50 protein-coding genes and 1 tRNA gene are annotated in these 49,450 nt (G+C 66.4%); 34 read left to right on the top strand and 17 right to left on the bottom strand.

Annotated elements, in window-relative coordinates; translation table 11 throughout:
- Nucleotides 1–35: 35 nt before the first annotated feature.
- Nucleotides 36–120, top strand: a tRNA-Leu gene (locus QZ753_RS20260).
- A gap of 126 nt (nucleotides 121–246) precedes the next feature.
- Nucleotides 247–639: a MerR family DNA-binding transcriptional regulator gene (locus tag QZ753_RS20255; RefSeq protein WP_055885566.1), complete on the top strand. Its 393-nt coding sequence runs from the start codon at nucleotides 247–249 to the stop codon at nucleotides 637–639.
- A gap of 4 nt (nucleotides 640–643) precedes the next feature.
- Here QZ753_RS20255 and QZ753_RS20250 read toward each other — a convergent pair whose 3' ends face one another.
- Nucleotides 644–1,600: a DUF1624 domain-containing protein gene (locus QZ753_RS20250; protein ID WP_294646382.1), complete on the bottom strand. Its 957-nt coding sequence runs from the start codon at nucleotides 1,598–1,600 to the stop codon at nucleotides 644–646.
- A gap of 100 nt (nucleotides 1,601–1,700) precedes the next feature.
- On the opposite strand from QZ753_RS20250, the gene QZ753_RS20245 reads away from it, so the two are divergent.
- Together QZ753_RS20245 and QZ753_RS20240 are read left to right on the top strand one after the other, a co-directional pair.
- Entirely contained in the window at nucleotides 1,701–2,531 is an 831-nt protein-coding gene (locus tag QZ753_RS20245) for an aldo/keto reductase (RefSeq protein WP_294646380.1), read from the top strand.
- A gap of 47 nt (nucleotides 2,532–2,578) precedes the next feature.
- Nucleotides 2,579–3,376: a YdcF family protein gene (locus tag QZ753_RS20240; RefSeq protein WP_294646379.1), complete on the top strand. Its 798-nt coding sequence runs from the start codon at nucleotides 2,579–2,581 to the stop codon at nucleotides 3,374–3,376.
- Nucleotides 3,377–3,379: 3 nt separating this feature from the next.
- On the opposite strand, the gene QZ753_RS20235 is transcribed toward QZ753_RS20240, so the two are convergent.
- Nucleotides 3,380–3,652 (bottom strand): DUF3253 domain-containing protein, encoded by a 273-nt coding sequence (locus QZ753_RS20235; protein WP_294646378.1) that lies wholly within the window; start codon nucleotides 3,650–3,652, stop codon nucleotides 3,380–3,382.
- Entirely contained in the window at nucleotides 3,652–4,350 is a 699-nt protein-coding gene (locus tag QZ753_RS20230) for a DUF599 family protein (protein WP_294646377.1), read from the bottom strand. The genes QZ753_RS20235 and QZ753_RS20230 overlap by 1 nt, the downstream gene beginning before the upstream one ends.
- Before the next feature lie 110 nt (nucleotides 4,351–4,460).
- Here QZ753_RS20230 and QZ753_RS20225 point away from each other — a divergent pair, with 110 nt between their 5' ends.
- Nucleotides 4,461–4,883, top strand: coding sequence for a DUF1489 domain-containing protein (locus QZ753_RS20225; RefSeq protein ID WP_294646376.1), 423 nt, complete (start codon nucleotides 4,461–4,463; stop codon nucleotides 4,881–4,883).
- Nucleotides 4,884–4,886: 3 nt separating this feature from the next.
- Here QZ753_RS20225 and QZ753_RS20220 read toward each other — a convergent pair whose 3' ends face one another.
- Together QZ753_RS20220 and QZ753_RS20215 are read right to left on the bottom strand one after the other, a co-directional pair.
- Nucleotides 4,887–5,150: a hypothetical protein gene (locus tag QZ753_RS20220; RefSeq protein WP_294646375.1), complete on the bottom strand. Its 264-nt coding sequence runs from the start codon at nucleotides 5,148–5,150 to the stop codon at nucleotides 4,887–4,889.
- Between the two features lie 103 nt (nucleotides 5,151–5,253).
- Nucleotides 5,254–6,732, bottom strand: coding sequence for a serine hydrolase (locus tag QZ753_RS20215; protein ID WP_294646374.1), 1,479 nt, complete (start codon nucleotides 6,730–6,732; stop codon nucleotides 5,254–5,256).
- Between the two features lie 323 nt (nucleotides 6,733–7,055).
- Between QZ753_RS20215 and QZ753_RS20210 the strand changes: the two genes are divergently transcribed.
- The 5 genes from QZ753_RS20210 to QZ753_RS20190 all read left to right on the top strand — a co-directional run bounded on the left by QZ753_RS20210 (nucleotide 7,056) and on the right by QZ753_RS20190 (nucleotide 11,743).
- Nucleotides 7,056–7,427: a phasin family protein gene (locus tag QZ753_RS20210; protein WP_294646373.1), complete on the top strand. Its 372-nt coding sequence runs from the start codon at nucleotides 7,056–7,058 to the stop codon at nucleotides 7,425–7,427.
- A 283-nt stretch (nucleotides 7,428–7,710) separates the two neighbouring features.
- Nucleotides 7,711–8,055 carry an ATP-dependent Clp protease adapter ClpS gene (clpS, locus tag QZ753_RS20205; RefSeq protein ID WP_055885587.1) on the top strand — a complete coding sequence of 115 codons (345 nt, stop codon included), beginning with the start codon at nucleotides 7,711–7,713 and terminating at the stop codon, nucleotides 8,053–8,055.
- Nucleotides 8,056–8,063: 8 nt separating this feature from the next.
- Complete coding sequence (gene clpA, locus QZ753_RS20200; RefSeq protein ID WP_294646372.1) at nucleotides 8,064–10,571, top strand: ATP-dependent Clp protease ATP-binding subunit ClpA; 2,508 nt, start codon at nucleotides 8,064–8,066, stop codon at nucleotides 10,569–10,571.
- Between the two features lie 69 nt (nucleotides 10,572–10,640).
- Entirely contained in the window at nucleotides 10,641–11,381 is a 741-nt protein-coding gene (locus tag QZ753_RS20195) for an AzlC family ABC transporter permease (protein WP_294646371.1), read from the top strand.
- Entirely contained in the window at nucleotides 11,378–11,743 is a 366-nt protein-coding gene (locus tag QZ753_RS20190; RefSeq protein WP_294646368.1) for an AzlD domain-containing protein, read from the top strand. Before QZ753_RS20195 ends, QZ753_RS20190 begins: the two co-directional genes overlap by 4 nt.
- A 3-nt stretch (nucleotides 11,744–11,746) precedes the next feature.
- Here the strand turns inward: QZ753_RS20190 and QZ753_RS20185 are convergent, their stop codons facing one another.
- The 4 genes from QZ753_RS20185 to QZ753_RS20170 form a co-directional block, all read right to left on the bottom strand.
- Nucleotides 11,747–12,169, bottom strand: coding sequence for an HIT family protein (locus QZ753_RS20185; protein WP_294646367.1), 423 nt, complete (start codon nucleotides 12,167–12,169; stop codon nucleotides 11,747–11,749).
- A 65-nt stretch (nucleotides 12,170–12,234) separates the two neighbouring features.
- Nucleotides 12,235–13,437, bottom strand: coding sequence for a GNAT family N-acetyltransferase (locus QZ753_RS20180; RefSeq protein WP_294646365.1), 1,203 nt, complete (start codon nucleotides 13,435–13,437; stop codon nucleotides 12,235–12,237).
- Between the two features lie 31 nt (nucleotides 13,438–13,468).
- Nucleotides 13,469–14,188: a glycerophosphodiester phosphodiesterase family protein gene (locus QZ753_RS20175; protein ID WP_294646363.1), complete on the bottom strand. Its 720-nt coding sequence runs from the start codon at nucleotides 14,186–14,188 to the stop codon at nucleotides 13,469–13,471.
- Between the two features lie 4 nt (nucleotides 14,189–14,192).
- The gene (locus tag QZ753_RS20170; RefSeq protein WP_294646361.1) at nucleotides 14,193–14,657 is read right to left on the bottom strand and encodes a RidA family protein; all 465 of its coding nucleotides are present in this window, start codon (nucleotides 14,655–14,657) and stop codon (nucleotides 14,193–14,195) included.
- 116 nt (nucleotides 14,658–14,773) lie between these two features.
- On the opposite strand from QZ753_RS20170, the gene QZ753_RS20165 reads away from it, so the two are divergent.
- The 14 genes from QZ753_RS20165 (at nucleotide 14,774) to lpxB (ending at nucleotide 28,900) form a co-directional block, all read left to right on the top strand.
- On the top strand, nucleotides 14,774–15,568 hold the full coding sequence (locus QZ753_RS20165; protein WP_294646359.1) for a DUF1849 family protein: 795 nt from the start codon (nucleotides 14,774–14,776) through the stop codon (nucleotides 15,566–15,568).
- A gap of 167 nt (nucleotides 15,569–15,735) precedes the next feature.
- Entirely contained in the window at nucleotides 15,736–16,530 is a 795-nt protein-coding gene (gene rpsB, locus QZ753_RS20160; RefSeq protein ID WP_294646358.1) for a 30S ribosomal protein S2, read from the top strand.
- Nucleotides 16,531–16,635: 105 nt separating this feature from the next.
- Nucleotides 16,636–17,562, top strand: a complete 927-nt coding sequence (tsf, locus tag QZ753_RS20155; RefSeq protein ID WP_294646357.1) for a translation elongation factor Ts — start codon at nucleotides 16,636–16,638, stop codon at nucleotides 17,560–17,562.
- A 104-nt stretch (nucleotides 17,563–17,666) separates the two neighbouring features.
- On the top strand, nucleotides 17,667–18,380 hold the full coding sequence (pyrH, locus tag QZ753_RS20150) for a UMP kinase (protein ID WP_294646355.1): 714 nt from the start codon (nucleotides 17,667–17,669) through the stop codon (nucleotides 18,378–18,380).
- A gap of 40 nt (nucleotides 18,381–18,420) precedes the next feature.
- The gene (gene frr / locus QZ753_RS20145) at nucleotides 18,421–18,978 is read left to right on the top strand and encodes a ribosome recycling factor (RefSeq protein ID WP_294646353.1); all 558 of its coding nucleotides are present in this window, start codon (nucleotides 18,421–18,423) and stop codon (nucleotides 18,976–18,978) included.
- A 44-nt stretch (nucleotides 18,979–19,022) separates the two neighbouring features.
- A complete protein-coding gene (locus tag QZ753_RS20140; protein WP_294646351.1) occupies nucleotides 19,023–19,751 on the top strand; it encodes an isoprenyl transferase in 729 nt (242 codons plus the stop codon).
- Between the two features lie 4 nt (nucleotides 19,752–19,755).
- The gene (locus QZ753_RS20135; protein WP_294646350.1) at nucleotides 19,756–20,607 is read left to right on the top strand and encodes a phosphatidate cytidylyltransferase; all 852 of its coding nucleotides are present in this window, start codon (nucleotides 19,756–19,758) and stop codon (nucleotides 20,605–20,607) included.
- 159 nt (nucleotides 20,608–20,766) lie between these two features.
- Nucleotides 20,767–21,906 carry an RIP metalloprotease RseP gene (gene rseP / locus QZ753_RS20130; RefSeq protein WP_294646348.1) on the top strand — a complete coding sequence of 380 codons (1,140 nt, stop codon included), beginning with the start codon at nucleotides 20,767–20,769 and terminating at the stop codon, nucleotides 21,904–21,906.
- A 201-nt stretch (nucleotides 21,907–22,107) separates the two neighbouring features.
- A complete protein-coding gene (bamA, locus tag QZ753_RS20125) occupies nucleotides 22,108–24,525 on the top strand; it encodes an outer membrane protein assembly factor BamA (RefSeq protein WP_294646347.1) in 2,418 nt (805 codons plus the stop codon).
- Nucleotides 24,526–24,546: 21 nt separating this feature from the next.
- Nucleotides 24,547–25,614 carry a UDP-3-O-(3-hydroxymyristoyl)glucosamine N-acyltransferase gene (gene lpxD / locus QZ753_RS20120; protein WP_294646345.1) on the top strand — a complete coding sequence of 356 codons (1,068 nt, stop codon included), beginning with the start codon at nucleotides 24,547–24,549 and terminating at the stop codon, nucleotides 25,612–25,614.
- Nucleotides 25,592–26,056, top strand: a complete 465-nt coding sequence (gene fabZ, locus QZ753_RS20115) for a 3-hydroxyacyl-ACP dehydratase FabZ (protein ID WP_294646344.1) — start codon at nucleotides 25,592–25,594, stop codon at nucleotides 26,054–26,056. The genes lpxD and fabZ overlap by 23 nt, the downstream gene beginning before the upstream one ends.
- Nucleotides 26,053–26,862, top strand: coding sequence for an acyl-ACP--UDP-N-acetylglucosamine O-acyltransferase (lpxA, locus tag QZ753_RS20110; RefSeq protein ID WP_294646342.1), 810 nt, complete (start codon nucleotides 26,053–26,055; stop codon nucleotides 26,860–26,862). Before fabZ ends, lpxA begins: the two co-directional genes overlap by 4 nt.
- Nucleotides 26,859–27,725 carry an LpxI family protein gene (locus QZ753_RS20105; RefSeq protein ID WP_294646340.1) on the top strand — a complete coding sequence of 289 codons (867 nt, stop codon included), beginning with the start codon at nucleotides 26,859–26,861 and terminating at the stop codon, nucleotides 27,723–27,725. Before lpxA ends, QZ753_RS20105 begins: the two co-directional genes overlap by 4 nt.
- Nucleotides 27,725–28,900, top strand: a complete 1,176-nt coding sequence (lpxB, locus tag QZ753_RS20100; protein WP_294646339.1) for a lipid-A-disaccharide synthase — start codon at nucleotides 27,725–27,727, stop codon at nucleotides 28,898–28,900. Before QZ753_RS20105 ends, lpxB begins: the two co-directional genes overlap by 1 nt.
- Nucleotides 28,901–28,921: 21 nt before the next feature.
- Here the strand turns inward: lpxB and gltA are convergent, their stop codons facing one another.
- Both gltA and gltX read right to left on the bottom strand, forming a co-directional pair.
- Nucleotides 28,922–30,211 (bottom strand): citrate synthase, encoded by a 1,290-nt coding sequence (gene gltA, locus QZ753_RS20095; RefSeq protein ID WP_294646337.1) that lies wholly within the window; start codon nucleotides 30,209–30,211, stop codon nucleotides 28,922–28,924.
- Nucleotides 30,212–30,350: 139 nt separating this feature from the next.
- Nucleotides 30,351–31,772, bottom strand: a complete 1,422-nt coding sequence (gene gltX / locus QZ753_RS20090) for a glutamate--tRNA ligase (RefSeq protein WP_294646334.1) — start codon at nucleotides 31,770–31,772, stop codon at nucleotides 30,351–30,353.
- A gap of 183 nt (nucleotides 31,773–31,955) precedes the next feature.
- Here gltX and QZ753_RS20085 point away from each other — a divergent pair, with 183 nt between their 5' ends.
- Nucleotides 31,956–34,256, top strand: coding sequence for a ComEC/Rec2 family competence protein (locus QZ753_RS20085; RefSeq protein ID WP_294646333.1), 2,301 nt, complete (start codon nucleotides 31,956–31,958; stop codon nucleotides 34,254–34,256).
- Here QZ753_RS20085 and lexA read toward each other — a convergent pair.
- From lexA to QZ753_RS20055, 6 genes are all read right to left on the bottom strand, one after another.
- Complete coding sequence (gene lexA, locus QZ753_RS20080; RefSeq protein ID WP_294646331.1) at nucleotides 34,210–34,896, bottom strand: transcriptional repressor LexA; 687 nt, start codon at nucleotides 34,894–34,896, stop codon at nucleotides 34,210–34,212. The genes QZ753_RS20085 and lexA overlap by 47 nt on opposite strands.
- Nucleotides 34,897–34,958: 62 nt before the next feature.
- Nucleotides 34,959–36,179: a gephyrin-like molybdotransferase Glp gene (gene glp / locus QZ753_RS20075; protein WP_294646329.1), complete on the bottom strand. Its 1,221-nt coding sequence runs from the start codon at nucleotides 36,177–36,179 to the stop codon at nucleotides 34,959–34,961.
- Nucleotides 36,176–36,658 (bottom strand): cyclic pyranopterin monophosphate synthase MoaC, encoded by a 483-nt coding sequence (moaC, locus tag QZ753_RS20070; protein ID WP_294646327.1) that lies wholly within the window; start codon nucleotides 36,656–36,658, stop codon nucleotides 36,176–36,178. Before moaC ends, glp begins: the two co-directional genes overlap by 4 nt.
- On the bottom strand, nucleotides 36,655–37,455 hold the full coding sequence (gene trpC, locus QZ753_RS20065; protein ID WP_294646326.1) for an indole-3-glycerol phosphate synthase TrpC: 801 nt from the start codon (nucleotides 37,453–37,455) through the stop codon (nucleotides 36,655–36,657). Before trpC ends, moaC begins: the two co-directional genes overlap by 4 nt.
- A 2-nt stretch (nucleotides 37,456–37,457) precedes the next feature.
- Entirely contained in the window at nucleotides 37,458–38,483 is a 1,026-nt protein-coding gene (gene trpD, locus QZ753_RS20060; RefSeq protein WP_294646324.1) for an anthranilate phosphoribosyltransferase, read from the bottom strand.
- Entirely contained in the window at nucleotides 38,480–40,366 is a 1,887-nt protein-coding gene (locus QZ753_RS20055; RefSeq protein ID WP_294646322.1) for a SurA N-terminal domain-containing protein, read from the bottom strand. Before QZ753_RS20055 ends, trpD begins: the two co-directional genes overlap by 4 nt.
- Nucleotides 40,367–40,535: 169 nt before the next feature.
- Here QZ753_RS20055 and tpiA point away from each other — a divergent pair, with 169 nt between their 5' ends.
- The 9 genes from tpiA to QZ753_RS20010 form a co-directional block, all read left to right on the top strand.
- Nucleotides 40,536–41,291, top strand: a complete 756-nt coding sequence (tpiA, locus tag QZ753_RS20050; RefSeq protein WP_294646321.1) for a triose-phosphate isomerase — start codon at nucleotides 40,536–40,538, stop codon at nucleotides 41,289–41,291.
- Between the two features lie 86 nt (nucleotides 41,292–41,377).
- Entirely contained in the window at nucleotides 41,378–41,989 is a 612-nt protein-coding gene (secG, locus tag QZ753_RS20045; protein WP_294646320.1) for a preprotein translocase subunit SecG, read from the top strand.
- Nucleotides 41,990–42,098: 109 nt separating this feature from the next.
- Complete coding sequence (locus QZ753_RS20040; RefSeq protein ID WP_294646318.1) at nucleotides 42,099–43,727, top strand: CTP synthase; 1,629 nt, start codon at nucleotides 42,099–42,101, stop codon at nucleotides 43,725–43,727.
- A 20-nt stretch (nucleotides 43,728–43,747) separates the two neighbouring features.
- Nucleotides 43,748–44,581: a 3-deoxy-8-phosphooctulonate synthase gene (kdsA, locus tag QZ753_RS20035; RefSeq protein WP_294646317.1), complete on the top strand. Its 834-nt coding sequence runs from the start codon at nucleotides 43,748–43,750 to the stop codon at nucleotides 44,579–44,581.
- A 76-nt stretch (nucleotides 44,582–44,657) separates the two neighbouring features.
- Nucleotides 44,658–45,935, top strand: a complete 1,278-nt coding sequence (gene eno / locus QZ753_RS20030) for a phosphopyruvate hydratase (protein ID WP_294646315.1) — start codon at nucleotides 44,658–44,660, stop codon at nucleotides 45,933–45,935.
- Nucleotides 45,936–46,045: 110 nt separating this feature from the next.
- Nucleotides 46,046–46,372: a septum formation initiator family protein gene (locus QZ753_RS20025; RefSeq protein ID WP_294646314.1), complete on the top strand. Its 327-nt coding sequence runs from the start codon at nucleotides 46,046–46,048 to the stop codon at nucleotides 46,370–46,372.
- A gap of 295 nt (nucleotides 46,373–46,667) precedes the next feature.
- Nucleotides 46,668–47,612, top strand: coding sequence for a pyruvate dehydrogenase (acetyl-transferring) E1 component subunit alpha (pdhA, locus tag QZ753_RS20020; protein WP_294646383.1), 945 nt, complete (start codon nucleotides 46,668–46,670; stop codon nucleotides 47,610–47,612).
- 12 nt (nucleotides 47,613–47,624) lie between these two features.
- The gene (locus QZ753_RS20015) at nucleotides 47,625–49,043 is read left to right on the top strand and encodes a pyruvate dehydrogenase complex E1 component subunit beta (RefSeq protein ID WP_294646312.1); all 1,419 of its coding nucleotides are present in this window, start codon (nucleotides 47,625–47,627) and stop codon (nucleotides 49,041–49,043) included.
- A 216-nt stretch (nucleotides 49,044–49,259) separates the two neighbouring features.
- A partial coding sequence (locus QZ753_RS20010) for a biotin/lipoyl-containing protein (RefSeq protein WP_294646310.1) occupies nucleotides 49,260–49,450 on the top strand: 191 nt, incomplete at its 3' end.

Genomic DNA, 49,450 nt, shown 5'->3' with positions numbered 1-49,450 from the left:
CAGACCGGGCCGGCCTTCGGACCGGAACACGGCGTGCGGTCGTGGCGGAATTGGTAGACGCGCAGCGTTGAGGTCGCTGTGGGGCAACCCGTGGAAGTTCGAGTCTTCTCGACCGCACCAGCCTTTCTTGATTTTCATGACATTGCTGTTCTGAGATAAGCCTCGCTGCCTCGCGAGGCTGTCGGATTGCGTCGCGATTGACTTTTACGTCAATCTGGTTTGTCTCGCCCGTAGAGGGGCTGCCGGATGCGCGACTATTATACGATCACCGAACTGACGCGGGAATTCGACATTTCCACGCGCACGATTCGCTTCTACGAGGACGAGGGGCTGATCGCCCCCATTCGCCGCGGCCGTACCCGGCTGTTCCGGCATTCCGACCGCCAGCTCCTCAAGATGATTCTGCGCGGCAAGCGCCTAGGATTTTCGATCGCTGAGATTCGCGAGATCATGGGCATGTACCGCACGCCGCCGGGCGAGGCGGGCCAGTTGCGCACGATCATCCGCCGCGTCAGCGAGCGCCGCGCCGAACTCGAGCAGAAGCGCCGCGATATCGAGGATCTCCTGTCGGAACTCGATCAGGCCGAGGAAGCGTGTCTCACGCGCATGGCCGAACTCGGCATTTCGCCCACCAGCTGACGGATCAAGGTTCGGCTGAGAACGAGCACTGGTCGACGCTCCGGCGCACCATCTGCTGTTTCGCCTCGTCGAGACGCCCGGCCAGAAGGTCGGCGAGAAGATCTTGGCGGGTCAGGTCCTGCAGCACGCATCCGCAATATCGCTGGCAGAAGCCTTCATCGCGCGACTGAAGGCATGTCTGGCGGCAGCTTTGATCGAAGGCGGCGGTCTGGTCGGGCGGCGAAATCCAGGCGAAGGCGGCGACAAGGCCGATCGAGATCGGCTGGTGGAGGAGGTAGAACAGGAGCGAATGCTGGCCGAGGCGGCCAAGATGGCGCGCTGGACCGAACCGGCCGTTCAGCCGTCGCAGGCGCGGCCAGACCGCGAACCGCTCGGCCATCTGCGCCAGTGCGACGCCGGCGAGGACGGGGGCGAGCCATGGAATCAGCGGCACGAAATCGTTGGAGATTGGCGGGCGGTCCGACAGCCCGATCCAGGCGAGCCAGCGCGAGTCCGTGAGCGGCGTCGAGACGGCGAGCGGCAGCGCAATTAGAACGGCGGCCAGCACGAGATTGAGAGCGAACGGCAGGCGGATCGCCAGAAGACCGATGACGCTGGCCACGGCGATCAGGTGCAGGATGCCGAAGAAGACGAACGAGTCCGGCGTGAAGGCGTAGGTCGCGACGGAGATCACGGCAGCGCCGGCGACGATCTGCGCGAGCCGCTTTCCGAAGGACGGCCAGCGGATTTCGTGCCGGTTGGCGAGGAACAGGCTCAAACCGACGAGGACGAGGAAGCTGATCGCGATCGATCGTGCGAACAGGCGCCAGCCGCCGACCTGCGCATATCCCGGAGGCAGGTAGCCGAAGAACTCGAGATCCCAGGTGAAATGGTAGACGAGCATGGCGAGCAGAGCGACGCCGCGCAGGACATCGAGAAGCTCGACGCGCGAGCCGAACCGGGCGGGCTGGGTTGCGCTCATGGTGAACTCCTCTGGTCCTGACGGCATCCCGCCTATCTGAAATCGCTATCGAAGGCGACCGGTCGGGCCGCCGCACGGAAGCGAGACGGGGATGGATGCCATGAAGATCATCGAAGCTAATGGTGCCAGAATCCCCGCGATCGGTCTCGGAACCTACCGTCTGGAGGGCGAGACCTGCGTCGAGATGGTCGGCAAGGCGATCGGCGCCGGCTACCGGCACCTCGACACGGCCCGCATGTACGGAAACGAAGCGGAGGTCGGGCAGGGCATCCGCGCGAGCGGGATCGACCGCGACGAACTCTTCGTCACCACCAAGGTCTGGACCGACGACCTCGCGCCAAGCGACTTCCGCCGCTCGGCCGAGGCGGCGGTCCGCGCGCTCGACATCGGCGCGGTCGACCTCCTGCTGATCCACTGGCCGAACGCCTCGATCCCGCTGGAGGGGACGATCGACGCCCTCAACCGGGCCCGGGAGGACGGTTTGACCCGGCACATCGGCGTGGCGAACTTCGATTCGGCGCTGCTGGAGCGAGCCGCCGGACTCAGCCGCCATCCCCTGATCTGCAATCAGGTTGAGTACCATCCGCGCCTATCGCAGGAGAAGGTGCACAAGGCCTGCCAGCGTCTCGGCATGGCGATGATCGCCTATTCGCCGATCGGCCAGGGCAAGGACCTCCTGACCGATCCCGCGGTCGTCGAGATGGCGCAGCGCTACGGCAAGACGCCGGCGCAGGTCGTGCTCCGGTGGGAGATCGAGCAGCCGATGATGGGCGCTATCCCGCGCACGTCGAAGCCCGAGCGACTGGTCGAGAACCTTGACGTCTTCGACTTCGAGCTTCAGGACGAGGACCGTCGCCGCCTGCACGAGATGTCGCGGAGCCGCCAACGCTTGGTGAATCCGGCCTTCGCGCCCCGCTGGGACGATCGCTGACACCGGCGCACACGATGCGGCTGCGTTAGCCAGAAACGATCGGATCCATGTTCTTCGCCGCGTCCAAGATTCTCTGGTTCGTCGTCCAGCCGCTCGTGATCATCCTCCTGATCGGGTCGGCCGGCATCCTGGCCTTTCTGCTCAAGATGCCGCGTCTCGGGCTCGGCCTCGTCGGCACGTCGTTCTTCATCCTTGCGATCGTCAGCCTGACGCCGCTCGGGCTCCTGATGCTGAGCGTTCTGGAGAACCGGTTTCCCAAGCCTCAGCTTCCCGCCAACGTCGCGGGTATCGTCGTGCTCGGGGGCTCGTTCGACACGCGCATCGGACGTACGCGTGGCGAGCTGGAACTGAACGACGCCGCCGATCGGATCACGACAACCATGGCGCTCGCCCGCCAGTTCCCGCAGGCGCGCGTTGTCTTCAGCGGCGGCGCCGCGGCGATGCTGGAGGCCGATATCACCGAGTCATCGATGGCCGAGAAGCTGTTCGCGGCGCTTGGGCTTGCCCCGGAGCGGCTGGAGCTCGAGGATCGCTCGCGCAACACGGTCGAGAACGCCGTCTACACGCGGGAGATCGCAGAGCCGAAGCCGGGCGAGACCTGGCTGCTCGTGACATCCGCCGCCCACATGCCGCGCGCCGTCGGTTGTTTCCGGGTCGCGGGCTTCGACGTGTTTCCCTATCCGACGGACTACCAGACGCCCTCCGGCTCCGCCGTCTATCGACCGTCCGCGACGACCGTGCGCAACCTCGAGAAGGTGCACTTCGCGATCCGGGAGTATCTCGGTCTCGCGGTGTACCGGATGACCGGAAAGATCGACGCCCTGTTTCCCGCGCCGCGCGCCTGACGATCAGGCCCCGTCGGGGAGGGACAGGCGGTAGATCCCCTTGAGGTCGGCCGGCGCCACGTGCCGGCCCTTGCGCTTGATGACGACGCGCCCTTCGTCCCAGAGGTCGATCGCCGCCCGCCGGATCGGCTGCATCAGCAGCCGCCAGACCTTCTCGTCGGAACCTGCGAGGTTCCGCGCGATCTCGGACGGACAGACCGTCTTGCCCGCGCCGCGCTCATGCACCGCGCGCAGAATCTCATCGCGCAGCGCGGTTTGGTCGAAGTGCTCGGGCATCATGGCTCTCGCAGGGAGACGTTGGCGTCGGAAAAGAACTGCCGGTGGCCGAGGATCAGGATCACCAGAACGGTGGCGCCGACCAGCACCAGCGGGCCGACGAACCATCCGAGATAGGCCAGCCCGAAGAAGATGCCGCGCAGGCCGGCGTTGAAGTGCCGCGCCGCGATCCGGTTCATGGTCAGCGCGCGGCGCACGGCTGCCTCCGCCGCTTCCGGGTTGGCGTCAGCCTCCTGCCGCATCGGGATCGCGCCGATGAGGATCGAGCAGTAGTTGAAGAGCCGGTACGACCAGCCAAACTTGAAGAAGGCGAAGGCGAAGATCGTCACGAGGCCGAGGAGCTTCGCCTCCACCAGCCCGCGATCGAAGTGTCCCTCCAGCGGCAGGTCGGTGACGATCAGCGCGATCTGCTCCGCCGAACCGATCAGCGCGAAGCAGCCGCCGATGGCGAAGATGCAGGCGGAGGCGAAGAAGCCGGTGCCCTGCTGAAGCCCGGTCATGATCGCGGTGTCGATCATCCGGAGGTCGCGCTTCAGGAGCGTCTGCATCCAGACCTCCCGCTGCCGGTTCATCTGCCGGCTGAGGCCATGGCGAGCGAAGACCGGAAACTCGACCACGAAGGAGTAGGCGATCCAGCCGCCGAGGAAGGCGCCGAAGGCGAGGAGGTTCGGGAAGTCGAAAATGTCGGCGATGCGCATGATGGCTCGTGACAGCGACGGGACGAAGTTTGACGGACGGCGCTGCGGCGCCGATCCGTCACATGCGACCTTGCCTTGACGGCGCCCGAAGGCGCGAGCAAACACCGCGCATGCCGCTCCATATGATCAAGCTTTGCGTGGGTGTCGACAGCGTCGAAGAGCTGGAGGCCCATGTTCGCACCCGCCTGTCCTCCGGACCGGGCGCCGAGCAGACCCATGTAACCCGCGTCATGCCGAAGCGCGCCGACGAGATGATCGGCGCCGGCTCGCTGTTCTGGGTCATCAAGGGGCAGGTTCAGGTGCGCCAGCCGATCTTGCGCTTCGACGCGATTCGCACCGAGGATGGGATCGAGCGGTGCCGGATCGTCCTGAAACCGGACTTCATCCGGACCTGGCCGCTGCCGAAGCGGCCGTTCCAGGGCTGGCGCTACCTGACACCCGAGGATGCGCCGGCCGATCTCGGGGATGGAGCGGATTTGACCGAGCTTCCGCCCACCCTTCGCCTGGAACTGGCGGAACTCGGCCTTCTCTGAACCTTAGCGGCCGAACGCGATGCGGACGGCCGGATTGCCGGACGCCGAGCGCACCACGAGACGCGTGTTCGACCGGGGCTGTGAGGCACGCCAGGCGCGCGCGCCGTGGCACAGAAGCATACCCACGAGATCCTTGGCACGCATGCGCGAGCGACCGTCGCGGTAGTCGGTGAGCCGTGCGGCCGCCTGCTGCAGCGGGTGCAGCCCGATCACGGTCGACTTCTGCTCGGAGGTCGGCAGGAGGGCGCTTTCGGTTTCGAACGACATGGGAACCTCGGTTACGCTCGGAGAACTGCGGGCAAAGGGGGACCGTCCGGAGCCGAAGGGCTCCGCGCGACGCACGACGTTTCGGGTTGGCTGGGAAGGCTGGTTAGTTCGCCGCGATGGCGTAGCAGGCGTAGGCCTTGCTCTTCAGCGCATCGCAGGCGGCGTTTGCGGCAGCCTTGTCGGCAAAGCCGGAGAACCGGGCCCGGTAGAGGGTCTGCGAGCCGTTGGCGACGGCCTGGGTGAAGGCCTGGGCGCCGGCGAGCGCGGAGCCGGCGCGCTGCTTGGCTTCCGACAGGATATCGTAGGCGGTGGCCTCGGCCGGGGTGGCCGCGATCTGCACAACCCAACCCGACGCGATCTCGCGGCTGGCGGTCGGCATCGGCGTCGCCGCCGCCTGCGTGATGACGTTGGGGATCGAGGCGCGGGGAACGGGGGCCGCGGCCAGCGCGGTCGCCACGTTCGGCGCGGCGCGGTCGTTGGCTTCCAGCGCTTCGCGGATCGCGTCGCGGCCGACAACGGAGCGGCGCTCGGGTGCCGTGATCGCGTTCATCGCGCCGGTCGCGTTGGCCCCGTAGGCTTCGGCGACGCGCTGGTTGATATTCGAAGTGCGGCGGGTCGGCACCGGCACGGCGCTCGGAAGCACGGCTTCCGCGACGGTTTCCGCGTGGGCGGTGACGGCCGGGCCGCGGGCGCTCGGGTTGTAGGCAGCAATCAAAGCCGTCGAGGCGCGGGTGCTCGTCTGTGGAAGGTACTGCTTGACGAGATCGGCCATATGGTCGTCGCGAGCGCGGGCCGTGCGCCCGCCCATCACGACGGCGACCAGCTTTCGGTCGCCGCGCACGACCGAGGTGACCAGATTGAAGCCGGACTTGTTGATGAAGCCGGTCTTGATGCCGTCGACGCCCTCGACGCGCCCGAGCAGCCGGTTGTGGTTGCCGATGGTCTGGCCGCGGAAGTTGAAGCTGCGTGTGCTGAAGTACTTATAATACTGCGGGAAATGCTCGCGCAGTGCGATACCGAGCGTCGCCATGTCGCGGGCCGTGGTCATCTGCGCGTCGTTCGGCAGGCCGTTGGCGTTCTGGAACGTGGTGCGCGACATGCCGAGCTTGCGCGCCTTGGCGGTCATCATCTCCGCGAAACGGGTTTCGCTGCCGCCGAGGAACTCGCCGATCACGACGGCCGCATCGTTGGCCGAGCGGGTGACGAGGCCCATGATGCCTTCCTCGACCGAGAGCGTCGAGCCGGTCTTCAGGCCGAGCTTGGAGGGCGGACGGGCGGCGGCGTAGGCCGAAACCTTCATCGGCGTCGACAGCGTCGCCCGGCCGCTCTCCAGCGCGTCGAAGAGCATGTAGAGGGTCATCATCTTGGTAAGCGAAGCGGGATAGCGACGGTCGTCAGCGCTACGCGCAAAGAGGACCTTGCCGTTGTTAGCGTCGATCACGATCGCAGAGTAGCGGTCCGGTGATTCCTGGGCTTGCGCCGGGACGATGGCGAGAACCGCGCCGCCGATCAGGGTGGCGGCCATCAGGCACTGGGACATGCGCTTCGCTGCGGCGGTGATCGTCGACATGGTCAGCGGCATGGGCGGCACTCTCGTGTTCGTGTGTCGAGATGCTGCCCCCGGTCGCGACGCCAAGCGCCTGTCCAGGTCCTAAAGACTGTGTCTTCGCGATCTCTTCTTGTGGGAAAGATACGCAGGGCGGTCTTACCAATCCGTTTATGGTTGCCGGAACCTTGTGATCGGTTTGTGGCATTCGCCTCGAATTGTCGTGATCGACCGACGGCGAAAATCGTCATGACGCGCCGCACCATCCCCTTGCGGGCTTTTGTGCAGTGCAATATATTCTGGAGGAAGACGGCGCTGAACGCTGCCCGCCGTCACCCAACCATGCAAGGGAGAGTTCGATGAACGCATACACCGATGCCAACAAGGTTGGTAAGGACAACATGGACAACGCGCTGCGCTCCATGTCGGCCATGACCAAGGGCTTCCAGCAGATCGCCGCCGAGGCGACCGAGTACACCAAGAAGTCCTACGAGCAGTCCGCGCAGATGATGGAGCGTCTCGCTCAGGTGCGCACGCTCGACAAGGCGATCGAGGTTCAGTCCGAGTACGCCCGTTCGGCCTACGAGGCCTGGGTGTCGCAGGCGACCAAGATGGGCGAGATCTATCAGGACATCGCGCGCGAGGCCTATCGCCCGCTCGAGTCCTCGGCCCAGCAGAACCAGCAGTTCGCCCAGAACATGGCGAACCAGGCCGCCAACCACACGAACTGATCCGATCTCGCGATCGGGATCGTTCCCCTCGGGGACGCATTCATGAAAAGGCCCGGCTTCCCGCCGGGCCTTTTTTCGTTGCGCGGCGTCCGGTCGGAGCCGCACTGTTCCAGTCATTCCGGCGATTCCGGGGGCGGCACCTCGATGTCAGCCCCTTTCGGCGGGACGAAATTTTGCCGCATCCTGAAGGCGTCTTAAATTGTCGATCGGCGCACATACATATCGAGCGATGGCGAACGTGAACTCCTTGAACGAACGGGCGGCTCCGCATGGGGCCCGAATGATGGCGACCCGGTCGCAGGGGCCGGACGACGACCGTCCGAACGGGCCCGATCGCGGCACCTCCGTGATCACCCGGACCAAGCCCAAGACCAAGAAGCCGAGCCTTTACAGGGTCCTGCTTCTGAACGACGATTACACGCCGATGGAGTTCGTCATCCACGTCCTCGAACGCTTCTTCCAGAAGGACCGGGAGGCGGCCACGCGCATCATGCTCCATGTGCACCAGCACGGGGTGGGTGAGTGCGGGGTCTACACCTACGAAGTGGCCGAGACGAAGGTGACCCAAGTGATGGATTTCGCACGCCAGCACCAGCATCCGCTTCAGTGCGTGATGGAAAAGAATTGAGGTGAAGCTTGCCGACATTTTCGCAAAGCCTGGAGAAGTCCCTCCATCAGGCGCTCACCTTCGCCAACGAACGGCATCAGGAATTCGCGACGCTGGAGCACCTGCTCCTCGCGCTGCTTGAAGACAAGGATGCCTCCGCGGTCATGCGGGGGTGCAGCGTCGACATCGACGTCCTGCGTTCGTCGCTGACGGAGTATATCGACACCGAACTCGCCAACCTCGTGACGGGTCACGACGAGGACTCCAAGCCGACCGCCGGGTTCCATCGGGTGATCCAGCGCGCGGTGATCCATGTCCAGTCGTCGGGCCGCGAGGAAGTGACGGGCGCCAACGTGCTCGTCGCCATCTTCGCCGAGCGCGAGAGCCACGCGGCGTTCTTCCTGCAGGAGCAGGAGATGACCCGCTACGACGCCGTGAACTTCCTTTCCCATGGGATCTCGAAGCGTCCGGGCGGCTCGGAAAGCCGCACCGTGCGCGGAGCGGAGGACGAGCAGTCTGTCATGGGTAATGAGGAGGAAGGACGCCGCAAGACGACCCAGGACGCGCTGACCGCGTACTGCGTCAATCTCAACGAGAAGGCCAAGACCGGCCGGATCGACCCGCTGATCGGCCGCGCGAGCGAGATCAACCGGACAATCCAGGTCCTTTGCCGGCGCTCGAAGAACAACCCGCTCTACGTCGGCGATCCCGGCGTCGGCAAGACGGCGATCGCCGAGGGTCTGGCCAAGCGCATCGTCGAGGGCGACGTGCCGGAGGTGCTGGCGGACGCCACGATCTTCTCGCTCGACATGGGCACGCTGCTCGCTGGCACCCGTTATCGCGGCGATTTCGAGGAGCGTCTGAAGCAGGTCGTCAAGGAGCTCGAGGAGTATCCGGGCGCGGTCCTGTTCATCGACGAGATCCATACCGTGATCGGCGCCGGCGCGACGTCGGGTGGGGCGATGGACGCCTCCAACCTTCTGAAGCCGGCTCTGTCGTCCGGGGCGATACGCTGCATCGGGTCGACAACCTACAAGGAGTATCGCCAGTTCTTCGAGAAGGACCGGGCGCTGGTCCGCCGCTTCCAGAAGATCGACGTCGCCGAGCCGACGATCGAGGACGCGATCGCGATCCTGAAGGGCCTCAAGCCCTATTTCGAGGACTTCCACCACGTGAAGTTCTCGAACGACGCGATCAAGTCGGCGGTCGAGCTGTCGGCGCGCTACATCAATGACCGCAAGCTCCCGGACAAGGCGATCGACGTGATCGACGAGACGGGTGCGTCGCAGATGCTATTGCCGGAGGCGAAGCGGAAGAAGAGCATCGGCGTCAAGGAGATCGAGGCGACCGTCGCCACGATGGCCCGCATCCCGCCGAAGTCCGTGTCGAAGGACGACGAGGAGGTTCTGTCGAACCTCTCCGAGCAGCTGAAGCGCGTGGTCTACGGCCAGGACGCCGCGATCGAGAACCTGACGACCGCGATCAAGCTGGCGCGCGCAGGCCTTCGCGAGCCGGAGAAGCCGATCGGCTCTTACCTGTTCTCGGGTCCGACCGGCGTCGGCAAGACCGAGGTCGCTAAGCAGCTCGCCTCCGCCCTCGGCATCGAACTTCTGCGCTTCGACATGTCGGAGTACATGGAGCGGCACACCGTCTCGCGGCTGATCGGCGCGCCTCCGGGCTATGTCGGTTTCGACCAGGGCGGTCTCCTGACCGATGGCGTCGACCAGCATCCGCACTGCGTGCTGCTGCTCGACGAGATCGAGAAGGCGCATCCCGACCTGTTCAACATCCTCCTGCAGGTGATGGACCACGGGAAGCTGACCGATCACAACGGCAAGCGGATCGACTTCCGCAACGTGATCCTGATCATGACGACGAACGCTGGCGCGTCGGAGTCGCAGCGGGCCGCGATCGGCTTCGGCTCGAGCAAGCGGACGGGCGACGACGTGGAGGCGATCAACCGCCTGTTCACGCCGGAGTTCCGCAACCGTCTCGACGCGATCATCCCGTTCGGCGCACTGCCGACGCCGGTGATCCACGAGGTGGTGCAGAAGTTCGTCATGCAGCTCGAGGCCCAGCTTTCCGAGCGCGGCGTGACCTTCGATCTCGATCAGGAGGCGATCGCCTGGCTCGCGGACAAGGGCTACGACGAGCACATGGGCGCACGTCCGCTCGGCCGTGTGATTCAGGAATACGTCAAGAAGCCGCTGGCCGACGAGGTTCTGTTCGGCAAGCTGAAGCGCGGCGGCACGGTCAAGGTGACGGTGGTCGACGGCGAGGACGGCCGCAAGCTGCACCTCGAATCGATCCCCGAGGAAACATACGCCAAGCCGCGCAAGGCCGACGAGGCGCGCGGGAAGGTTCGTGTCGGGCCGGACGGCGAGGAGATCGAGGACGAGCCGACGTCGTATGACGACGACGAGCCGGAGGACGACGCTCCCGAGGCTCAACCGGTCAAGGAGCCGGCCGCCGCCCGCGAGAAGGCGGAAAAGCGGGCAGGGGCCGTGCCGAAGGTTCCCAGAAAGCCCGCCGAATGATCTAGAAGGGGCCGCTCTTTGGAGCGGCCCTTTTTCTTGATGACGATGCACAGGCGGGCACGCAGGCTCATGAACGAACCATCCGAGGTCGCGCCCGATCCGGCCTCCAAGTGGATCCTGCTCGGGATCCGACAGGTCGTCAGCGCCCCGGCGCTGATTCTCGTCGTCGCGCACCTCGGCTTTGCGGGACTGGCCCGCGAGGCTGGCGTGACCTGGACGGAAGCGACCTTCATGGTCGCGACGATCTGGGCCCTGCCGGCCAACCTCATCCTTCTCGGGGCGGTCACGGCCGGACTGTCGCTTGCGGCCACCGCGCTTGCGGTGGGGCTTTCCTCGCTGCGCATGATGCCGATGGTCATCGCGCTTCTGCCCGACCTCCGCGGGCCGGGTACGCGGCGCTCGACGCTCCTGTTCCTGTCGCACTTCGTCGCGGTGACAGCCTGGGTGGTGGCGCTGGACAAGCTGCCGACCGTGCCGCGCGCCCATCGCACCCATTTCTTTGCCGGTTTCGCGATCACGCTCACGGTGGTCAACACGACGGCGGTCGCCTTCGCCTTCAACATGATGGGGCAGCTGCCGGCGCTGGCGACCGGCGCACTCGCCTTCTTCACGCCGGTCTACTTCCTGACCTCGCTCTACGGGTCGGCGCGCGAGTTGTCCGGGCGTCTGGCGCTCTTGACGGGGCTTCTCGCAATCCCCGTCGCGCACTGGCTGACGCCCGGTTTCGACATTCTCGTAGCGGGCGTCGTCGGCGGGGTGATCGCCTTTGCGATCGGGCGCTGGCGCGCGGCGGCGGGAGATGTCGGGTGAACGGCTGGACCTACGACGCGATGGCCGCCTGGTGGTGGCCCTATGTCTTCATCCTGCTGGCGGGATGGCTTCCGACCGATGTCTGGCGCTGGTTGGGCGTCCTGTCGGCCGGCCGGCTCGATGAGCGCTCGCCGGCCGTCGCGCTGGCTAGGACGATCGCGACCTCGCTGGTCGCCGCCGTGATCGGACGTCTGGTTCTCGTGCCCGGCGGCTCGCTGGAGGCGATCCCCCTGACGATCCGGATCGCAGCGCTCGCGACCGGGTTCGCCGCCTATTTCTGGCTAGGGCGACAGACACTTGTCGCCATCCTGTTCGCCGAGGTCGTGCTCCTCGGCGTGCCGTGGGTGCTCGGCATCCTCTAGCGCTCAGGCGAGTGCGGCTCGGATCGCCTCGGCATGCTCTCGCAGTTCGGCAGGGTCCGCCATGCCGCCGGCGTGACGCTTGAGAGCGATGCCCTCGTAGTGCGGCACGACGTGGAAATGCAGGTGGAACACCGTCTGGCCGCCGGCTTCCTCGTTGAACTGGTTGATCACAACGCCATCGGCGTCGAAGGCGGCCTTGGCCGCGCGCGCCAGCCGCGCGAGTTCGGGCAGCGCCCTGGCGAGCGTCGCATCGTCGGCGTCGAGAAGGTTGCGTGACGGCGTCTTCGGCAGCAGCAGGCAATGGCCCTTCGACTGCGGCATCACGTCCATGATCGCCAGAAAGTCGTCAGTCTCGAAGATTTTCGCGGCCGGGATTTCGCCGCGCAGGATCTTCGCGAAGATGTTGCCGTCGTCGTAGCCGCTCATGCTGCCCGTCCCAAATTAATGCCGAATCTGACGGACCCGATCTAGCGTCGAACGTCCCGACGCGTCTACTCGACCTCGCCGCGACGGAAGGGGGTGGCGGCCGCGAGTTCCGGCTGCGCGAGGAGAACGTGGCGACGCTCGCGCTCGAGGTATTCCTCGATCGCCGAGCGAAGGCCGGGATGCGCGATGTCATGCGCCGAATGAGTGATCACCGGCTCATAGCCGCGCGCGAGCTTGTGCTCTCCCTGCGCACCCGCTTCGACGATGGAGAGCTTGTGCTCGATCGCGTAGTCGATGGCCTGGTGGTAGCAGACCTCGAAGTGGAGGAACGGATGGTCCTCCGTGCAGCCCCAGTAGCGCCCGAAGATCCGGTCGCCGCCGACGAAGTTGAGCGCTCCGGCGATATAGCGCCCTTCGCGCCGTGCCATGACGAGGACGATCGCCTCGGCCATGCGCTCTGTGACAAGCCGGAAGAAGGCCCGGTTCAGATACGGCCGGCCCCACTTGCGGTTTCCCGTGTCCATGTAGAAGGCGAAGAAGGCATCAAGTGCCTCCTCGCTGATGTTCGAGCCCGACAGGCGCTGGATCGTGATGCCGGAGGCCAGCGCTTCACGACGCTCCTTGCGCAGGCCCTTGCGCTTCCGCGAGGCGAGCGTGTTGAGGAAGTCGTCGTAGGTGGCGTAACCGCGATTGACGAAGTGGAACTGCTGGTCCGTGCGGTGCAGGAAGCCGGCCTCCAGCATAGGTTCGAGGTCCGCCTCCTGAAGGAAGGTCGCGTGGGCCGACGACACCCCCGTCTGCCGGACATAGCCGGACAGCGCCGAGACCATAGCGCCGCGCAGAACGGTCGCGTCGGCGCCCCGGCCGACGAGAAGGCGCGGCCCGGTCGCCGGGGTGAAGGGGACGCTCACCTGCAGCTTCGGATAGTAGCGCCCGCCCGCGCGCTCGAACGCATCGGCCCAGCCGTGATCGAAGACGTATTCGCCCTGGCTGTGCCCTTTCAGATAGGCAGGCACGGCGGCGAGGAGCTGGCCATCGGCGTCTTCCAACAGGAGATGCTGCGGCAGCCACCCCGTGCGCCCGCCGACGCTGCCGGAATCCTCGAGCGACGACAGGAACGCGTGCCGCGTGAAAGGGTGCGGCAAGGCGTCGTTCGTGCCGCCGGGATCGGCGAGCGCGTCCCAGACGGCGGGCTCGATGTCCTTCAGGCCCTCGGCCACCCGCACGATGAAGTCCGCCCCGTCGTCGCCGGATGGTTCATCGATCATGCGGGTGTGTCCTGCTCTGTGGCGTCGCGCCCTAGGGCGTGAAGCCCTCGAACGTCATCTGGTCGGCATGGGCCTCGGTCTGCGCGATCTCGGCCGGGGTGCGGACGGTCCAGGTGATGACCGGGGCGCCACGCTCCTCCCGAACCCACGTCACGAATGCGTTGGGAAGATGGTGGACGTTATAGGACACAAAGGCGCAGCGTCTCTCGAAGACGACACGATGTCGCTCCAGATCGCCGGGGCGGGTCCCTTCCGCCGTGAGGCCGACCGGCACGCCGATCCCATCGGTCTGGTCGAGCAACCATTCGTCGAAGGACATCAGCGCCAACGGCCCGCGGTAGCCTTCGATGACGGGCGCGACGTCCGCCATGAACCCGGCGTCGGTCGCGGCGTCGATCCCCTTGGCCTCGACGACGAGCGGGACGCGGCCGTCTACGAATTTGAGAAGCGCGGCGAGTGTCGGGGGGGCTTCCGCGGTGTCGAAGAGGCGAAAGTCGGCGACCTCCGCAGCCGACAGCGAGTCGATGGTGCCCGTCCGGCCGGTCAGCCGTTCGAGATCGTGGTCATGGAAGACGACGGGGACGCCGTCGCGGGTGCGGTGAATGTCGCACTCGATCGCATACCCGCCCTCGACGGCGGCGCGGAACGCCGCCATCGAGTTCTCCGGGACGCCGCGCGGCCGGGCATGCAGGCCGCGATGGGCGATCGGGCGGGCCGTCAGCCAGCCGAGGTCGGATGCCGCGACGCTCATGGGATCACGCGATCTCGAACATCGCCTCGATTTCCACCGCCGCATCCATCGGCAGCGCCGGCACGCCGACCGCCGAGCGGGCATGGCGACCGCGCTCTCCGAGGATCTCGGCCAGGAAGTCGGAGGCGCCGTTGGCCACCTTGTGCTGCTCGGTGAACTCCGGCGCGCTCGCCACGAAGACCGTCAGCTTGAGGAGGCGCCCGATCGTCTCCAGGTCGCCGAGCGCGGCCTTCGCCTGCGCGAGAATGTTGATCGCGCAAAGCCGCGCGGCGCGCTGGCCGTCCTCGAGCGACACGCCCCCGCCGAGCTTGCCCGTCACCGCGACCTTGCCGCCGTCCATGGGGAGCTGGCCCGACGTCTGAAGGATCGAGCCAAAGCGCACGAACGAGACGTAGTTGGCAGCCGGCGCCGCGGCGTCCGGCACGGTCACGCCGGCGGCGGCAAGGCGGTCTGCGATCGATTCGGTCATGGTCCACTCCGGATGGGAATTTGCGCCGCACACGGCTATCAGGTTTTATCGGCCGGTTCGATCGTCGAACCCAGAAGCCTTCATGATGGGACGCACGCGCTTTGATGCAATATGGCATGGCCCTTTCGGCGATCGTCTTGGCAGTCGCTTCGCCCTGCGCCTCACGGGCGGCGGACCTGCAGCCGCACGAGGCCGTCTACGACCTGACGCTGGCGTCCCAGACCTCGAACTTCAACAGCGTCGACGGGCGGATCGCGCTGCAGCTGAAGCCGGATGCCTGTAATGCGCTTTCGCTCGATTACCGGTTCGTCGCCCGGTTCCACGAGGATGACGAACTGACGGTGACGGACCAGCAGACGCTGGCGAAAGAAACGCGCGACGGCAAGCGCTACGAGTTCCGCACCCGTACGGTCGTGGACGGTGCGGAGCAGGGCCTCGTCGAGGGTGTGGCGACCAACGCGGCCGATGCGACGGCGGTCTCCTATACCTCGCCGGTCAAGCGCGAGACCGAGCTGCCCCTGTCGGTCTTCCCCCTCGGCCATACCGCCAAACTCATCGATCGCGCGCTGGCCGGCGAGCGGCTGGTCGAGGCCAATCTCTTCGACGGGGACGACGACGCCGACAAGCATCTGACGACCACGTCGCTGATCCTTCCTGCAAAGAAGGACGAGACGCCGGCGAAGCCCGAGGTCGCCAGGACGCTCGACGGCCTGCGATCCTGGAACGTCACGGAATCCTATTATAACAGCGACAGCGACGGGGACGGCATGCCGATCTTCGAGACGAGCTATCGCCTCTACGAGAACGGCGTCACCGACCGGCTGAAGCTCGACTTCGGCGACTACACGCTGGAAGGCGGACTGGCGCGGCTGACCTACTACGACCGCCCGACGGGGTGCCCGGCGAACTGAGGCCGCGCGAGGGTTCGACTTGCCGGGGCGGCGCATATGGTGTATGCGCGCCGACATTCCACACACGGAAGTTGGGCATCGGAAGAGCGTGAGTTCTTTCTTCCCTCCGGTGGCGGCCGTCGGCCGCTTCTTTCCGTGGAGGCATAAACCGGTCAAGGAAAACGATCATGGCTCTGCCAGACTACTCCATGCGTCAGCTGCTCGAGGCGGGCGTTCACTTCGGTCACCAGACCCACCGCTGGAACCCGAAGATGGCGCCGTTCATCTTCGGCGCGCGCAACAATATCCACATCATCGACCTCGCGCAGACGGTGCCGATGCTGCACCGCGCCCTGCAGGCGGTGTCGGACACCGTCGCCAAGGGCGGCCGCGTGCTCTTCGTCGGCACCAAGCGCCAGGCTTCGGAAATCATCGCCGACGCCGCCAACCGCTCGGCCCAGTACTACGTCAACGCCCGCTGGCTCGGCGGCATGCTGACGAACTGGAAGACCATCTCCAACTCGATCCAGCGCCTGCGCAAGCTGGACGAGCTCCTGGCCGGCGAAGCCCACGGCTTCACCAAGAAGGAGCGCCTCACCCTGCAGCGCGAGCGCGACAAGCTCGACCGCGCGCTCGGCGGCATCAAGGACATGGGCGGCGTGCCGGATATGATCTTCATCATCGACACCAACAAGGAAGCGATCGCGATCGACGAGGCCAAGCGTCTCGGCATCCCGGTCGTCGCCATCGTCGATTCGAACTGCGATCCTTCCCGCATCGACTACCCGATCCCCGGCAACGACGACGCGGCCCGCGCCATCTCGCTCTACTGCGACCTGATCGCCCGTTCGGCGGTCGACGGCATCGCCCGTCAGCAGGGCTCCATGGGCGTCGATCTCGGCGCCATGGAAGAGGCGCCGATGGAAGAGACGCTCGACGAGCCCGAGACGGCTTCCGAGGAGCAGGCTGCTTCGGCCGCCTGATCCGACCCACCATCGTTGTGACGGCGTCACCGCGCCGTCACAGGACTGGCGCACTCCTTCCCGCAGAAGCCGTGCGCCGTTTCTTTTTCTGATAGAGGCCAATTCATGACGATCTCCGCTTCGATGGTGAAGGAACTGCGCGAGAAGACCGGCGCAGGCATGATGGACTGCAAGGCCGCACTGGCCGAGACCAACGGAGACATGGAAGCCGCGATCGACTGGCTGCGTGCCAAGGGTATCGCCAAGGCCGACAAGAAGTCGAGCCGCACGGCGGCCGAGGGCCTCGTGGGTGTCGCCAGCGGCGACAACAGCGCCGTCGTGGTCGAGGTGAACTCCGAGACCGACTTCGTCGCCCGCAACGACGCATTCCAGGCGCTCGTGCGCAACGTCGCGCAGGCTGCTCTCGGCACCGACGGTTCGGTCGATGCGACCGGCGCCTCGACCCTTTCCGATACCGGCAAGAGCGTCGTCGACACGATCAAGGACGCGGTCGCCACGATCGGCGAGAACATGACCCTGCGCCGCTCGGCCAAGCTCACGGTCTCCAACGGCGTGGTCGCGACCTACATCCACAACCAGATCGCCGACGGCCTCGGCAAGCTGGGCGTGCTGGTCGCTATCGAGTCGACCGGCGACAAGGCCGCCCTGACTGCCTTCGGCCGTCAGGTCGCCATGCACGTCGCCGCGACCAACCCGCTGGCGCTGACGGACGGCGAAGTCGACCCGGCCACCGCCGAGCGCGAGAAGGCGATCTTCTCGGAGCAGGCGCGCGAGTCCGGCAAGCCGGAAGCGATCATCGAGAAGATGGTCGAGGGCCGCATGCGCAAGTTCTACGAGGAGGTCGTCCTCCTGAAGCAGAACTTCGTCATCAACCCCGACTTCACGGTCGAGAAGGCCCTCGAGGCCGGCGCCAAGGACTTCGGCGCTCCGGCGAAGATCGTCGGCTTCGTGCGCTTCGCCCTCGGCGAAGGCATCGAGCGCGATCAGAGCGACTTCGCGGCGGAAGTCGCGGCGGCTGCCGGCAAGAAGTAAGCGTTTCCTAAGCTTTCTTCCTTCATGGAACTGGGAAAGGGCGTCCGCTTGAGAAGCGGGCGCCCTTCCTGTATCGCAAGCCGGCATCATCCGAAGGACATTCCATGGCGATCCGTTTCACGCGCGTTCTTCTGAAGGTTTCCGGCGAAGCGCTGATGGGCGGGCAGGGGTTCGGCATCGATGTCGCGGTGGCCGATCGCATCGCCGCCGACATCAAGGAAGCCCGCGACCTCGGCGTCGAGATTTCGGTCGTCATCGGCGGCGGCAACATCTTCCGCGGCGTCGCCGTCGCGTCGAAGGGCGGCGACCGGGTGACCGGCGACCACATGGGCATGCTGGCGACCGTCATCAACGCGATGGCCCTGCGCACCTCGCTGATGAAGCTCGGCGTCGACGCGATCGTGCTGTCGGCGATCGCGATGCCGGAACTGTGCGAGAGCTTCTCGCAGCGCGCGGCTCTGGCGCATGCCAGCGCCGGCCGGGTCGTGATCTTCGCGGGCGGCACCGGCAACCCTTTCTTCACCACCGATTCCGCCGCAGCCCTGCGTGCTGCCGAGATGGGCGCGACCGCCCTCTTCAAGGGCACGCAGGTCGACGGGATCTACAGCGCCGACCCGAAGCTCGTGCCCGACGCCACCCGCTTCGAGCAGCTGACCCACGACGAGGTCCTGTCGAAGGGCCTTGCCGTCATGGACGTGACGGCTGTCGCATTGGCGCGCGAGAACCATATTCCGATCGTCGTCTTCTCGCTTCACGAAAAGGGCGAGTTCGCGCGCATCCTCACCGGTGGCGGGCGCTCGACCATCGTCACCGACTAATCCGCCCAGACAAGACGAAGACCATCAGAAAGGAACCGCAATGGCCGCTCCCGACCTCAACGAACTGAAGCGTCGCATGGATGGCGCGATCACCTCGTTCAAGGGCGATCTCGCGGGCCTTCGCACCGGCCGCGCGTCGGCGAACCTTCTGGATCCGATCGTCGTGCAGGCCTACGGCTCGTCCATGCCGCTGACGCAGGTCGCCAACGTGTCGGTGCCGGAGCCGCGCATGGTCTCCGTGTCCGTCTGGGACAAGTCGATGGTCGGCGCCGTCGAGCGCGCGATCCGCGAATCGAGCCTCGGCCTCAACCCCATCACCGACGGCACCACGCTGCGCATTCCGCTGCCCGAACTGAATGAGCAGCGCCGCAAGGAGCTGGTCAAGGTCGCGCATACCTATGGCGAGAACGCTCGCGTCGCCGCCCGTCACGTGCGCCGCGATGGCATGGACACGCTGAAGAAGTCCGAGAAGGACGGCGACACCAGCCAGGACGACAGCCGCGTCATCGCGGAAAAGATCCAGAAGATGACGGACGAGACCATCACCGAAATCGACAAGGCGCTTTCGGTGAAGGAAGCGGAAATCATGCAGGTATAGGCTGTCCGGAGTCGGCGGCGGCGGATTCAGGACGGGCGGAGACGATGGCTGATCAGGTGCGGCATCCCAGGCATGTCGCCATCATCATGGACGGTAACGGTCGCTGGGCGAAGGCTCGCGGCCTGCCGCGAACCATGGGACACCGGCGCGGCGTGGAAGCCGTCCGCCAAGCCGTCCGCACGGCCCGCGAACTCGGCATCGAGTACCTGACCCTCTTTGCCTTCTCCTCGGAGAACTGGAAGCGACCGCAGGAGGAGGTGGGTGAAATCCTGCGCCTCCTCAAGTTCTTCATTCGCCGCGACCTTGCCGAGCTTCACCGCGAGGGCGTGCGTGTGCGCGTCATCGGCGAGCGGGACAACCTGCCGCCGGACGTGCGGGGCTTGCTTGAGGAGGCCGAGGAACTGACGGTCGGCAACGACCGCAACACCCTGCTCGTCGCGTTCAATTACGGCGCGCGGGACGAGATCGCCCGCGCCATGCGCCGCATCGCCGAGAAGCTCGTCGCCGGGGAAACGACGGTCGAAGCGGTGACGCCCGAGTTTCTCGACGCGCATCTCGACACGGCCGGCATCCCGGACCCCGATCTCATCATCCGCACCAGCGGCGAGCTGCGGCTTTCGAACTTCCTGCTGTGGCAGGCGGCCTATTCCGAGTTCGCGTTCCTGCCCTGCTACTGGCCCGATTTCGATGAGGCGATCTTCTCGGAGACCGTGCGCGAGTATTCCTTGAGGGATCGCCGCTTCGGCGGACTCTCGCAAGAGATCGCGTCCTGACGCGATGGGATTGGGCCTCGGACGACTCGTCGCCAACGCGACCTGGACCGACCTCAAATCTCGGCTGATCTCCGCGCTGATCCTCGGTACCGCGATCCTCCTCCTGACCTTCGCAGGTGGCGCGGCCTTCCGAATCTTGTGCGTCGCCACCTGCATCATCGTCTTCGACGAATGGATGCGGATGACGCGCGGCAAGCGCGCCGGCGACATCTACCTCTTCGCACGCCGCGCGCTGTTCGTCAGCCTTATGGCCTTCTTCCTCGGCTTCCATGCGGTCGCGGTGGCGATCATTCTCCTGTCGATCGGCTTCATCGCGCTTGTCGACCGCGGAGAGCGCAAGGCCGATTGGGTGATGACCGGCCTCGGCTATTCGGCGCTTGCCGGGCTGGCGCCCGGGCTCCTGCGTGACGACGGCGCCGAAGGCTTGGCGGTCCTCGGCCTCATCATCTGCGTCGTCTGGGCGACCGACGTGCTCGCCTATTTCACCGGTCGCATGATCGGCGGGCCGAAACTCCTGCCCATGGTCTCGCCGAAGAAGACCATCTCCGGCGCCCTTGGCGGGCTGGTGGCCGGCGTCGGGTTTGGCGCCCTCTACGCTTATTGGCTGGTCGGTTCGGTCGGAGCGCTGGTCGTCGTCCTCAGCATCATCCTGTCGATCGTCGGGCAGGCGGGCGATCTGTATGAGTCCTGGGTCAAGCGGCGCTTTGGCGTGAAGGACTCCGGGCGCCTCATTCCCGGCCATGGCGGGTTGATGGACCGCATCGACGCCCTGATCTTCGCGGCGGGTGCCGCGTGGGTCTTCGGCATGTTGGTCGCAGGCGCAGAACATCCCGCAAGAGCCATATTCCGTCTCTAGACCCGGTCACGGCTCTTCGACGGCGTGACATCGCCGCCGAGTCCAGTGATACGGACAGTTGCGTCCATTCCGGTGAGCCGGCGTCAATTCCGCTCGTACAGGATGCGCATTTCCCGGCGAGGTGCGCGAACGCGCCCCGGAACGACGTAGGTGAGTGGAATGGGCCTCGAAGGCTGGTGGTCGACGATCTGGGATACCGCGCTGATCCGCGTCGTACCGTTCCTGTTCGTCCTGACCGTGATCGTCTTCTTTCATGAACTCGGTCACTATCTCGTCGGCCGCTGGTCCGGCATTCGCATCCTCGCCTTCTCCGTCGGGTTCGGCCCTGAGCTGATCGGATTCAACGACCGGCACGGCACGCGCTGGAAGCTCTGTGCGATTCCGCTCGGGGGATACGTCAAGTTCTTCGGCGACGAGAACGCGGCGAGCGTGCCCGACCATGCAGCGCTGGGCCGCATGAGCGTCGAGGAGCGGGGCGGCGCGTTTCATACGGCGAGCGTCGGCCGCCGGGCCGCGACCGTCGCCGCGGGCCCTGTCGCGAACTTCATCCTGGCGGTCGCGATCTTCGCCCTAACGGCGTTTTCCACAGGCATCGTCGTCGGTGATCCCGTCGTGTCCGAGGTGCGTCCGGGCTCCCCGGCGCAGGCGGCCGGCCTGCAGCCGGGCGACCGGATCGTGCGCGCGGACGGGGAGGCGATCGAGTATTTCGGTGATCTCCAGCGCTACGTCTCGACGCGCGCCGGTGTGCCGGTCCAGCTGGGGATCGACCGCGGCGGGCAGGCGGTCACGCTCACCGTGACCCCGCAGGAGCAGGCACAGACGGACGGCTTCGGCAACGAGTTCAAGACGGCCGTCATCGGTGTCGTCGCTAATGCCGAGCAGAGCGGGTTCCGCACCCGCGAACTCGGGCCTGTCGAGGCGCTGCGCTACGGCGTGTCGCAAACCTGGTTCGTGACGGAACAGACCGTCTCGTTCATCGGCGGCATCTTCAAGGGATCGCAGTCGAGCGACCAGATCGGCGGGCCGATCCGCATCGCACAGGTCTCGAGCCAGGTGGCGACGCTCGGTATCGCACCGCTCCTCAATCTCGCAGCGCTCCTCTCGGTATCGATCGGTCTTCTCAACCTCCTGCCGATCCCGATGCTCGATGGCGGCCATCTCATGTTCTACGCGGCCGAAGCGGTGCGGGGGCGCCCGCTCAGCGAGCGCGTTCAGGAGTTCGGCTTCAGGATAGGCCTCGCGCTGGTGCTGATGCTTATGGTATTCGCATTCTGGAACGACCTATCCAGCCTCGGCTGAGGTCGATTTGGGGACATTCGAGGGGGTTTGCGGTTCGTTAACCATAACGGTGGCCGGCGTGGCGACCGTGCAACGGTTTTGTGATTCCTAAACGGAATCCGTCCAGTTTGGTTGAACGGCTCCGTAAAGCCGATAGAAACGCACGGGCATGCCGAGTCTCGCACTCGTGCCATCGGCGGAATGAGAAAAGGTAGTAGCCCTATGCAGGCTGGATCGAAGCTTTTGAACGCCCTGTCGGCGGCGGCTCTTTCGTCCACGGTTCTGGCAGCTTCGGTCATCACCCTTGAGCTTGGGACCATGCCCCAAGCTTTCGCCGCCGTGGTCAACCGGATCGAGGTGCGCGGAAACCAGCGCGTCGACGCCGAGACCGTCCGCAACGTGGCGCAGATCAAGGCCGGCCAGAACGTCTCCGACGCCGATGTGGACGCCGCGGTAACCCGCCTCTTCGGCACCGGTCTCTTCTCCGACGTGCGCGCCCGCCAGTCCAGCGGCTCCCTGATCATCGAGGTCGACGAGAATCAGATCGTCGGCGAGGTGATCTTCCAGGGCAACAACAAGATCAAGAACGAGCAGCTCGCTGCGACCGTCCAGACCGCGACGCGCGAGCCGTACAACGCCTCGACCGCGCAGGCCGACGTCGACGCAATCCGCGCCGCCTACACCCGCATCGGCCGCTCCGACGCGGTGGTTTCGGTGCGCACGGTTCCTGCCGACGGCAACCGCGTCAACGTCGTCTTCGACATTCAGGAAGGCGATCGCACCCGCGTCGAGAGCATCAACTTCGTCGGCAACAACGCCTTCGGCGACGGTCGCCTGAAGGAAGTGATCTCGCTGCGCGAGTCGGGCATCTTCAGCTTCCTGCAGCGCAACGACATCTACGACGAGGACCGCCTGCGCGCCGACGAGGAGGCGCTGCGCCGCTTCTACTTCAACCGCGGCTACGCGGACTTCCGCATCGTCTCGTCGGTGGCCGAGCTCGACGCCGCGAAGAACCAGTACTTCATCACCATCACGGTCGACGAAGGCGAGCGCTACGCCTACGGCAACATCAACATCGATTCGACCGTTCCGGGTATCGACGGCGAGACGCTGCGCGGCGAGCTGAAGACCAAGACCGGCGACGTCTACAGCGCCGAGCAGATCGAAGAGTCGCTCGTCTCGCTGACCAACGCCGTCGCCAACCGTGGCTACGCCTTCGCGCAGGTCACCCCGCGCGGCGACCGCGACTTCGCCAACAACACGATCTCGATCGACTACGTCATCGACCAGGGTCCGCGCGCCTACGTCGAGCGCATCGAGGTCCGCGGCAACACGAAGACCCGCGACTACGTCATCCGCCGCGAGTTCGACGTGTCGGAAGGCGACGCGTTCAATCAGGTTCTCGTGCAGCGCGCCAAGAAGCGCCTCGAAGGCCTGCGCTTCTTCAAGACCGTGAACGTCTCCACCGCGCCGGGCAGCCAGCCCGACCGCGTGGTCGTGATCGTGCAGGTCGACGAGCAGTCGACCGGCGAGTTCTCGGTCGGCGGCGGCTACACCACGGGCGGCGAGAACGCCGGTCCGGTGGCCGAGGTCAGCATCACCGAGCGCAACTTCCTAGGCCGCGGCCAGTTCGTGAAGGTGTCGGCGGGCTTCGGCGAGAGCACCCGCAGCTACAACCTGTCGTTCACCGAGCCTTACTTCCTTGGTCGCCGCCTCGCGGCCGGCTTCGACATCTACCGCACCGAGAACTCGTCCTCGACGGCCTACGACATCACGCGCACGGGCGGTGCCCTGCGTCTGGCGGCGCCGATCACCGAGGATCTGACGGCCCAGATCGCCTACAACTACAAGGAAGAGACGTTCGGCGACAAGCAGGGCATCCTGCTGCGCGACGCCTTCGGCAACCCGGTGGTCGCCAACGGCGCCTTCCAGTACGCGACCTGCGCCAACTCAGTGACGGCACCGCTCTACACGCTGTCGCCGATCATCAATCAGGCTATCTGCGACAGCCCCTACACCACGTCGTCGATCTCCTACGCCCTGACCTACAACACGCTCGATAACCAGCAGGACCCGCGCGACGGTATCTTCGCCCAGGTCGGCCAGGAAGTCGCGGGTCTCGGCGGCGACGCGCAGTTCATCCGCACCACGGGTCGCGCGTCCTGGTTCAGCCTCCTGTCGGAAGAGTACGATGTCGTCGGTCAGCTGAGCGGCGGCGGCGGCAACGTCTCGGCGCTGGGCGACGACCTGCGCGTGTTCGACAACTTCTTCAAGGGCCAGGACATCGTCCGCGGCTTCAAGTACCAGGGTCTCGGCCCACGTCAGAACGGCGTCGCGATCGGCGGCACGAACTACGTGAACGCCTCGGCCGAAGCGACCTTCCCGCTCCCGCTGGTCTCGCGTGATTTCGGTTTCCGCGGCGCGGCCTTCGCCGACGCTGGTTCGCTCTGGGGCGTGGACAACGTCGGCAGCCAGCTCGGCATCCAGGGTGACGAATTCGCCCTGCGCGCCTCGGCCGGTGTCGGCCTGATCTGGGCCTCGCCCTTCGGTCCGCTGCGCGTCAACTACGCCGTTCCGCTGGCGAAGGAAGACTACGACCGGACCCAGGAGTTTTCGTTCGGCTTCTCGTCGCGCTTCTGAGCGGCGAGAGACAAGGCTCGGATGGCCACTTCGTTCTTTCAGCTCGGCAGGGGCATGACCCTTGCCGAGCTTTCCTCTGTCTGTGGCGGCTCGGTCGACGACCGGTTCACCGATCGAACCGTTCGCGGTATCGCGTCGCTGGATCATGCGGGGCCTGACGACGTCAGCTTCTTCGATACGCTGCGATACGAGGCGGCGCTGAAGGAAACGCGCGCCGGCGTGGTCATTACCGCACCGCGTTTCGCGGCCTTGGTGCCGGACGGCGTCGTTGCCATTCTTGCGAAGCGTCCGGCGGTTGCGTTCGCGCTCGCGGGCCGGGCGCTCTATCCCGACGCCCTGGCACCGGGCAGCAGTTTCCCGGCCGGTGGCGTGTCCGATCAGGCGAATGTCCATCCCTCCGCTCGGCTGGAGGCCGGTGTCACGGTCGAGCCCTTCGCGGTGATCGGACCGGATGTAGCGGTCGGCGCCGGCACGGTGATCGCGAGCGGTGCGACGATCGCGGCCGGGTGCCAGATCGGGCGGAACTGCAGCATCGGCCCGCAGGTCAGCATCCAGCATGCACTGATCGGAAACCACGTCATCCTTCATCCGGGCGTGCGCGTCGGTCAGGACGGGTTCGGCTACGTTCCGGGGCCGGATGGGCTCCTCAAGCAGGTCCAGATCGGGCGTGTCATCCTGCAGGATCACGTCGAGGTCGGCGCGAACACGACGATCGACCGCGGCGCGGTTCGTGATACGGTTGTAGGCGAGGGAACGAAGATCGACAATCTCGTGCAGGTCGCCCACAACGTGGTGATCGGTCGGCACTGCGTGATCGTCGGCCAGGTGGGCATCGCCGGCAGCGTTACCATCGGCAACGGGGTATCGATCGGCGGTCAGACAGGTTTCAACGGCCACGTGACGGTCGGCGATGGGGCGCAGATCGCAGCGGTCAGTGTCGTGGCGGGGGATGTTCCGGCCGGCGCGCGCTGGGGTGGGGTGCCGGCTCGTCCGGTCAAGGATTGGTTGCGGCACATGGCGTCAGTGCGTGGGTCGTCGAAGGAAAAGCAGAAGACGGCGGGTGGAGATGACGGAAACGACGACGCTTGAAAGCCTCGATATCCTTGGCATCCTGAAGCTTCTTCCGCATCGCTATCCGTTCCTGCTGGTCGACCGGATCGTCGACATTGATGCGGACCGCAGCGCGCGCGGGCTGAAGAACGTGACGGCGAACGAGCCGCATTTCCAGGGTCATTTCCCGGACTACCCGGTGATGCCAGGCGTTCTGATCATCGAGGGCATGGCGCAGACGGCCGGTGCCATCTGCCAGAAGGCCACCGGCGGCGACGCGAATTCGATCGTCTATTTCATGACGATCGACGGCGCGAAGTTCCGCAAGCCCGTGGTTCCCGGTGACCTCCTCGAATATCACGTCACCCAGACGAAGAAGCGCGGCAACATCTGGAAATTCGACTGCGCCGGTATCGTCAACGGCTCGAAGGTGGCGGAAGCCACGATCAGCGCGATGCTGGTTCCCGGCGAGGCGAAGTGAGCGGCCCTTACTCCATCCATCCGTCCTCGATGGTCGAGGACGGAGCGCAGATTGGCGAGGGCTGCGAGATCGGTCCGTTCTGCACGATCGGTCCGAATGTGGTCCTCGGGGCTGGCGCGCGGTTGAAGTCGCACGTGGTCCTCGCCGGCAACACGGCGATCGGGGAGGGCGCGCGCATCCACCCCTTCGCCTCGATCGGGAACGAGCCGCAACACCTCAAGTACATGGGCGAGGATACGCGTCTCGTGATCGGCAAGAACTGCCTGATCCGCGAGCATGTGACGATGAACCCAGGCACGGTCCAGGGTCTGTCCGAGACACGCGTCGGCGACAACTGCGCCTTCTTCACGGGCGCTCACGTCGCGCATGACTGCGTGATCGGCAACAACGTGACGCTGATCAACAACGTCATGCTGGCAGGTCATTGCGTCGTCGGCGACTTCGCGACGATCGCGGGCGGCTCGGGCATCCACCAGTTCACCCGCATCGGGCACCACGCCTATGTCGGCGGCCTCGCTGCCGTCGAGGGCGACGTCATCCCGTTCGGGATGGTCCTCGGCAATCGCGCCTATCTTAGCGGTCTCAACGTCATCGGCATGAAGCGCGCCGGTTTCAACCGAGACGCCATCCGCAACGTGCGGAAAGCGTACCGGATGCTGTTCTCCGACGATCTGACGTTCCGCGAGAACCTCGACGAGGTGGAGACCGAGTATCCGAACGATCCGCTGGTGCAGGATCTTCTCGGCTTCATCCGGGCCGGCGGCGACCGGGCGATCTGCTTTCCTCGCAGCGTCCGACCGAATTGAATACAGCGACCGCGGGATCGCCGATCGGGATCATCGCAGCCGGCGGCGTCCTGCCTCGGCTGGTGGTCGAGGCGGCACGCGAAGCGGGTCTTTCGCCCGTCATCATCGCCATCGCCGATGGCCTGCGGCAGGAGTGGCCGGGCTATCCCGTGGTCCGGTTGCCCTGGTCGAAGACCGGCGATGTCTTCGCGACACTTGCGAAGCACTCGGTCAGGCGCGTCGTATTCTGCGGCACGATATCCGTGCGACCGGACTATCGCTCGATGATCCCGAGCGTTCGGACCCTCATGCTGATGCCCGAGCTTCTGCGCATGGTGCGGGGAGGCGACGACAGCCTGCTGCGCGCGGTCGCGGGCCTATTCGAGCGGCGTGGGATCGAGGTCGTATCGGTGCACTCGATTCTGCACGACGTCCTGACCCCGGAGGGGACGCTGACGCGGCAGGCGCCGGGGGAGGCCGAAAGGCTCGCCCTCAGCCGCGCAGAAGCTGCGGCCACGGAGATCGGGCGGCTCGATATCGGTCAGGCCGTGGTCGCGTCGCGGGACCGGATCATCGCCGTCGAGGGGATCGAGGGCACGCAGGCCATGCTGGAGCGCGTCGGCGATCTGAAGGCGCGCGGCCGCATCGGGCGCGGCGAGCCATGCGTTCTCTTCAAGGCCTTCAAGCCGCAGCAGGACGAGCGTTTCGATCTTCCCAGCATCGGAACGGAAACGATCGGCCAAGCGGCTGCCGCCGGCCTGCGCGGCATCGGTCTGACGGCGGGCCGGTCTCTGATCCTGGAGGCTGGACGCGTCGTCGAGGCGGCCGATGTGAAGGGCCTGTTCGTCACAGGTCTCTCGGGGACCGCGGAGATCCGGCCGTGATGAAGGTAGCCTTCGTTCTAGGAGAGGAATCGGCGGACCGGATCGGCGCCGATCTCCTGCGCCATCTGAAGCGAGAGGTGCCGGACGAGGTCGTCGCGGTGGGGCTCGGCGGACCGGCGATGCGCGCGGAAGGGCTGTCGTCCCTGTTCGATATCGAAGAGCTCTCGATCATCGGGGTCGGGGCGATTCTCGCCCGTCTGCCGAAGCTCCTCGGGCGCCTCAACCAGACCATCGCCTTCCTGCGCACTGAGCGCCCGGACGTCATCGTCACGATCGATAGCTTCACGTTCACCAACCGCGTAGCGGCAAAGCTCCGCACGTCGCTGCCGGGCACCCTGTTCGTCAACGTCGTTCCGCCCGCCATCTGGGCCTATCGCCCGGAGCGGGCGTTGAAGCTGTCGAAGGCTGTCGACCGAACCCTGTGCCTTTTTCCCTTCGAGCCCGAAGCGCTGCAACGGCATGGCGGACCACCAGCCTCCTACATCGGCCATCCGATCATGGCCGATGCCCACATCGCCGAGATCCTCGAACGGGACCGGGCGAATGGATTGCGCAAGCCCTCCGCGTCGCCGACGCTTCTGATCCTGCCGGGGTCGCGCCGCGGCGAGATCGCGCGGCTGATGGACGACTTCGGGCGCACCTTCGCCGATCTCTCCCGGCGCCTGCCGGGCCTGCGGGGCGTGCTGCCGGCGGTCCCCCGCGTCCGGCCGCAGATCGAGGAGAAACTGCAGACGTGGTCGGTTCGCCCTGACGTTGTCGAGGGGGAAGACGCCAAGTGGAGAGCCTTCGCCAACGCCGATGCGGCGCTGGCCGCCTCGGGAACTGTCGCGCTGGAACTCTCGCTGGCCGCCGTGCCGATGGTCCTCGCCTATCGCCTCGACCCCGTGTCCTACCGTCTGCGCCATCTGATGACCGGGTGGACCGCCGCGCTGCCGAATTTCGTGGCCGGGCATCCCCTGGTACCCGAGCACTTCCACGAAACCATCCAGCCCGAACACCTCGCGCGTCGTCTGGAGCGGCTGATGACGCCGACGCCAGAGCGCGCGGCGCAGATGGCCGGCTTCGAGGCCATCCGCTCGGCCATGACCGTGCCGGAGCCGCCGGGGGCGGCGGCCGCCCGGATCATTCTCGATCTCGTCGCCCAAAAGAAGACGGGCGCCGAAGCGCCCGTCTGATCGTCTGCGTCGAGGAGCCGCTCAGCCGCGAGCGTCCACCGGTGTGTAGTCGCGCTGCGCGGCGCCCGTGTAGAGCTGGCGGGGACGGCCGATCCGCTGGTGCGGATCCTCGATCATCTCCTTCCACTGCGCGATCCAGCCGACGGTGCGTGCCACCGCGAAGAGCACGGTGAACATCTCGGTCGGGAACCCCAGCGCCTTCAGCGTAATGCCGGAGTAGAAGTCGACGTTGGGATAGAGCTTCTTCTCGATGAAGTACGGATCGTGCAGGGCGATCTGCTCCAGCTCCATTGCGACCTCGAGCAGCGGATCGTCCTTGATGCCGAGTTCCGTCAGCACCTCGTGGCAGGTCTGCTGCATGATCTTCGCGCGCGGATCGTAGTTCTTGTAGACCCGGTGACCGAAGCCCATGAGGCGGAACGGATCGTTCTTGTCCTTAGCGCGCGCGATGAACTCTGGGATGCGGTCCTTGGAGCCGATCTCAGCCAGCATATTGAGCGCCGCCTCGTTGGCGCCGCCATGGGCCGGTCCCCAGAGGCAGGCGATGCCGGCCGCGATGCAGGCGAAGGGATTGGCGCCCGACGAACCGGCGAGACGCACGGTCGAGGTCGAGGCGTTCTGCTCGTGGTCGGCATGGAGCGTGAAGATGCGGTCCATGGCGCGCGCGAGCACCGGGTTGATCTGATAGGGCTCGCAGGGGACCGCGAAGCACATGTGGAGGAAGTTTTCGGCGTAGGACAGGTCGTTGCGCGGATAAACGAACGGCTGGCCGATGTGATACTTGTAGGCCATGGCGGCCAGCGTCGGCGTCTTTGCGATCATTCGGATCGAGGCGACCATCCTCTGGTGCGGGTCCGCGATGTCGGTCGAGTCGTGGTAAAACGCCGACAGCGCGCCGACCGAACCGACCATGACGGCCATCGGATGCGCATCTCGGCGGAAGCCGGTGTAGAAGCGCGACATCTGCTCATGCACCATCGTGTGGCGCGTCACGCGGTACGTGAAGTCGCTCATCTCCGCTGCGGTCGGCAGTTCACCGTAGAGCAGGAGGTAGCAGGTCTCGAGGAAGTTGCCGCGCTCGGCCAGCTGGTCGATCGGATAGCCCCGGTGGAGCAGCACGCCTTCGTCGCCGTCGATGAAGGTGATCTTCGATTCGCAGGAGGCGGTGGAGGTGAAGCCGGGATCGTATGTGAAGAGCCCGGTGTCCTTGTAAAGCGCCGCGATGTCGACAACATCGGGACCGATCGTCCCGTGGCGCAGCTTAAGCTCGGTTTCCTTCGGGCCCAAGGTCAGTTTCGCCGAATCGGTCATTCGTTCCCCTTCTGGATGTCCGCCGGGCAGCGCCCGGCGGGAGCCGATCGGCAGGGAATGCGCCGAGCGCACGTTCGATGCCGATGTCGTGCGGAATTATTGCACCGCACTCCCTTAAGCGCCAGTGCAGGCCAAGGGTTCATGCGGCCTGATCGCGCAGCCTGGCCAATGTTTCATCACGTCCCAGTACGTCGAGCACGTCGAAGACGCCGGGCGAAGTCGTCTTGCCGGTGAGCGCCGCGCGCAGCGGCTGCGCAGCCTTGCCAAGCTTCAGTCCCTCACGCTCGGCGTAGTCCCGCACCGTCGCCTCGATCGTCGCCGCGTTCCATTCCGGCAGCGCTTCCAGCCCCGGCAGGAGGCTGGCGACGACCTCGCGGCCGCCGCCAGCCAGAATCTCCTCGGCCTTCGGGTCGATGGCAAGCGGACGGGCGGCGAAGAGGTAGGCTGCGCTCTCGGCGAGTTCGACCAGCGTCTTGGCGCGCTCCTTCAGCCCCGGCATGGCGCGCAGGAGGCGATCGCGCACGACGTCATCGGGGGCCGATCGCAGGATGGCGCCGTTCGGCAGATGGTCGCGCACGTTCATCAACTGGTCGACGAGTTCGCCGTCGGCGCTCATCCGGATCCAGTGTCCGTTGACGGCATCGAGCTTGGCGAAGTCGAATCGGGCAGCGCCCCGGTTTACGTCGTCGATGTCGAACCAGGCGATCATGTCCTCGGGCGAGATGATCTCCTCGTCGCCGTGGCTCCAGCCGAGACGGACGAGATAGTTCTTCAACCCGACAGGCAGGTAGCCCATCTCGCGATAGGCCTCGACGCCCAGCGCGCCGTGACGCTTCGAGAGCTTGGCCCCGTCCGCACCATGAATGAGCGGGATATGGGCGAAGACCGGCACGTCCCAGCCCATCGCCTTGTAGATCAGCGTCTGGCGGCCCGCATTCGTCAGGTGGTCGTCACCGCGGATGACGTGCGTGACGCCCATGTCGTGGTCGTCGACGACCACGGCGTGCATGTAGGTCGGCGTCCCGTCGGACCGCAGCAGGATGAAATCGTCGAGATCCTTGTTGGGGAACCGGACATCGCCCTGGACGCGATCCTGAACCACCGTCTCGCCATCGAGCGGCGCCTTGATGCGGATCACTGGCTTGACGCCGGCTGGCGCCTCGGACGGATCGCGGTCGCGCCAGCGTCCGTCGTAGCGGGGCGGCCGCTTCTCGGCCTTCGCCTTCTCGCGCATCTCGTCGAGCTCGGCGGGCGAGGCGTAACAAAAGTACGCCTTGCCGGCGGCGACGAGTTCCTCGGCGACCTCGCGATGGCGTGGCGCACGCTCGAACTGCGAGACAGGCGGCTCGTCGGCGTCGAGGCCCAACCAATGAAGTCCGTCGATGATCGCCCTGACCGCCGGTTCGGTCGAGCGCTCGCGGTCCGTGTCCTCGATCCGCAGCAGCATCTTGCCGCCCGTCTTGCGGGCGTACAGCCAGTTGAAGAGCGCCGTGCGCGCGCCGCCGATGTGAAGATAGCCTGTCGGCGACGGTGCGAACCGGGTTACGACGCGGTCTGTCATGGGACGTCCTCGAAGGTGGCATGGTGCCGCCTGCCGCCGGCTTCGGCGAGACTGCAATGGTCTGTGCAGAGCGGGCGAGACGGTGCCTGTCTTTTTCCGAGCGTGGTGTAGCATAGCGCGAAGGCGAGACAAGCGAAGCGAACCGACGTGTCGACAGGGGATCAGAGCTTCGCAGCGGGAAGGGTGTCGCTTCGCGCACCGGCAGCAGCGCGAGCGAGGCTCCATCAGCGATGGGGAGACTGGTTCTCGCGCCAGATCGAGGTCGAGGCCCGCTCGCGCACCGCCTTCGCCCTCTTTCCGATCGCGATGATGGCGGCGGCCGCGCTGTTCTATCGATGGCCCATCCAGCCGAACCTGTTTCTCGTCGGCCTGATGGCGGTGATCGGCAGCGGTCTTCTCGTCTTCGCCATGATCCCGCGTTCGTTGCGAGCCGTCGGCGTCGTCCTCTTGGGGTTGGCAGCCGGCTTTGCCGCCTGCGTGGCCGAGGAGGCGCGCACCGATACGACGCTGTTCTCCGGCGAGGCGACGGTCCGCATCACGGGAACTGTGGTGGCGCGGGAGGAAGACGACCGCGGGCGTTATCGCTACATCGTCGAGGTCGCATCGACCGAGCGGCCCGTCCTCTCACGTCCCCCGGAGCGCGCCCGAATCGTCGTGTCGAGCCGCCATGATCCGCTGCCGATCGGCTCGACCTATCGGGGCCTCGTCCGCCTGCGTCCGCCCTCCGGTCCCGCCTTTCCCGGCGCGCACGACTTCGCCTTCGCCTCCTACTATGGGGGGCTCGGCGCCTACGGTTTCTCCCTCGGAGCGCCGGAGGCGCCCGGTGCGTTGCGCGAGCCAACCTTCACCGACCGCATCGCCACGCTGCGGCTCGCGATGGGCGAGGCCATCCGGGAGGTCCTGCCGGGCGCGACGGGCGCCGTCGCCTCGGCGCTCATCACCGGCGAGCGAGCGGGCATCCCGGAGGACATCAACGAAGACCTCCGCGTGACGGGCCTTGCCCATGTCCTGTCCATCAGCGGCTTCCATATGGCGTTGGTCGCCGGCTTCTTCCTGCTGGCCGCCCGCGTGAGCCTCGCGGCCGTCGCGCCGCTCGCCTTGCGCTGGCCGATCAAGAAGCTCGCTGCGCTGGTCGCGCTCGCGGCCACCGGGTTCTATTTTCTCCTCGCGGGAGACAACGCAGCGACGGAGCGATCCTTCGTCATGATCGCCGTAATGTTGGGTGCCGTCCTCCTCGATCGGCCCGCATTGACGCTTCGAAACGTCGGCATCGCCGCTGTCGTCGTCATGGCGCTGTCGCCGCACGTCGTGGTCACGGCGACCTTCCAGATGTCGTTCGCGGCGACCGCCGCGCTGATCGGTGCGTACGGCGCCTACGCGCGCTGGCAGTCGCGTCGCGGATCTGCGCGAGGCGGCATGCTGTCCCCGCGTACACTGACCGTCGTTTTCCTCGGAATGGCGCTGTCGTCGCTGATTGCGGGCGCCGCCACAGCCCCCTTCGCCATCTACCACTTCCAGCGGGGCGCGCCGTTCTCGCTCCTCGCCAATATCGTCGCGACGCCGATCTTCAGTTTCTGGATCATGCCCTTTGCGATGCTGGCCGTTCTTCTCATGCCGTTCGGCTGGCACGCCCTCCCGCTGAAACTCGTCGGATGGGGGCTCGACCTCGTCTTCGCGCTCGCCGCCTCGTTTGCCGACGCCTTTCCGGACTATCCGACCGGCCTGATGAGCGGGACAGCTCTGGTCTGCTTCTCGGCTGCGATCCTTCTCGTCTCGTTCAGCGCCAGCGGACTTCGCTGGCTTGCGCTCGGTCCGTTCCTGCTGGGATTGACCCTGCTGCGACCCGGCCCCACCCCGGAGTTCCTCGTTTTCGAGGACGGGCGGGAGGTCGCATCCGTCGACGCGAGCGGACGGCTTCAATCGATCCGAGATCGACCGTCATCCTTCGTCTGGGACCAATGGCAGCGTGCGGTGCCGAGTGATGCGGATGTCCAAAACGATTCTCAGGTGGAAGCGAATGCCGGCGAAGCTCCAAGGGAGGACGCCGACCGACCGGTCATACATCCTCCCGCGAATGCCTTTCAATGCACCGAGGACGTATGCCGGGGCATTACGGGAACGGGCATCCGCGTCGCCTGGAGCGATGACTACGAGAAGCTCGACGAGATCTGCCGCGACAGCGATATCGCCATCATGGCCCGCGCAATACGGGCTCGAGCATGCAAGAGTGGTTCGGCCGAACTCGTCACGTTGAGGACGCTGCGGCGAACGGGGTCGCTGGGCGTCCAACGATCCGCTGACGGAGCGATCGAGGTCCTCACCTCGATCCCACGGCAGCCACAGCAGTGGAACATTCACCGCTGGGCAGCATGGCCCGAATTTTGGCGCAAGACGGCGGAGGACACGAAGGAAGCGTCGAACGTCCCGACCGCGACAGTCAGTGATAGCGACGGATCAGGCCGACCAGCTTCCCCTGAACCTTGACGCGGTCGGCGCCCAGAAGCCGCGTCTCGTAAGCCGGGTTGGCGGCTTCCAGGGCGACCATGCCGCCCTTGCGCCGGAAACGCTTCAGCGTCGCTTCCTCGTCGTCCACCAGGGCGACGACGATCTCCCCTGCACTCGCGGAGTCGCTGCGCTGAATCACCACGGTATCCCCATCGAGGATGCCGGCCTCGATCATCGAATCGCCCTTCACCTCTAGCGCATAGTGCTCGCCCGAGCCGAGCATCTCCGGCGGTACCACGATGTCGTGCGTGTTCTGCTGGATCGCCGAGATCGGCACGCCGGCGGCGATGCGGCCCATGACCGGAACGGACGACACGTCGCGCTCGACCGAACGAGGTGTCTTGAAGAGGGGCTCGACGTTGGACGGTCGGGGCGCAGCGGGGGCGGCGGGCGACTTTCCGGCCGATTCCGGCAGCTTCACTACCTCCAGCGCGCGCGCTCGGTTCGGCAGACGCCGAATGAACCCGCGCTCTTCGAGCGCCGTGATCAGCCGGTGGATGCCGGACTTCGAACGCAAGTCCAGCGCGTCCTTCATCTCGTCGAACGACGGAGGAACGCCCATCGATTGCAGACGCTCATGAATGAACATCAGAAGTTCGTGCTGCTTGCGTGTCAGCATGGGGCGATTCCTCGAAACAAAACCTGAACAAACCTAGCTGTTCCGCTTGTGTTCTGCAAGGATCATCCGGTGGTGAGGAGGACGTACTCGCAAGGGTCTCCGGCGGCTGCGGCCGGGGCATGTGCCGGCCGGACGAGCAGGGCGTCCGCCTGGGCGAAGATCGAGAGGAGGGACGAGTCCTGGCGCGGGAGGGGCACGACGCGGACCGAGCCGCCGCCTTCGCCGTGCTCGATGCGGGCTCGCAGGAAATCCGTCCGCTTGTCGTTGGCCTTGACGTCGACGCCGAGGATGCCGCGTCGGCGTTGGTCCGTTGACGGCATCCCGGACAGCGCTTCCACCAACGGACGCAGAAAAAGTTCGGCCGTGACGAGACTGGAAGCCGGATTGCCGGGAAGGCCGAGGATCCGCATCGGGCCAAGCGAGCCGGCCATCAGCGGCTTGCCCGGGCGCATCGCGACCCGCCAGAAATCGAGCGACGCGCCGGCCTCTTGCAGAACCGGTCCTACGAGATCGTGATCACCGACCGAGGCGCCGCCCACCGTCACGAGGATGTCGGCTTGGGCATCCTGCGCCTCAGCGATCGCCTCGGCTAGAGCGGCGCGGCAATCGGGAACGATACCGAGATCGATCACGGCTCCGCCGGTCGCGCGCACGATCATCGCGATCGCCAGAGTGTTCGACGCCACCGTCTGAGATGGTCCGGGATCGATTCCCGGAGCCACGAGCTCGTCTCCCGTCGCAGCGATCGCGACCCGCACGCGTCGGCGCACCGTGAGGTGGCCGTAGCCCCCACTCGCCGCGAGTGCGCAGGCGGCCGGCGTCAGCTGCAGACCGGCGGGAAACAGCACGTCGCCGCTGCAAAAGTCGTTTCCCGCACGACGAATGTTCGCGCCCGGCTCGACCCGCTCCAGCACGCGAACATTGGCCTCGGACGGGCGCTCGGTGTTCTCCTGGATCACCACCGCGTCAGCCCCTGCCGGCAGCGGCGCGCCTGTGAAGATGCGGACCGCTTCGTCGGACGACACGACGCCCGAGAAGGCATGCCCCGCCGCCGATTCGCCGACGACGCGCAGATCGGCAGGCGATTGCGTGAGATCAACCGAGCGAAGCGCGTAGCCGTCCATGGCCGATGCGTCGAAGGCCGGTTGGGTACGGCGCGCCACGAGATCGGTCGACAGGACGCGCCCGCCGCCTTCGCCGACGGTTACGGACTCGGTATCCTCGACCGGTACGGCATCTTGAAGGAGGCGGGCGAGGGCGTCCTCGAACGGAACCAGCGTCATGGTGCCGACCAGTGTCCCGAGCGACCCCCCGCCTTTTCCAGGAGGCGGATCCCCGTGATCGACATCCCGCGATCCACGGCCTTCGCCATGTCGTAGATCGTGAGGCAGGCGACGGACACGGCCGTCAGCGCTTCCATCTCGATTCCCGTCTTGCCGGTGACACGCGCGCTGGCGGTGACCCGGACGCCGGGCAGGGCGGGCTCGATGTCGAGATCGACCGAGACCTTCTCCAGCAGGAGTTGATGGCAGAGTGGTATGAGTTCGTGTGTGCGCTTGGCGGCCATGATGCCGGCGATGCGAGCGATCGACAGGACGTCGCCCTTCTTCGCCGATCCCGTGCGGATCATGTCGAGCGTTTCCGGCGCCATCAGCACCAGTCCCTCGGCCCTCGCCTGCCGCACCGTCGCGTCCTTCGCGCCGACATCCACCATCGCGGCGTTGCCGGCCTCGTCGAGATGCGTCAGCCGATCGCCGCTCATGCGGCCTCGCCTGCGAGAAGTGACCGCGTTGCGGCTTCCACATCCGCCTGACGCATCAGGCTTTCCCCGACGAGGAACGTGGAAATCCCCGATCGATGAAGCCGCCGACAGTCGCCATGATTGCCGATACCGCTCTCGCCGACGAGGATTCGGTCGTCGCCGACCATGGTGGACAGGCGCTCGCTGACGGCGAGGTCGACCGCGAAGGTCCGTAGATTGCGGTTGTTGACGCCTATCAAGGGTGAACGGAGCCTCAGGGCCCGTTCCATCTCGGCTTCGTCGTGAACCTCGATCAGCGCCGCCATGCCGAGATCCTCGGCCGCCGCCTCGAGATCGGCGGCGAGCGCATCGTCGACCGACGCCATGATGATCAGGATGGCATCCGCGCCCCAGGCCCGAGCCTCGAGGACCTGGTAGGGGTCGAAGAGGAAATCCTTCCGCAGCGCGGGCAAGGCAGTGGCGTTGCGGGCCGCCGTTAGGAACTCCGGCGCGCCCTGGAAGGAGGGCGTGTCGGTCAGCACCGAGAGGCACGCCGCACCGGCGCGCTCGTAGGCTTCGGCCAGCGCCACCGGCTCGAAGTCCGGTCGGATCAGCCCCTTCGACGGGCTTGCCTTCTTGACCTCGGCGATGAGGGCGAACTGGCCGGCCTCGTGCCTGCGTCGGATCGCGGCAGCGAAATCGCGCGGCGGCGCGCCCTCGGTGATGCGACGCTGCAAGTCTCCAGCGGACACCGCGGCCTTCGCAGCGGCGATCTCCTCGCGCTTGTAGTGTTCGATCTTCGCGAGAATATCGGACATTCTCAGGCACTCCCAGAACGGCGTGTGGCGACGACGAGTCGGTCTAGCGCTTGCCCCGCGCGTCCGCTGTCGATCGAATCGGTCGCCATGGCAACGCCGTCGGCCAGGTTTGCAGCCCGGCCCGCCACCACGAGCGCCGCGCCCGCATTGAGGATCACGATGTCGCGATATGCGCTGGCTTGGCCGGCCAGCACGGACCGGAGAGCCGCCGCGTTTTGCAGCGCATCGCCTCCGACGATGTCGGCAAGCTGGCGGCGTTCGAAGCCGAACGTCTCCGGTTCGATCGTCAATTCGCGGATCGCCCCGTCGCGGATTTCGCAGACGTTCGTCGGACCGCAATTGGTGATCTCGTCCAGCCCGTCGCCATGCACGACCCAGGCGGCCTGCGCGCCGAGGGCCAGAAGAGCCTCGGCGATCGGGCGAACCCATTCGGCGGCGTAGACGCCCACCAGCAGCCGGCGGACGCCGGCGGGATTGGCGAGCGGTCCCAGCATGTTGAAGATGGTGCGCGTGCCGAGTTCGACGCGCGACGGGCCGACGAAGCGCATCGCCGCATGATGGGTCGGCGCGAACATGAAACAGAGATTCGTGCGCTCGGCGACATCGGAGATCGCCTCCGGCGTCAGGTCGACGTCGACGCCGAGCGCCGCGAGGACGTCGGCCGAACCCGAGCGCGACGACAGGGCACGGTTTCCATGCTTTGCGACAGGCACACCGCACCCGGCGACCACGAAAGCCGCACAGGTCGAGACGTTGTATGTTCCCGCATGATCGCCGCCGGTGCCGACGATGTCGACGGCCTCGGCCGGCGCGCGCACCCGCGCCATGTTGGCGCGCATGACGTCCACCGCGCCGGCGATCTCATCCACGGTCTCGCCGCGAACCCGCAGGGCCATGAGGAAACCGCCGATCTGCGAAGGCGTCGCCTCGCCTGACATCAGGATGCCGAACGCCTCGCGCGCTTCGTCCCGCGAGAGCGCCTGGCCACCCGCGACCTTTCCGATCAGGGGCTTCAGGCCGGCGCTCATCGCACCGCCACCTTCGCCTGCTGGAGGGCGGCGTTGTTCAGCGACACCGGGATCGATCCCTGGAGGTAGGCGACATAGCTCTGGAAGAGGTCCTCGCGCATCGTCTCGTCCAGCGACTGGCGCGCCTGGGCCGGGACATTGGCGGCGGGATCGGCGGCGTCTGCGACCTCCGTCACCTGAAGCACCACGGCCTGCCCGGATTCGAGGGCCGGCGCTTCCACCACCGTGCCCTGCGGTCCTGAGAAGGCCGCCCGCGTCGCAGCCTCGCCGATCTCCGCACGACCGCTCTCGCGGGTGATCGCGGCCGCGGTCTGCACCGTCAGGCCCTCGGCCGCGGCGACGTCGGCAAGGCTCTGGCCGCCACGCACGCGCTCAGCCAGAGCCTCGGCGCGCTCCGTCATCAGACGTTCCGCCTCGTCGACCTTCCAGTCCGCTACGACGCGGTCGCGCACTTCGGCGAGCGGCCGGTCGCGGGCGGGCACGACGTCGCCGAGTTCGAAGAAGACGTAGTTGTTGCCTTGGTAGTTCACCGGCTGCGGCGGCATGCCGGGCTGGGCCGCGAAGACAGCCGCAAGAAGCTGCGGCTTGGCCGGAAGGTCCGGAGCCGTGGATGCGTCGGCCGGGTTGCCGGAGGCATCGACCAGCGCCACCGTCTGCAGCGGGTAGCCGGCCTGCTGGGCGGCTTCGGCAAGCGGCGCGCCGTTCTGCATCGCTTCCGAGATCGCGTTGTACGCGTCCGTGACCTTGGCGTTCGCGGCTTCCAGGGCCAGACTGTTGCGCACCTCGTCGCGCACCTCGTCGAGCGAACGGACGACTTCCGGCGCGATCTGCTGGACCAGCATGATCACGGGCCCGAACGGGCCGTCCACAACGGCGGTCGGCTGGTTCACCGTAGCCGAGAACGCGGCATCGGCAAGGGTCGTGTTCGGGATGGCCGAGCGCGGAACGAGGCCGAGTTCGGCGACCTGCCGCCCTTCGGCGGCAGCCGCGTCGGCAAAGCGGGTGCCGGCCGCCATCGCCTGCGCGGCGCGGTCGGCGGACGCGCGGTCGGCGAACACGATCTGTGCGACCTGACGGCGCTCCGGCGTCGTGTAGCGCGCACGGTTCGCCTCGTAGCTCGCCGCGATCGCCTCGTCGGTGACGGCGGCCGGATCGGCAAACGCGGCGGGCGAGAGCGACAGGTAGGAGAAGCCGCGATACTCGGGCGCGCGATAGCCGTCCTGACCCTGCGTGTAGAAGTCGTCGAGCGCTTCGTCCGTCGGCGCCTCGACGCTATCGGCCGGTGGCGGCGTCAGTCGCATGTAGTTCAGGGTACGGCGCTCGCCGTTGTAGGCGCCGAGCGCCTCGACGAACGCCGCGGGAACGGAGGCGCCGTCGGACAGAGGAGCGATCAGCTGATTGCGCGTCGCGCTGCCGCGCAGGTCCTCGAGGTAGGACTGCTCGGTGATCTGGGCGTTCGCGAGCACGGCACGCATGGTGTTGCGCGAGAAGTTGCCCGACTGATCCTTGAAGGCCGGCTCGTTCTGGATGAGCTGGATTAGTCCGTCGTCGGAGACGCCAACGCCGAGGCGACGTGCCTGCTCGTCGAGGAGCGCTCCGGCCGTCAGCTGCGACAACACGGCCTGATCGAGACCGAACGCCTCCGCTTCTTCGGTGCTCGGTCGACGCTGAAGCTGCTGCGAGAGGCGATTGAGCCCCTGCCGGTAGGCGAGCTGGAACTCGGGAACCGAGACGCGCGTCTCGCCAGCGCTCAGCATCGTGCTGCCGCCATCGCGGTTGCGCAGGACGTCGGCGATGCCCCAGCCGACGAAGCTGACGGCCAACGCGCCCAGAAAGATCCTGGCCACCCAGCTCGACGCGCCGCGCCGCATCTGATTCATCATCACCCGTCTCCCGGATTTGTTCTTTGGGTCAGGGCAATAGGCATTTTGGCCGTGGAAGGAAAGCGCGGCACGCGCGACGACGCGCTTGATTTCGCTGCGCGCGAGCCGCTAGCACCATAGCACACACATCGCGGCCGCCCTTCTGCGCCGCCGGATCGAGGATCGCTTCATGAGCCGCACGCCGCTGATCGCCGGAAACTGGAAGATGAACGGCTCGCGCGCGGCGCTGGATGAACTTTTGGCGATGAAGGCCGATCTCGGCGCCAACCCGGTCATTGGTGTGGAGGTGCTGATCTGCCCACCCTCGATCCTCGTCGCGAAGGCCGCCGAACTTGCCGGCGGAACGATCGCGATCGGCGGGCAGGACGCGCATACGAAGGAGAGCGGCGCCCATACCGGCGACGTGTCGGCGGCCATGCTGAGGGACGCAGGTGCCAGTCACGTCATCCTCGGCCATTCCGAGCGTCGGACCGACCACGGCGAGGCGAGCGAACTCGTGGCGCGCAAGGCGGAAGCCGCCTGGGCATCGGGCCTCGTCGCGGTGATCTGCATCGGCGAGACCGAGGCGGAGGAGAACGCGGGCCGGACGCTCGACGTCCTCGCCGATCAGATCGAGCGCTCGCTTCCCGCCGGCGCCACCCCCGCAAACACCGTCGTCGCTTATGAGCCGGTCTGGGCGATCGGCACCGGCCGGACGCCGACGGTGGCCGACGTCGGCGAGACCCACGCCTTCATCCGCGGCCGGATCGCCGATCGCTTCGGCGCCGAGGCTGCGGATGGCATGCGGATTCTCTATGGCGGGTCGGTCAAGGCGTCCAACGCGGCCGAGCTTCTGGCGCTTGGCGATGTCGACGGGGCGCTGGTCGGCGGCGCCAGCCTCAAGGCCGCGGACTTCCTGCCGATCTGCCGCGCCGCGAAAGGCTGAAATCCGCCCGCCGCCGAAAGCGGTTGGAATACGCGAAAGCCTCCTATAGAAGACGCGCAACTTGTGAGAGATTGCGCCTCGAGGCCATGCAGACCGTTCTGATCGTCATCCACCTCCTGATCGTTTTGGCCCTTGTGGTCGTCGTCTTGCTCCAGCGCTCCGAAGGCGGTGCGCTCGGAATGGGCGGCGGCGGTGGCGGGCTGATGACGGCCCGCGGCGCGGCCAACATGCTGACGCGCACGACCGCGATCCTGGCGACCGGCTTCTTCATCACGTCGCTGTCGCTCGCGCTTCTGGCCCGCTACGGTTCGAACGGTCTCGACATTCTCGACCGCGTTCCGTCGCAGACCGCACCGGCCGTTCCGGGGGCTGCGGGCGGTGCCGCCGGCGGATCGCTTCTCGACCAGCTCGGCGGATTGCCGGAGCAGCAAGGCAGCGCCCCGGTCGACGTGCCGTCGGGCGCATCCCAGACCGCGCCGGCGACGACCGTGCCCGCTGCGACGCCCGCAGCCCCGGCCAATGCCGAAGGCGTGCCGACCGGCGCGGCTCCGGCGACGATCCCGGCCAACCCGGCACCGCAGTCGCCGGCTGCCGCCGACGTGCCGACGGTCCCGCCCGTCGAGACGCCGCCGGCCGGCGCGACCGCGACCGACCAGTCGGCCCCTGCGACGACGGCACCGGCCCAGCCCGCGCAGTAGTGCTGGGCTCCGCACGGCAACAACCCCGAGGGGCGCTGCGGCGCCCCTTTTTCATTTCGACCACAAGGGGACTGGTCGAATCCTGCTTGAGCGAGTATCGGGAAGGCCCATGGCGCGATACATTTTCATCACCGGCGGCGTGGTTTCATCCTTGGGGAAGGGGATCGCATCGGCGGCCCTCGGCGCGTTGCTGCAAGCACGCGGCTACCGCGTCCGTCTCCGCAAGCTCGATCCGTACCTGAACGTCGATCCGGGCACGATGAGCCCGACGCAGCACGGCGAGGTCTTCGTGACCGACGACGGCGCGGAGACGGATCTCGACCTCGGTCACTACGAGCGCTTCACCGGCCGTTCCGCGAACCGGATGGACAACATCACGACGGGCCGGATCTACCAGGAGATCATCGCCAAGGAGCGCCGCGGCGACTACCTGGGCGCGACCGTCCAGGTGATTCCCCACGTTACGGACGCGATCAAGAACTTCGTCCTGGAGGGCAACGAGGAGTACGACTTCGTGCTCTGCGAGATCGGCGGCACGGTCGGCGATATCGAGGCGATGCCGTTCATGGAGGCGATCCGCCAGCTCGGCAACGACCTGCCGCGCAACGGCGCCGTCTACGTCCACCTGACGCTGATGCCCTACATTCCGACGGCGGGCGAACTGAAGACCAAGCCGACGCAGCATTCGGTCAAGGAGCTGCGCTCGATCGGCATTCAGCCGGACATTCTCCTCGTCAGGGCCGATCGTCCGATCCCGAAGGAGGAGCGTCGCAAGATGAGCCTCTTCTGCAACGTCCGGGAAAGCGCCGTGATTCAGGCGCTGGATGTCGCGACGATCTACGACGTGCCGATCGCCTATCACAACGAAGGCCTCGACACCGAGGTGCTGGCCGCCTTCGGCATCGACCCGGCGCCCAAGCCGAAGCTCGAGCGCTGGCTGCAGGTGGTCGAGAACGTCGCGCGCCCCGAGGGCGAGGTGACGATCGCCGTGGTTGGCAAGTATACGGGGCTGAAGGACGCCTACAAGTCGCTGATCGAGGCGCTTCAGCACGGCGGCATCGCCAACCGCGTGAAGGTCAATCTCGACTGGATCGAATCGGAGGTCTTCGAGAAGGAAGATCCGACCCCGTACCTCGAGAAGGTCGGCGGGATCCTTGTGCCCGGCGGCTTCGGCGAGCGCGGCTCCGAAGGCAAGATCAGCGCGGCCCGCTTCGCTCGCGAGCGCGACGTTCCCTATTTCGGTATCTGCTTCGGCATGCAGATGGCGGTGATCGAGGCGGCGCGTTCGCTGGCCGGCGTCGCCGAAGCCGGGTCGACCGAGTTCGGCCCGACCTCCGAGCCGGTCGTCGGCATCATGACCGAGTGGATGCGTGGAAACGAGCTGGAGCAGCGGGCGTCCGAGGGCGATCTCGGCGGCACCATGCGTCTCGGCGCCTACGAGGCGTCTCTGGCGCCCGGTTCGCGCATCGCCGACATCTACGGCGCAACCACGATCACCGAGCGCCATCGTCATCGCTACGAGGTCAACCGTACCTATCGCGATCGGCTCGAGGATGCGGGCATGATCTTCGCCGGCATGTCGCCGGACGGCCTGCTTCCGGAGACGGTGGAACTGCCCGATCATCCGTGGTTCATCGGCGTGCAGTATCACCCCGAGCTGAAGTCACGGCCGTTCGAGCCGCATCCGCTGTTCGCCTCGTTCATCGCCGCGGCGATCGAACGCTCGCGCCTGCTCTGACCTCGATCGAAAGGCCGACCATGCTGGCTCCGAATTCCACCATCCGTCTTCGGGGCGCCGAGTTCGCGCAGGACAAGCCGTTCTCGCTGATCGCCGGTCCCTGCCAGATGGAGAGCCGCGATCATGCGATCATGATCGCCGAGCGCATGAAGCGGATCACCGGCGACCTCGGGATCGGCTACGTGTTCAAGGCGAGCTTCGACAAGGCGAACCGGACGAGCCGAGAGGGTCGGCGAGGCATCGGTCTCGAAGGGGCGCTGCCTGTGTTCGAGGAGATCCAGGCGCAGTTCGACGTCGCGGTTCTGACCGACGTCCATACGGCGGAACAGTGCGAACCGGTCGGCGAAATCTGCGACGTTCTGCAGATCCCGGCCTTTCTGTCGCGCCAGACCGACCTTCTCGTGGCGGCGGCCCATACCGGCCGCGTGGTGAACATCAAGAAGGGCCAGTTTCTCGCGCCCTGGGACATGCGACACGCGATCGACAAGGTGACGGGCAGCGGCAACGCCAACGTGCTCCTGACCGAGCGGGGATCATCGTTCGGTTACAACACGCTCGTCAGCGACTTTCGTGCTCTGCCCATCATGGCCGAGACCGGGGCGCCCGTCGTCTTCGACGCGACGCATTCGGTGCAGCAGCCGGGCGGGCAGGGCGGCTCGTCGGGCGGCGAACGTCGCTTCGTGGCGACCCTCGCGCGCGCGGCGGTCGCGGTCGGCGTCGGCGGACTCTTCATCGAGACGCACGAGGACCCGGACAACGCGCCGTCCGACGGGCCGAACATGGTCGCGCTCGACGACATGTCCGAGCTCCTTAAGCGCCTGCGCGATCTCGACGCGGTCGCCAAGGGCTTCTGACACACAGCATTCCGGCCGGCGCCTGTTCGGGCCGGCCGTCTCAACCCGGCGTTTTGCCAGAGCCAAGGGACGGAACATGACCGCCATCATCGATATCATCGCGCGCGAGATTCTCGACAGCCGTGGCAACCCGACCGTCGAGGTCGACGTCGTGCTGGAAGACGGCTCGATGGGCCGTGCGGCGGTGCCCTCCGGCGCCTCCACCGGCGCGCACGAGGCGGTCGAGCTGCGCGACGGCGACGAGCGTTATGGGGGCAAGGGCGTGCAGCAGGCCGTGCAGGCCGTCAACACCGACATCCTTGAGGCACTGGTCGGCTTCGAGGCCGAGAACCAGATCCGCATCGACGCCGTCTTGAAGTCGCTCGACGGCACGCCGAACAAGAGCCGCCTCGGCGCCAACGCCATCCTCGGCGTCTCGCTCGCCACGGCCAAGGCCGCCGCGGACGCAGCCGGCCTGCCGCTCTACCGCTATGTCGGCGGTGCCAGCGCCCACGTTCTTCCGGTTCCGATGATGAACATCATCAACGGCGGCGCGCATGCCGACAATCCGATCGACTTCCAGGAATTCATGATCATGCCGGTCGGCGCGGACACCTTCGCCGAAGGCCTGCGCATGGGCGCCGAGGTGTTTCACACGCTGAAGAAGGCGCTGAAGTCGGCCGGTCACACCACCAATGTCGGCGACGAAGGCGGCTTCGCGCCGAACCTCGAGTCGGCCAAGGCCGGCCTCGATTTCGTGATGGCCTCGATCGAGAAGGCCGGCTTCCGTCCCGGCGAAGACATCTATCTCGCCCTCGACTGCGCTTCGACCGAGTTCTTCAAGAACGGCCTCTACGATCTCGAAGGCGAGAAGCGGAAACTGTCGGCCGACGAGATGGCCGGCTACCTCGCCGAACTCTCGGCAGCCTATCCGATCATCTCGATCGAGGACGGGATGGCCGAAGACGACTGGGCCGGCTGGAAGAGCCTGACCGACAAGGTGGGCAGCAGCGTCCAGCTGGTCGGCGACGATCTGTTCGTCACCAACTCCGCGCGCCTGCGCGAGGGCATCGAGAAGAGCGTCGCGAACTCGATCCTGGTGAAGGTCAACCAGATCGGCACGCTGACCGAGACGCTCGACGCAGTCAGCGTCGCCCACCGCGCCGGCTACACGGCGGTCATGTCCCACCGCTCGGGAGAGACCGAGGACTCGACGATCGCCGACCTCGCGGTCGCGACCAACTGCGGGCAGATCAAGACGGGCTCGCTCGCGCGCTCCGACCGGCTCGCCAAGTACAACCAGCTGCTGCGCATCGAAGAAGAGCTGGGTGACCAGGCGGTCTATGCAGGCCGTTCGATCCTGCGCCGCCGCTGACATATCATCGAGGGGCGCTCCGGCGCCCCTCTTCGCATGGCAGGATCGTTACGCTTAACGAGATGTAAATCGCTGGGGTCTAGGTTCGCTTCGTTCCGGAGACCCTCGTCATGCATACGAAGCAAAAGCGCAGATCGCGTCTGTCCCAGCTGGTCGTCCCCGCCATCACCCTGCCATGTCTTGCCTACTTTGTGTTCCACGCCCAGAGCGGACGTTACGGGACGGAAGCCAGCGTGGCGCTCAAAGAGGAACTGGCACGCAAACAGGCCGTCTACGCCGAGATCGTCGACACGCGAGAAGCGTTGGAGACGCGGGTTCGCCTCCTCAGCGACGGCACCCTCGAGCGCGACATGATCGATGAACGGGCCCGTCGTTCCCTGAACCTGTCCAACGACGACGAAGTTACAATCCTTCTCAAGCCAAGCGACGAGAATTAACCTGCTTAAGGCTAATTAACGTGGCGACGGAAGGGATTAACACGAGATCGGTTAAGGCGCGGCCAGTGGCTTGCGTGCCTGTATCTTGTCCATATACTTGCCCAAAACTTGCCCGCCGGACTCGGGGCGTCAAGGGATGGGAGTCGAAATGGCCGCACTCAAGAAATCAGGGATCGGCGGCGACGGCGAAGCGAAGGCTCCCGGCGCTGGCGAGATCGAGAAGACGCTGAAGCAGTACACCGCGCCGGTGCCGGTCGACTTCACAAAGGACGAGGACCTTCGCGCCTATCGCGACATGCTCCTGATCCGCCGTTTCGAAGAGAAGGCCGGCCAGCTCTACGGCATGGGCTTCATCGGCGGCTTCTGCCATCTCTATATCGGCCAGGAAGCCGTGGTCGTCGGCATGCAGATGTCGATGAAGGAAGGTGATCAGGTCATCACCGGTTACCGCGACCACGGCCACATGCTGGCCACGGGCATGGAATCGCGCGGCGTCATGGCCGAGCTTACGGGTCGCCGCTCCGGATACTCGAAGGGCAAGGGCGGCTCGATGCACATGTTCTCGAAGGAGAAGCACTTCTACGGTGGACATGGCATCGTCGGCGCGCAGGTTTCCCTCGGGACGGGTCTCGCTTTCGCCAACCGCTACCGCGGAAACGACTCGGTGGCGATCGCCTATTTCGGTGACGGAGCGGCCAATCAGGGCCAGGTCTACGAGAGCTTCAACATGGCCTCGTTGTGGAAGCTCCCGGTCATCTACGTGATCGAGAACAACCGCTACGCCATGGGCACGTCGGTGAACCGCGCCTCGGCCGAGACCAACTTTGCCCACCGCGGCCTGTCGTTCAAGATTCCGGGCATCCAGGTCGACGGTATGGACGTGCGCGCCGTGAAGGCGGCCGGCGACCTCGCGATCCAGCATTGCCGCAGCGGCGAGGGTCCGATGATCCTTGAGATGCTGACCTACCGCTACCGCGGCCACTCGATGTCGGATCCCGCGAAGTACCGCACCCGCGACGAGGTGCAGAAGATGCGCGCCGAATCCGATCCGATCGAGCAGGTGCGCCAGCGCCTGATGGACGCGCACAACGCGTCCGAGGACGATCTGAAGGCCGTCGATCGCGAAGTGCGCGACATCGTGGCCGACGCCGCCGAGTTCGCCCAGAACGATCCCGAGCCGGATGTCTCGGAACTGTGGACCGACATCTATGCGGACACCGTTCCGCAGGCTTCGAAGTAAGGGGAGGGGCGCATGCCGACCGAAATCCTGATGCCCGCCCTGTCTCCGACCATGGAGGAGGGCACTCTCTCGAAGTGGGTCAAGCAGGAAGGCGACAGTGTCGCCCCCGGTGACGTGATCGCCGAGATCGAGACCGACAAGGCGACCATGGAGGTCGAGGCCATCGACGAGGGCAAGATCGGGAAGATCCTGATCGCAGCGGGAACCGAGGGCGTGAAGGTCAACACCCCGATCGCGATCCTCCTGGCCGACGGCGAGAGCGCCGACGACGCCGTGGCGTCCGCGCCCAAGGCCGTACCGGCCGCCGAAGCCGCGCCCGCGGAGGCGAAGCCGGAATCGTCCGACGGCGACAAGTCGAAGCCGGCGCCGGTGCCGGCACAGGGCATGTCGCACCCCGAGCCCGAGGATGTCGACGGTGAGTTCGCCGAGGAAATCCCGGCCGGCACTAAGATGGTGACGAAGACCGTGCGCGAGGCGCTCCGCGAGGCGATGGCCGAGGAGATGCGCCGCGACGACACCGTCTTCCTGATGGGTGAAGAGGTCGCCGAGTATCAGGGCGCCTACAAGATCAGCCAGGGTCTGCTCGATGAGTTCGGGGCCCGACGCATCGTCGACACGCCGATCACCGAGCACGGCTTTGCCGGCATGGGCGTCGGCGCCGCGTTCGCCGGCCTGAAGCCGATCGTCGAGTTCATGACGTTCAACTTCGCCATGCAGGCGATCGATCAGATCATCAACTCGGCCGCCAAGACGCTCTATATGGCGGGCGGCCAGATGGGGTGCCCGATCGTCTTCCGCGGCCCGAACGGTGCGGCGGCGCGCGTTGCGGCCCAGCACAGCCAGGACTACGCGGCCTGGTACAGCCAGATCCCGGGCCTGAAGGTCATCCAGCCTTACTCGGCGGCCGACGCCAAGGGCCTGATGAAGTCGGCGATCCGCGATCCGAACCCGATCGTCTTCCTCGAGAACGAGATCCTCTATGGTCACTCGTTCGAGGTGCCGGACACCGACGACTGGACCGTTCCGATCGGCAAGGCCCGCGTTCACCGCAAGGGCAAGGACGTCACGATCGTCTCCTTCGGCATCGGTATGACCTACGCCGTCGCAGCGGCCGAGCAACTGGCCAAGGAGGGCATCGACGCCGAGGTCATCGACCTTCGCACGATCCGTCCGATGGACATCGACGCGGTCGTCCGCTCGGTGAAGAAGACCAACCGCTGCGTCACGGTCGAAGAAGGCTGGCCGCAGGGTTCGGTCGGCTCGCACATCGCTTCGGAACTGATGGTTCGTGCGTTCGATCATCTCGACGCGCCGGTGCTGAAGGTCTGCGGCAAGGACGTGCCGATGCCGTACGCGGCGAACCTCGAGAAGCTCGCGCTGCCGTCGGCCAAGGAAGTCGTCGAGGCGGTGAAGGCCGTCTGCTACCGCTGAGGCGGTCGGCGCCCGGTGCCGAAGGTATCGGGCCTTCCACCTACGGGGACGGACGAATTGCCCGTCCCTTTCTGCCGCGCTGCGGCATGCATGGCCGCTTGACGTGGCAGCCGCACAGGCAACCTTGATGCCGGCCGAACGCCCGCTCCCGCAGTGGGTCTTGGCGCCGAGACCTATCGATGCCCGTCGAATGGGCGACTGAGGAGACGTTCGCCGATGCCGATCAACGTCACGATGCCGGCCCTCTCGCCGACGATGGAAGAGGGCAACCTCGCGAAGTGGCTGGTGAAGGAGGGCGACAAGGTCTCCTCCGGCGACGTCATCGCGGAGATCGAGACCGACAAGGCCACGATGGAAGTCGAGGCGGTCGACGAGGGTACGGTCGCCAAGATCGTCGTGCCGGCTGG

This window comes from uncultured Aureimonas sp. (assembly GCF_913775355.1).
GTDB lineage: Bacteria > Pseudomonadota > Alphaproteobacteria > Rhizobiales > Rhizobiaceae > Aureimonas.
This window is presented reverse-complemented; position numbering and strand designations above follow the sequence as displayed.

What these genes read in the sequence shown, in the direction of transcription:
- QZ753_RS20255 (WP_055885566.1), top strand. Translation starts at nt 247, where the DNA reads ATGCGCGACTATTATACGATCACCGAACTGACGCGGGAATTCGACATT.
- QZ753_RS20250 (WP_294646382.1), bottom strand. Translation starts at nt 1,600, where the DNA reads ATGAGCGCAACCCAGCCCGCCCGGTTCGGCTCGCGCGTCGAGCTTCTC.
- QZ753_RS20245 (WP_294646380.1), top strand. Translation starts at nt 1,701, where the DNA reads ATGAAGATCATCGAAGCTAATGGTGCCAGAATCCCCGCGATCGGTCTC.
- QZ753_RS20240 (WP_294646379.1), top strand. Translation starts at nt 2,579, where the DNA reads ATGTTCTTCGCCGCGTCCAAGATTCTCTGGTTCGTCGTCCAGCCGCTC.
- QZ753_RS20235 (WP_294646378.1), bottom strand. Translation starts at nt 3,652, where the DNA reads ATGCCCGAGCACTTCGACCAAACCGCGCTGCGCGATGAGATTCTGCGC.
- QZ753_RS20230 (WP_294646377.1), bottom strand. Translation starts at nt 4,350, where the DNA reads ATGCGCATCGCCGACATTTTCGACTTCCCGAACCTCCTCGCCTTCGGC.
- QZ753_RS20225 (WP_294646376.1), top strand. Translation starts at nt 4,461, where the DNA reads ATGCCGCTCCATATGATCAAGCTTTGCGTGGGTGTCGACAGCGTCGAA.
- QZ753_RS20220 (WP_294646375.1), bottom strand. Translation starts at nt 5,150, where the DNA reads ATGTCGTTCGAAACCGAAAGCGCCCTCCTGCCGACCTCCGAGCAGAAG.
- QZ753_RS20215 (WP_294646374.1), bottom strand. Translation starts at nt 6,732, where the DNA reads ATGCCGCTGACCATGTCGACGATCACCGCCGCAGCGAAGCGCATGTCC.
- QZ753_RS20210 (WP_294646373.1), top strand. Translation starts at nt 7,056, where the DNA reads ATGAACGCATACACCGATGCCAACAAGGTTGGTAAGGACAACATGGAC.
- clpS (WP_055885587.1), top strand. Translation starts at nt 7,711, where the DNA reads ATGGCGACCCGGTCGCAGGGGCCGGACGACGACCGTCCGAACGGGCCC.
- QZ753_RS20195 (WP_294646371.1), top strand. Translation starts at nt 10,641, where the DNA reads ATGAACGAACCATCCGAGGTCGCGCCCGATCCGGCCTCCAAGTGGATC.
- QZ753_RS20185 (WP_294646367.1), bottom strand. Translation starts at nt 12,169, where the DNA reads ATGAGCGGCTACGACGACGGCAACATCTTCGCGAAGATCCTGCGCGGC.
- QZ753_RS20180 (WP_294646365.1), bottom strand. Translation starts at nt 13,437, where the DNA reads ATGATCGATGAACCATCCGGCGACGACGGGGCGGACTTCATCGTGCGG.
- QZ753_RS20175 (WP_294646363.1), bottom strand. Translation starts at nt 14,188, where the DNA reads ATGAGCGTCGCGGCATCCGACCTCGGCTGGCTGACGGCCCGCCCGATC.
- QZ753_RS20170 (WP_294646361.1), bottom strand. Translation starts at nt 14,657, where the DNA reads ATGACCGAATCGATCGCAGACCGCCTTGCCGCCGCCGGCGTGACCGTG.
- QZ753_RS20165 (WP_294646359.1), top strand. Translation starts at nt 14,774, where the DNA reads ATGGCCCTTTCGGCGATCGTCTTGGCAGTCGCTTCGCCCTGCGCCTCA.
- rpsB (WP_294646358.1), top strand. Translation starts at nt 15,736, where the DNA reads ATGGCTCTGCCAGACTACTCCATGCGTCAGCTGCTCGAGGCGGGCGTT.
- tsf (WP_294646357.1), top strand. Translation starts at nt 16,636, where the DNA reads ATGACGATCTCCGCTTCGATGGTGAAGGAACTGCGCGAGAAGACCGGC.
- pyrH (WP_294646355.1), top strand. Translation starts at nt 17,667, where the DNA reads ATGGCGATCCGTTTCACGCGCGTTCTTCTGAAGGTTTCCGGCGAAGCG.
- frr (WP_294646353.1), top strand. Translation starts at nt 18,421, where the DNA reads ATGGCCGCTCCCGACCTCAACGAACTGAAGCGTCGCATGGATGGCGCG.
- QZ753_RS20140 (WP_294646351.1), top strand. Translation starts at nt 19,023, where the DNA reads ATGGCTGATCAGGTGCGGCATCCCAGGCATGTCGCCATCATCATGGAC.
- QZ753_RS20135 (WP_294646350.1), top strand. Translation starts at nt 19,756, where the DNA reads ATGGGATTGGGCCTCGGACGACTCGTCGCCAACGCGACCTGGACCGAC.
- rseP (WP_294646348.1), top strand. Translation starts at nt 20,767, where the DNA reads ATGGGCCTCGAAGGCTGGTGGTCGACGATCTGGGATACCGCGCTGATC.
- bamA (WP_294646347.1), top strand. Translation starts at nt 22,108, where the DNA reads ATGCAGGCTGGATCGAAGCTTTTGAACGCCCTGTCGGCGGCGGCTCTT.
- lpxD (WP_294646345.1), top strand. Translation starts at nt 24,547, where the DNA reads ATGGCCACTTCGTTCTTTCAGCTCGGCAGGGGCATGACCCTTGCCGAG.
- fabZ (WP_294646344.1), top strand. Translation starts at nt 25,592, where the DNA reads ATGACGGAAACGACGACGCTTGAAAGCCTCGATATCCTTGGCATCCTG.
- lpxB (WP_294646339.1), top strand. Translation starts at nt 27,725, where the DNA reads ATGAAGGTAGCCTTCGTTCTAGGAGAGGAATCGGCGGACCGGATCGGC.
- gltA (WP_294646337.1), bottom strand. Translation starts at nt 30,211, where the DNA reads ATGACCGATTCGGCGAAACTGACCTTGGGCCCGAAGGAAACCGAGCTT.
- gltX (WP_294646334.1), bottom strand. Translation starts at nt 31,772, where the DNA reads ATGACAGACCGCGTCGTAACCCGGTTCGCACCGTCGCCGACAGGCTAT.
- lexA (WP_294646331.1), bottom strand. Translation starts at nt 34,896, where the DNA reads ATGCTGACACGCAAGCAGCACGAACTTCTGATGTTCATTCATGAGCGT.
- glp (WP_294646329.1), bottom strand. Translation starts at nt 36,179, where the DNA reads ATGACGCTGGTTCCGTTCGAGGACGCCCTCGCCCGCCTCCTTCAAGAT.
- moaC (WP_294646327.1), bottom strand. Translation starts at nt 36,658, where the DNA reads ATGAGCGGCGATCGGCTGACGCATCTCGACGAGGCCGGCAACGCCGCG.
- trpC (WP_294646326.1), bottom strand. Translation starts at nt 37,455, where the DNA reads ATGTCCGATATTCTCGCGAAGATCGAACACTACAAGCGCGAGGAGATC.
- trpD (WP_294646324.1), bottom strand. Translation starts at nt 38,483, where the DNA reads ATGAGCGCCGGCCTGAAGCCCCTGATCGGAAAGGTCGCGGGTGGCCAG.
- QZ753_RS20055 (WP_294646322.1), bottom strand. Translation starts at nt 40,366, where the DNA reads ATGATGAATCAGATGCGGCGCGGCGCGTCGAGCTGGGTGGCCAGGATC.
- tpiA (WP_294646321.1), top strand. Translation starts at nt 40,536, where the DNA reads ATGAGCCGCACGCCGCTGATCGCCGGAAACTGGAAGATGAACGGCTCG.
- secG (WP_294646320.1), top strand. Translation starts at nt 41,378, where the DNA reads ATGCAGACCGTTCTGATCGTCATCCACCTCCTGATCGTTTTGGCCCTT.
- QZ753_RS20040 (WP_294646318.1), top strand. Translation starts at nt 42,099, where the DNA reads ATGGCGCGATACATTTTCATCACCGGCGGCGTGGTTTCATCCTTGGGG.
- kdsA (WP_294646317.1), top strand. Translation starts at nt 43,748, where the DNA reads ATGCTGGCTCCGAATTCCACCATCCGTCTTCGGGGCGCCGAGTTCGCG.
- eno (WP_294646315.1), top strand. Translation starts at nt 44,658, where the DNA reads ATGACCGCCATCATCGATATCATCGCGCGCGAGATTCTCGACAGCCGT.
- QZ753_RS20025 (WP_294646314.1), top strand. Translation starts at nt 46,046, where the DNA reads ATGCATACGAAGCAAAAGCGCAGATCGCGTCTGTCCCAGCTGGTCGTC.
- pdhA (WP_294646383.1), top strand. Translation starts at nt 46,668, where the DNA reads ATGCTCCTGATCCGCCGTTTCGAAGAGAAGGCCGGCCAGCTCTACGGC.
- QZ753_RS20015 (WP_294646312.1), top strand. Translation starts at nt 47,625, where the DNA reads ATGCCGACCGAAATCCTGATGCCCGCCCTGTCTCCGACCATGGAGGAG.